The sequence below is a fragment of the Burkholderia pseudomultivorans genome (assembly GCF_902499075.1).
GTDB classification, from domain to species: Bacteria; Pseudomonadota; Gammaproteobacteria; order Burkholderiales; family Burkholderiaceae; genus Burkholderia; species Burkholderia pseudomultivorans.
Genome location: NZ_CABVPP010000057.1, coordinates 1 through 49,318 on the forward strand (window position 1 = coordinate 1; position 49,318 = coordinate 49,318).

Here is a 49,318-nt window from a genome sequence, read left to right on the forward strand (position 1 = left end):
CGAATCCGATCGTCCGACAGAAAATGCACCACAAAGCCCGCTGTGCGTCGCCCATACGGCGGCACCTCGGTGGTCGCAGTAAGCCATTGATCACCGCTGCGGTCTTTGTCGTAGGGTTTCGTGTCCCGCCGCCATTTGATCACGAGCTTCATGCCCGGATGCCAGTGAGCAGGAATGCTGATACAGCACACGAATCCCCCCCCTCCCGAACGCATCTGACCGTCCTTTTTAGGAAAAATATTCGGCCCACCCGCGGGGAACTCATCGCCTTCACTTCCGACGCGGAATTCTGCGATGTAATAGTCGGTATAGTTGTAACCGCTCACATCTGACGGGTTACTCTCGTTTCCGTCCGAGCAACCAGCAATCGTTCCGAGCAGCGAACCGATTAGCAAAACAAAAAACCGCTTCAGAACAGCGATATTCATCTCGAGATATCCTCGTTTGTATAGTCGCGATCAAGATGACGCATGACATCTGCGACAGCGGCTGGACAGTCGTGCCAATGCGCTCTTGCCCATTGCCTTATCAACTTTGCTTTCCACCAATCGCTCGTTGAATGGCTCAGGCCATCGAATGACGCTCATCGCCCTCTCCTAGCTTCTTGTTCAATTCCGGGTCCAGTACGCCCTGTACGATATAGGGATCGTCATCGTCGATTTTCGGAAGAATTCCTCTCTCATCTCTGATCTGGATTCGAATCCGATCGTCCGACAGAAAATGCACCACAAAGCCCGCTGTGCGTCGCCCATACGGCGGCACCTCGGTGGTCGCCGTGTACCATTTACCTGGGGTCTTCCCATCTTGGATTTTGTCAACCTTCCACTTGATCACTACCTTCATGCCTGGGCGCCAATGAGCGGGAATGCTGATACAGCATATGAATTTCCCTCCACCCGAGCGCGCTTGACCGTCCTTTTTAGGAAAAATATTCGGCCCACCCGCGGGGAACTCGTCACCTTCGCTCCCGACGCGGAATCCCGCGATGTAATAGTCGGTATAGTTGTAACCGCTCACATCTGACGGGTTGCTCTGGTTTTTGTCCGAGCACCCAAGAATCGTTGTCAGAAAGAGAACAACGAAAAGACCGGCAAAGCGTTTCAAAAAGAACACGATCATCTGTCAGCCTCCTGTCCATCTGGAGGCTTCGCTCGACTGCCGACATCACGCATCAAATCTCGCCAGATATATGCTGGAACCAGCTCAAACGCTTGCAGCAACGACGCCTCCCCTGCAACAGCCAATCGGATTGCCGATGGAATATCACCCTGGCGGTCGAACGCTTCGCCATACTGATACGAGGCCACGCAGAATGCATGAAGGTCTGCCCGAAGAGTCAGCCCCCATTGAACCGCGCGGTCATATCGGCGAAGAAAATCCCGGTACCTGATGGCATATGGCTGATTCGCATCGATCAAGCCAAGGTCGCTCAACTCGCTCATGAGCGCATGCGGCTCGTCGTGCCTTTCCAACGCATCGAGCTGCCGCTGATCGAGTGACAGCGAAAACTGCCCTACATGGTCGCCGTGCGAATGCTCGTCAATAGCGAGGTACTGCCACTCCGAGTTTGCACCGCGGTACATCCATGTGGTTATCGGGTGCATGAGTTCAATGCTCGCCGCTTTGCCGAAGACATCCACAATCGACGGAAGCGAGCGTGGATCGAACCAGCGAAGCAGAACCTGCATGCCTTCGCCGATGTCCGCAAAAAGAAAGCGTTGAAAATGAATCTTGAGCCCATCGATATCGAGCGCACTGCGCATCACCGTGAAGCATGGCCGATACCGATCCATCAGATCGACATGACGAACCCATTCGCTATGCGCGTCGTCGATCTCGAAAAGAATCGGCGCCGCGTTCCCGGCCTCCTCCTCAGGCAACCCTTCAAATAGCGACCGCACCTCCGGCGAAAACTCGAGCACCCATGCAGCAAGCGCCTCCGGGTACTGCGCCCCATCGGCCAGTCCGTAGAGTTTTCCGTTGTCGTCTGCTGTTTTCATAAGACCGGTCTCAAAGCCGCGGCACTATCGATGCACCGCTCTTCGCAGCTTTCAGCAGACATTCGATGCATACCTTGGGAACGTGAAGCTCAACGGGTACTTCGTCGGGTTTCGGGAAATAGTGGGTCGCTGCATGTGCCACCCAGACACCGCTGGTGCCGCTTTTGATGCTGCCCTGCTCAAGCTCGATATAGCTTCCGCCACCGTTGAGAACCAGTTTCTTCTGGGCCTTGATATGGATCGTGTCGCTGGTGACGTTGATCTCGAGTAGAGCCAGCAGATTGATCGCCTTCTGCAGTGCGTGTATGTCGATATCGCCATCCGCCGCGACGGACTTCATGCCTCCACGCGCTGCAAAATGACGCACCGAGTCCTGAGCGCTGACGAGGACGCTCCCGCTCGCCGATGCCGCAATGTGTGCTCCGCTCGTCAACGCGACGTGCTGACCGCTCGCGATATGCGTTGTCGCGGGGGTGGTGCTCTGGATACCGGCCGCGCCGGCAATGACGACGTGCGGCGCACCCAGTTCGGGAAAAACGTCGTCGGCGCGGCTTTGCGGTCCGCGTATGGCGGCGTTCTGTTTGGCCAGCGCTTCGGCGACTTCTTCCTGATGGGCGTTCGTGTCTTGCGCCGTGGCCTGTTGCGCAAGTTGAGCAATCGTCGACTGCCAACGCGTGGCTTCCTCCAACCGTGCAGTCGTTTCGCTCATGTCGGTCATATGGGCTTGTGCATTCGGACGTGCTTCCGTTGTAAGCAGCATCCCTCGCCCCGCACGAAACACGCCGTGGCCGTCCGTCCGCAACTCCGCCCCCCGGCCCCTTTCCTCCTGCCGCCCCGCATTCCCCGCAATACGCGTGATGTACCCCAGATTCAACTGCGAACACCCTTCATCGCTCGACAAATGCGCCTGAATCTTGCCGTTCGTATCGTCGAAAGCCAGCGTATTCGCCCGCCGGCCGCCGATTTCCTTGCTGCGATAACCGGCAAGCGCCTGGTTCTCCGGCAACGCGAACGGCGGCATATTGAATGCGTTGACCGCGCTCCCCACGACGATCGGCAAGTCCGGATCGCCATTGACGAAGGCAACCTCGACCTCCTGCCCCCGACGCGAAAGAAAGACGCCGCCGAACTGATCGCCATGCCACGCGCCGGCAACCCGTACCCAACAGCTGGAACGCTCGTCGTTCTTGCCGAGCCGGTCCCAGAGAAACTGCAGCTTCACCCGCCCGTAGGCATCGGTCCAGATTTCCTGGTTGTCGGGACAGGTCACGACGGCATACTCGACACCGTTCATCCGCGGCTTGGCAATCGTGCGCAGTAGCCGAAACGGCTCATTGGTCGGTTGCACCGTGAAATCCGCTTCGCACCGATACTGCTGACCGGCCCCGGACGCTTCGCCGATCTCTTCAATCGCCAGCCGGCAAGCAATCACCGCGTACTCGCGATTCGCCGCCTCTTGCGGGTAGTGCGACAGCACGAACGTCTGCCCGGTGACGATGCCGCGCAAATTGCCCTTGCCGTGTGCCCTCAATCCCTGACACCGCCAGGCCTGCATCTGCACCAACGTCAGGTATTCCGCTTCGGTGCGCGGCTCGTTGTGCGCGCCGGAGAGTCCGGCCGCCCCCGCTTGCGGCTGTGCGTAGTCACCCAACGAATAGCGCTCCTGATGGGCGAGGCCCGTATCGCGGGGATCCTCGCGCGTCACGGTCAGATTCGCTCGCGGCAACGTGTAGTCGTAGTCGACAGCCGTCACCGCGCCCGTGGTCAGCGCATGTGACACCGAGAATTCATGGATATGCTCCTCGTCGATGCGCCGACCGGTCGGCGGTTCGTAGCGAAGCTCGGCATAGGCGTTGCCGAGCGGCTTGAGCGCCCCCATCGAATCGCAAAGCACGAGCCGATGCTTGCCTTCGCCATGCTCGAAGAAGTAGCAGATACCCCACTCTTCCCACAAACGCTGCAGGAACGTCCAATCGCTTTCGAAATGCTGGCGCTGAATGTCGCGCTTGGGCCATACCTTGTTCGGCCGAGGCGTCGTCAGTCGTTTATCGACCGGAAACGGATAGGCCGACAGCACGGTATCCGTAATCTCGACAACCGTCATGTCCTGGAAAATGCGGCAGTCGCAATTCCTGGTCGCATGCCAGAGCCACGGCCGCAGCGTCAGCGCATAGACGATCGAACGGCCGTCTTCACGGACGATCGTCGCCTGACTGACAATGCCGGTGATTTCGCGCGTGCCTGCGCCGACATTCGCCATACCGGCACCACCGGCAAGGCCCGGAATGAAATGCCCACGGCCTTCGAGCTGGATCGATACGGTCACCTCCGTGCCGATCAGCGCATCGAGATCGACGTTCGCAGCGATGCTCGGCGAGAACGCGAGCGCGTCTGGCGTCTTCAGCTCCAGGACGTATTCGAACAACTCGCCTATCGTCTCGCCGCCCGCGAGCTTCACCGGCGTCAGCAGCGACTGACCACCGTATATCGGCAACGCCGCGCCGGAAACCGATAGCGTCCGTGATGCATCAAACAAAGCCATTCCGATGCCCCTTGAATCAATCGAGTCACTGACCGTATGCAATACGCTGATCCATAACGCCTACCCGGCCTTACTTCCAACCGTTAACAATGGAATGGGAATTTCCAAAAAATAGAGAAAACAACAAATAAACAATCACGCACATCACAGAGACAAGGCCGGCAAACATTCCCCCTGCAAAACGCTTTTCTCCGCGCATTGCAAAGAATCCGGCAACCACGATCACGGCAATCGGGGGCGCGAGAAAAAAGTATCCGCGCCAAAACAAGTTACGCATCGGATCGATAGATGTAACGGTCCAATACGCCGCGATAAAGAGCAACCAGGCGAGACCGAAACCGCGAAGCACAGGGCTTCCACGAGACGGTCCGGGTGTACGTTCAGTCAGATTTTCCATATCAAATTCGAGTCAAGCGCATGCCGAGATTGAATCAATTCGTTATCCAGTGCGTTCGTAACCATCGCCCTATGTGCGTACCCCCCAAAGCTCAAGCTTCAATGACGGAAACTCCCCCGCCACATGCAACGCGATCCCGCCGTGACGCACCACCTCCTCCCACAGCGCCCCGCCCTGTGTCAGCTCGTAATAGATATATCCCGCGTTGAACGGAATCTGCCGCGGCGGCACCGGCAGCGCCTGCATGCCGATGCCCGGCAAATGACTACGCACCAGGCTCGGCAGCTTTTCCGACGGCCCCGCCTTCGCCTGCGCGAGAAACTGCTGGCGCAGCACGTCGGGCGGCATCGCCGCATGCACGGCGAGCACCAGCGAAGCGAAACCCTGCATATCGGCTGGATCGACCACCGCATTGCGCATGCCGTGCCCCCGATCCTCGAGCGCGATGCTCTGCGCGCTACGCACGAGCACGGCATTGAGCAGCCGGTGCGTGTCGTCCACCAGCGGCTTCAGGCAAAGATGCGGTGTCGTATGCCGATAAGGCGGATGCGTATCGAGCGGACGGCGCGTGTCCGTGCGCAGATGGGTCGACAGCTCGCCCGCCATCGCGATCAGCAGCGTGTAGACCTCCGCCGGCGACGTGGTCGGCACGCGCAGCATGTGCTGCAGCAACGGCTCGTACCGGTTGAGGATCTGCAACAGCAGGTAATCCGTGACCGTCGCCGCACTCGCGGTCGTGTCGTCCGTGCCGGCCAGCCGCTGCGACAGCGCATTCGCGCGCAGATGAGCGAGATCGTGGATCTTCGTGACCCAGCTCGTCAGCAAATCGCTCGCGCCATAGCCCGATACGGGCGGCACGATCGTGTCGTCCAGTTCGATGCAGCCGTCCGCGCGAATGGTCTTTACGCTCGTCAGAGCAAGACCGATCCATGCGTTGCCGAGCTCCTTCTCCGGCACCAGACGCAGCCGCAGGTTCGACAGCTGGACGGACTCGGGCGCCAGCCCGATCGAATTCGAGTCGCGCAGCTCGGCATCGAACACCTGATAGCGCGCCATCGAATCGGGCGTATCCTCGAACGTCGTTTCCTCGCAGTTCGGCAAACGTACCGGCACGGCCAGATAGATCACCTGGTCGAGGTGTTCCGGACGGATCGTCAACGGCGGCGGCAGCGGCGTATTGCCCGGCGCGTCGAACGGCGTGCCGTCGGCGAACACGCCGGCGGCCGATTTGACGATCACTTTCCCGAGCGCGAGCGACTCCAGATCGAGCGCGTAATGCACGAAACCGAAGAAAAACGGCGACAGCGGCGCCGCCCGCATGTGCGCGTACTTCTCGAAGTAGCGCTCCTGTTGCTGGAAAAGCTGCGGTCTGAAAAACAACCCTTCCTGCCAGGCGACCTTGGCGTACCAGCTCATACGTCTCGTCCGTTTCGTTGCACGACGTGTTTCATTTCTTCGTTTCCTCGATCGTGACGGCCTTGGCCGAGAGATCGACAGTCAGCTTCAGCTTCGGTGTAACAAGCCGATACCACGCCTTGTCGGGCGCGGCAGGCATCGTGTAGACCGACCGCCATACCGCATTCGGCAGATCGCGATAGGCCGCGATCACGCCGATGGCAGTCGTTTCCGGATCGGGCCGCCGGACAACTTTCCGATGCTCGCTGGGGCGCAACTGGAACTGGTCGCGCTTGACGACGTCGGTGGCCAGCACCGTCTTCTCCTGTGTTTCCAGCGAGAAGAAATCCGCCGCCTCGAATGCATTGCCGTTCTTCAGCTCGTAGAGACGCACCAGGATCGGCGCCGCGTGTCCGCGATCGTCCGGATTCACGTCGGATGCCGCGTTGATGGCCAGTTCGAGCCGAATCGGCACCTTCGGCCTCGGTTCGCCGCTCGCGCAGGCGGAGAGCAGCACGACCGCGGCGGCCGAAGCGGCAGTCAGAATCGAACGCATACGAAATTCACCTCGATGAACCACGCAATGCGCCGCACGCGGAGAACGCAAATGCGCTGCCGCGCGCGACGCATCGCGCTTACGCTTCCTTGTTGCCCTTGATGTCGAAGCTCGCCGTGACGGCGCCGCCGCTTCCGCCCTGCGCGTTCTGCACGACATACTCCTGCTTGACCTTCGAGAACGACAGCGACACCGTCTCGCGGCTCTTTTCCTCGCCGGCCTTGCTGCCCGACGGCTTCACGCGCGTGACGATCACGTCGCTCATCGTCAGCTTCAGGTATTCGAGCGGGTTGCCGCCGGCCTTGCGCATCACCAGCACGGCCTGGTCGATGTGCTTGCCCGTCAGCGCGTACTTCATCAGGTTCGGGCTCGCGCGGTCGATGTTGTGTTCGAACGTGAGATCCTTGACGGTCGCCTTCCCGGCGCCGCCGCCGCTCCCCGAATGCATCGACGATTCCTGCAGGATTTCCCAGTCCCAGTTCAGGACTTCGATCTCGTCCTTGTGCTTGTCGTCGAGCGATTCGCCGTTGATGCCGTCGATCTTCAGAAAAATGTCCTGTGCCATGCGTAGTACTCCTTTTAGTGAACGTTGGAATCGGGCCGATCGTCGTCTGCCGAAGCGGTTCGACGTGCGGCCTTGCGGGACCTGCCGGATGCTTAAGCGGCTTCCTTGATCGACGGCAGCTTCGTCACGAGCCGCAGCGAAACGGTCAGCCCTTCGAGCTGGAAGTGCGGGCGCAGGAAGAACTTCGCCTGGTAGTAGCCGGGATTGCCTTCGACGTCCTCGACCAGCACCTCGGCCGCCGCGAGCGGCCGGCGCGCCTTCGTGTCCTGCGACGAGTTCGCGGGGTCGGCGTCGACGTAGTTCATGATCCATTCGTTGAGCCAGCGCTGCATGTCCTCGCGCTCCTTGAACGCGCCGATCTTGTCGCGCACAATGCACTTCAGGTAATGCGCGAAGCGCGAACAGGCGAACAGGTACGGCAGGCGCGCCGACAGATTCGCGTTGGCGGTTGCGTCGGGGTCGTGATACTCGGCCGGCTTCTGCAACGACTGGGCGCCGATGAAGGTCGCGTGATCGGTGTTCTTGCGATGCACGAGCGGGATGAAGCCATTCTTCGACAGCTCGGCCTCGCGACGATCCGAGATCGCGATCTCGGTCGGGCACTTCATGTCGATTCCGCCGTCGTCGGTGGGGAACGTATGGCACGGCAGGTTGTCGACCGTGCCGCCGGATTCGACGCCGCGGATCAGCGAGCACCAGCCGTACTGCTTGAACGAGCGGTTGATGTTGACGCCCATTGCATACGCCGCGTTCGCCCAGCCGTAGCGGCTGTGGTCGGAGCCGTTCGTGTCTTCCTCGAAGTCGAACTGGTCGACCGGATTGGTCTTCGCGCCGTACGGCAGCCGCGCCAGGAAGCGCGGCATCGCGAGGCCGACGTAGCGCGCATCCTCGGTATTGCGCAACGAATTCCACGCGGTGTATTCGAGGTTCTGCGTGAAGATCTTGGTCAGGTCGCGCGGGTTCGCCAGTTCCTGCCACGACTCCATCTGCAGCACCGAAGGCGCCGCACCGGTCACGAACGGCGTGTGAGCGGCCGCCGCCACCTTCGCGATCGAACCGAGCAGGTCGACGTCCGGCGGCGTGTGGTCGAAGTAGTAGTCGGCCACGATGCACCCGTACGGCTCGCCACCGAGCTGGCCGTATTCCTGTTCGTAGATCTGCTTGAAAAGCGGGCTCTGGTCCCACGCCAGCCCCTTGTAGCGCCGCATCGTGCGATGCAGTTCGGCCTTCGACACGTCCATCACGCGGATCTTCAGGTGCTCGTCCGTCTCGGTGTTCGACACGAGATGGTTCAGGCCGCGCCACGCGGATTCGAGCGCCTGGTAGTCGTCGTGATGCAGGATCAGGTTGATTTGCTCGGAAAGCTTGCGATCGATCTGCGCGATGATGGCCGCGATGCTCTTGTAGGCGTCGTCGCTGATCGTGATCGACTGCGAGAGCGCCTGCTCCGCGAGCGTCTGCACCGCATGTTCCACCGCCGCGCGGGCCTGGTCCGTCTTCGGCCGGAATTCCCGCTCCAGCAGTTGCGTGAAATCGGACTGGGTAGCGGCCTGCGTCTCGATGGCCTGTACTTGCTGTTTTGCCATGATGGTCATCCTCGATCGGTTTGTCGGTCAGCTCGCGTCGCCGGGATCGGCCGCGTCCGCTTCATGGCGCTCCGGTCGCGGCGCTGCGGCCAGCGACTTCAGCAGCGCCGGGTCCTGCAGCAACTGAGTCACGAGCGCCTCCGCGCCCGACTTGCCGTCCATGTAGGTCTGCAGGTTCGCCAGCTGCGTACGCGCCTGCAGCAAACGGCGCAGCGGCTCGACCTTGTCGGCGATCGCGGCCGGCGAGAAGTCCTCCATGCTTTCGAAGGTCATGTCGACCATCATCTGGCCTTCGCCCGTCAGCGTATTCGGCACGGCGAACGCGACGCGCGGCCGGATCGCCTTCATGCGCTCGTCGAAGTTGTCGATATCGATTTCCAGAAAGCGGCGCTCCGACACCGCCGGCAGCGGCTCGACCGGATGCTTGCCGGAGAGGTCGGCAAGCACGCCCATCACGAACGGAAGCTCGACTTTCTTCTCCGAGCCATACACTTCGACGTCGTACTCGATCTGCACACGCGGCGCACGATTGCGCGCGATGAACTTCTGCGAACTGCTAGCGGACATGAACGGTCTCCTGCCGGTGGTTGACGGATGTCGAGCTCAACGACGTGGCTCGGCGGAATGGGAAGGGGTGGCCTCGAACGTCAGCGCCTGCGCCGGCGACGCGGAGGAATCGGTTACGCCAATCGCGATGCGCGCGAGCGGCATGCGCGATGCGAACGCATCGAGCCAGAGCGCGGAAAGGCGCGGCAGCACATGCTGTTCGATGAAGCCGATCAGCACGCGCGCACCCGTCTCCTGAACGAGGCAACGGCCGACGATGTAGTGCACGACTGCGTCGTCGCAGACGAGCACGATGTCGTGACTGTCCGCCATGCGTTTCGCGACGCGGTCCAGATGCAGGCGGACGATGCTCGCGAGCGCGTCGGCGGCGAGCGGCCGGTACGGCACGACGGTCACACGCCCCATGAACGCCGCCGGGAATACCTTCAGCAGTTCCGGTGCAAGCGCGTCGCGCAGGCCGTCGAGATCCGGCGTCAGCGCCGGGGCCGCACACAGGCTCGCGCTAAGCTCGGCGCCGACGTTGCTCGTCAGCAGGATGGTGGTATGGCGGAAGTCGATATGGCGGCCGTCGCCGTCCTCCATGTAGCCCTTGTCGAACACCTGGAAGAACATTTCGTGCACGTCGCGATGCGCTTTCTCGATCTCATCGAGCAACACGACCGCGTAGGGCCGCCGGCGCACCGCTTCGGTCAGCACACCGCCCTCGCCGTAACCGACATAGCCGGGCGGCGCGCCTTTCAGGCCCGACACCGTGTGCGCTTCCTGATACTCGCTCATGTTGATCGTGATCAGGTTCTGCTCGCCGCCATATAGCGCCTCGGCCAGCGCCAGTGCCGTCTCGGTCTTGCCGACGCCGGACGGGCCGGCAAGCAGGAACACGCCCAGCGGCTTCTTCGGATCGGTCAGCCCCGACCGCGCGGTCTGCACCCGCTCGCCGATCAGGCCCAGCGCATCGCTTTGCCCGATCACGCGTGCCGCGAGCGTTTCCGGAAGGCGGCGCACGGCGGCAATCTCGTCGGTGACCATGCGGCCGACCGGGATGCCGGTCCAGTCCGACACGATCTCGGCGACGATGGCGGCGTCGACCTCGGGAAAGACGAGCGGCGCATCGCCCTGCAGCGCGGCCAGCGTCCGTTCGAGTTCGCGCAAGCTGTCGAGCGATACCGGCGAATCCGCCGCGTCCGTAATCGCGGCTTCGCGCGCGGAAAGCAACGCCTGCGCGGCCTGCGCCTGTGCGCACCAGCGATCCGCGAGCGCCGTTTCTTCCGTCACCAGCGCGTCGATGCGCATGCGCACGCGATGCAATGCCTTGTCCGCATCGAGACCGATACGGGCCTCCTGCACCAGCAGCTTCTCTTCGATACGCGCGGCAGCCAGGCGTTGCCGCACGTCGTCCAGCTCGCGCGGCGTCGCGTGCTGCGACAGCGCCACGCGCGCGCACGCGGTGTCGAGCAGGCTGATCGCCTTGTCGGGCAATTGACGGGACGGAATGTAACGATGCGACAGCGTCACGGCGGCACGGATCGCTTCGTCCCGTACGACGACGCCGTGATGCGAGGAAAACGTCGACGCGAGGCCGCGAACCATGTCGGCCGCCGCCGCTTCGGACGGCTCCGCGACCTGCACCACCTGAAAGCGCCGCGTCAGCGCCGGATCCTTCTCGATATGTCGCTTGTATTCGGTCCAGGTCGTCGCGCCGATGGTGCGAATCGTGCCGCGCGCGAGCGCCGGTTTCAGCAGGTTGGCGGCGTCGCCGGTGCCGGCTTGCCCGCCCGCGCCGATCAGCGTATGGATTTCGTCGACGAACAGGATGATGGGCGCGGCCGAGCGCGCTGCGGCCTCGAGTACGCCCTTCAGGCGAGCCTCGAATTCCCCCTTCATGCTGGCCCCTGCGAGCAGCGCGCCGACATCGAGGCTCAGCAGCCTCACGTCGGCCAGATTCGGCGGCACGTTGCCCGCCGCGATCGCTCGCGCCAATCCTTCCACCACCGCAGTCTTGCCGACGCCGGCCTCGCCGGTGATCAGCGGGTTGTTCTGCCGCCGACGCAGCAGCACGTCGATCATGGTGCGGATTTCGAGTTCGCGGCCGACAACGGGATCGATTTCGCCGGCGCGCGCCCGCGCAGTGAGATCCAGGCAATACCGCTCGAGCGCGTTGCCCTGCGGCGCGCCCGACACGGCACCGGACGCCTCGCCCGGCAGCGCCGGCGCAAGCTCGCTGCGATCGTACGGCTCGTCCGCTGCCTCCGGCGACCCGTCGATCCAGGCGGGAAGCACGTCGCCGAGATTGGCCGCCGGTATCTTGGCGAACTCGGCGGAAATGGCGAGGAGCACGCGCCGCAGTTCGGGTGTCGAGACCAGCGCTGCGACCAGCCATGCGCCGCGCACGCGACGATCGCCATGGCCGAGGGTCGCCAGCACCCAGCCGCGCTCGATGGCCGTTTCGATGTGCCAGGAGAAATCGCTGATCGAGCTCGCGCCGGCCGGCAGCGCAGCCAGCGCCCGCGCAAGGTCGCGCTCGAGCGCATCGCAATCGATATCCGCATGGCGCACGATCCGCTGCAGGTCGCCGTCCGGCTGCTGGAGCAGTTGGTGCAGCCAGTGGACGAGCTCGACGAACGGGTTCCCGCGCAGCTTGCAGAAACGCGTCGCCGATTCGATTCCCCGGTAGAGCTCGACCCCGAGCTTGCCGAACAAGGTCTGGCGTGAAATGTTCATGATGGTCTTGTTTTGTTCGTTAGCGTGTTGCGAACGAATACGCCACGGCAATCAGGACTCCTTTCTGGTCACCATGCCAGGCGTGATCTCGATCATTCGAAACACACCCCTCTCTCAGATTCTAAAAAAACGGCCGACTCGAATCAGGACCGAATTATCAACACGAAACAATAAAAACGTCAACGCATTAATTGCATCTAAAGCTCTTAATAAAATTTCAGACTCGTCCTATATTCAATCGCATCGAACCCGTGCCTAACCCATCTATCGGTCATGTACGATCCACACGCCTTCCCCGGCCCGAATCACCCCCTTCAACTCATTGTTATTTCGAGATAAAAAGCGAAACACCACCATCCTCAACACAAGAAAAAGACATCAGTCTTTTGATTCCAATAAGATTTTTATTTGATCTGTTGCAGTCTTTAACAATCTATTTTCACCCCGCCCTCCACCATTTTCTCGACCAGGCACTTTTTTGAGACGAAAGATTGATCGATACTCTCGTTTTATTTTCAGTTCTTTCGCACACCGGACCCGTCCATGCGCTTCCGTCGCCCATCCTGGCATCGTCAGCCGAACATGCCGCCCGTCGCATCCGCGCCGGACAAAGCACGTCCGCAGCCCGTTACCGACGCGTTGCGGCTCGACGGCGCCTTCGGTTCCGCACACGCCGACGACGACATGCTCGGTCAGCTCGGTATCGGCACGCGGGAAGGCGCGGCCACCCGTCCACGTGACGCGGAGGACACGGCCGGTATCGAGTCCGGTCACACCGATGCGCTGATCGACGCGCTCCATGCACAGTACTGGCGCGCCCTCGCCGACCCCGGCGCGCCGATTGCTTCGACGTGGGCTCCGTCGGTGAACGACACGCTCACGTCCCCGATCGCGCCGGATCACCCGCACGCCCCGCCTCCCTGCGAAAGCCATCGGCATTCGGACTCGATCGAGACATTCCTGTCCGGCAATCGCACGATCGAGGATGCCTTCGGTCGTCTGGACGGACGCGCGGAAACGACGATCGACGGCGAATCCGTTCCGGAGATCCTGCGACTGTTCGCGCCACCCGAGTTCCATGCCGAGTCTGCGGGCAGCGCTCCCGCCCCGCCGCCGCTAACCCGGCGAGAGCACCATGCGCTGTCCGTGGACAGCCCGCTGGCCGCGCCCTTGCGCCAGGACTCGCCATGACCGAACGCAGAAAACGCCAGTCCGGCGCCGATGCACCGACTGTTCGTACGCCGCGGCGAGCCAGCTCGCATCTGATGCCGACGCTGCTAGACCGCCTGCGCGATGACGCACCGCATCGACGGACCGAAGCCCCCGACGAATACACGGTCACGCGCAGGCAGATGCGCGACATCGTGCAGCGCGATCTCGCCTATCTGCTCAACACGACGAGTATCGAAGACCGGATCGATCGTGCGCGCTATCCGCAAGCCGCCGCGTCGACGGTGAATTTCGGCGTACCGCCGCTTGCCGGCACCTTTATCGCATCGCGCCGGTGGAGCGACGTCGAAACCATGATCCGCCGCGCCATCGGCGATTTCGAGCCGCGCCTGATTCCGGATTCGCTGGTGGTATCGCCCCGCACCGATCCCGATGCCGATACCGCGGGCGAACATCACAACGTGCTCGCCTTCGAAGTGCGCGGCCTGATTCACATGGATCCGTATCCGCTCGAATTCATGGTGCAAAGCTCGCTGGACCTCGAAACGAGCGAAATCCGCATCACGGGCATGCGCGCCGGCTGAGCGCGGCACACACCACGATCACAACGAGGCCTCTCCGATGGACCCGCGACTGCTCGACTACTACAACCAGGAACTCATTTACATGCGCGAGCTCGCCGCCGAGTTCGCGCATGCGCATCCGAAGATCGCACGGCGGCTCGGCATGCAGGCCGGCGAAGTGGCGGACCCTTATGTCGAGCGCCTGATCGAATCGTTCAGCTTCATGGCCGCGCGCATGCAGATCAAGCTCGATGCGGAGTTTCCGCGCTTCACGGAAAGGCTGCTCGAGGTCATCTACCCGAACTACGTCGCGCCGACCCCGTCGATCTCGATCGCTCGCCTGTACCCCGGACAGTCCGAAGGCAGCCTCGTCGATGGCTACCGCCTCGCGCGCGGCACCACGTTCACCGCGCAGATTCCCGACGGCGAGCGCACGGCCTGCCGGTTCACGAGCGGACAGGACGTCACGCTGTGGCCGCTCGCGATCACTGACGCCCGGCTGACCGGCATTCCACCGGACATCCCGGCGCTGGAGCGCTATAGCGCGCCCGATACGCCAGTGCGCGGGGCGCTGCGGATCAGGCTCGCGACCACCGGCAACATGCGGATCGCCGACCTGAAAGGACTCGACCGACTTCCGGTCTATCTGGCGGGCGACGAACAGGTCGCGTCGCATCTGTTCGAATTGCTGCATGCAGGCGGCATCGCCTCGGTAATCGGCGCACCCGGCGAATTTGGCAGGCCCGGCCGCGCACCGGCGGCCGTCACCGAGCGCGCGGTCGAACACGAAGGACTGCGCACCGATCAGAGCCTGCTGCCGCTGAACTGGGCCAAGTTTCACGGGCACAATCTGCTGCACGAGTACTTCGCCTGCCCCGCGCGGTTCTGGTTCTTCGCGTTGAACGGCCTTGCCGAAGGGCTCTCGCGCATCGACGGCCGGGAAGTCGAGATCGTCGTGCTGCTCGACCGTGCGCCGGGGCCGCTCGCCAATCTCGTCGATGCGTCGCGCTTCGCGCTCTTCTGCACGCCCGTCGTCAATCTGTTCCGCAAGCACACCGATCGGGTCGAGATCTCGCCGCGCGACACCGAATTCCATCTCGTTCCGGCTCGACTCACGCCGCTCGACTACGAGGTGTTCTCGGTCAGCGCCGTCTACGGGCAGGTCGCCGCCACGTCCTCCGAACTCGAATTCCGGCCGCTCTATCAGACGCTGAACAACGACGAAGGCAATCACGGGCGCTATTTTTCGGTACGGCGCGAGCGGCGCCTGCTGTCCGATTCGGCGCGCCGCTACGGAACGCGCACGCCGTACGTGGGGACGGAGGTGTTTCTCTCGCTGGTCGACCAGGCCGAGGCGCCTTATGGCGAAAACATCCGCTTCCTGTCGGTCGACGCGCTGTTGACGAACCGCGATCTCGCCACGCTCGTGCCGCGCGACGGTGTGCGCGACCTCGAGACCGCACAATCCGCGCCGGTCGACAGCATCGGTCTGATCCGCCCGCCGAGCGCACCGTTACCGCCGTATGCCGAGCGGGAAATGGCATGGCGTCTGATCCGCCAGCTGAACTTCGACCATCTGCCGTTCGAGGCGCTCGATCATCGCGAAGGCGGCCAAGGCCTGCGCGACCTGCTGCGCCTGTATCTCGTGGATGGCGACACCGGGCAGCGCCGGCAGGTCGAAAGCCTCGTCGGCGTGAAAACGCGCCCCGTCACGCGCAAGCTGCCGGGAACCGGCCCGATGACCTTCGGTCGCGGCATCGAATGCGCGCTGACGGTCGACGAGACGGGCTTCTCGGGCGTGAGCCCCTATCTTTTCGGCACGATCCTCGAACACTGGCTCGCGCGGCACGTGTCGATCAACAGCTTCACGCAGACGGAACTGCATTCGATGCAACGCGGCCGGATCGCGCGCTGGCCGGCGCGCACCGGTACGCGCGGAGCCCTGTGATGCAGCGCGCCACGCTCTGCGCACCGCTGCGCGACAACGCGCTGTCGCCCGAGCTGCTCGACGCCCTGCAGGCCGAGCCCTGGCGTTTCGGGTTCCTGTCGTTGCTGCGGCGGATCGGCGCGAACCCCGCGATCGATCCGGTCGGCACCGCGCGCCGGCCGCAGGCCGAACCCTTCCGACTGGGCCAGCAGCCGAGCCTGACCTTCGCTCCGCGGGAAATCGCGAGCGCACACGAAGCAGCCGGGCGACTCAAGGTGCGGCTGTTCGGCCTCGGCATGCTGGGGCCCAACGGCCCGCTCCCCGTCCACGTGACCGAAATCGCGAGGGATCGGGAAAACAGCCGTCGCGACACGACCACGGCGGACTTCTTCGACATCTTCCATCACCGGTTCTTCACGCTGTTCTATCGTGCGTGGGCCTCCGCACAGGCAGCTGCGGGCCTCGACCGGAAGCACGACGAACGGTTCTCGTTCTATATCGCCAGCCTGGTCGGACACGACATCGGCGAGATCGACCGGGGCGCCCTTCCGTCGCATGCGCGCCTGGCCGCCTCGGCCCATCTCGTTCGCGAATCGCGCAATCCGGACGGCCTGCGCGCGACGCTTGAACATTATTTCGGCGTCCCGGTCGCCGTGGACGAAAACGCCTTTCACTGGATCGAAATCGATCCGGCCGACTGCGGGCGCATGGGCTATCCGGGCGCCGCCGCGACGATGGGCCGCGGCGCCGTGCTCGGGCGCGTCGCGCCGGACCGCCAGCACCGGTTCCGCATCGTGATCGGCCCCGTCGATCTCGACGCGTACCTGCGCTTCACACCGCAAGGCGAAGACCTGCCGCGACTCGTCGAGTGGGTTCGGGCCTTCGTCGGCCGCGAGCTCGAATGGGAGCTCGAGCTTCGCATCAAGCCCGAGAGCGCGCCGCCGGCCGTAATGGGCGGCCGGCAGCGGTTGGGCTGGTCCGGTTGGCTGGGCCGGCCTGCACCCGACCGGCCGATCACCGGCATGCGCTTCGAGCCCGAACGCCATGCACGCCATTTCAATCGCCGCGATACGGCCTCCGAACATCGACCATGAGCAGGAAATCGTCCACCACGCAGAACAAGCCCGGCCGGGCGGCCGCCGCCGATACGTCGCAGAAGAACTGGCTCGCGCCGTTGAGCGAGTCGGCGCCGTGCGGCCCGGATCTCGAATACGACCATGATTTCGTGGTGCTGTTTGCCGGCACCGCGCCCAGGCAGGACGTGCAATACGGCGGCTTCGTCGGTTCGCCCGATCCGCTGAACTGGAGCGAGATCGAGCGAGACTGCCGGCGGCTGATGACGCGGACGAAGGACATGCGCGTCGCCGTGCTGCATGCGCGCTGCCGCACGCGCCTGGGCGGCGTGGCAGGTCTTGCGGATGGAACGGGGCTACTGGCGGCCTGGTTGCGGGCGTTTCCGGAACAGGTGCATCCGCAGGCCGAGGTCGACAACGATCGCCATGCCGCGCTGGAGATGCGGATGAATGCGTTGCAGGCGCTGTCGGATCCGGACGGCTTGCTGGCCGACGTGCGGGAAATCGTCCTGACGCGATCGACCGCGACCCGGCTGCAGGTACGCGACGTCGAGCGTGCGTTCGCGCATCCGCGCCCAGCCGATGCGCTCGCACCCGATTCGGTCGCGCTGCAGTTGCAGAACCTGCGCGAACAGCAGCCGTCGACGATGCAGGCCTTCGACGACGCGATCTCGAACCTCTCCGCCATCGATGCGTGGTGCGCGACGCACCTCGAGACGTTCCTGCCGGATTTTTCCCCGTTGATTCGCCTGCTCCGGCTCTTTCAGGCGGGTGAACCACAAGGCGGCACACGATCCGGCACGCTGCCTTCGGCCAAACCCGAGGAATGCGGCACGCCTGCGCTGCCGGCGTTCGCCGAGGCACCGCTTGTGCCGTCCCATGCAAATGACGCGCAAGCGGCCGCCCGAAGTTCGACATCCGTTGTCGCATCCGCCTCCGTTGCGCCGACGAACCGGCAGGCCGCGTTGACGTTGATCTGCGCGGCACGCCACTGGTTCGAGACGCACGAACCGAGCAGCCCCATTCCGGTGCTGCTCAGACGCGCCGAACAATTCGTCGGAAAACGCTATGTCGATGTCGTCAAGGCCATCCCGCCGGAACTGCTCGCGCAATGGGAAGAGGCAGACGAATCATGACGGCATCCCGTCATGCCCCGGCGTAGCGGGATGCCGCGCACACCCGGCGCTCAACTCTCGACATCCTCCAGACTAAACACCTCCGTCTTGTCGTTATACGAAAACACTTCGCCATAACGCCCCCAGTCGATCACGGCATCGAGTGTCTCCTCGGCCGCGTCGTCCGACAGGAAATCCTCCAGCTCCTGCTCGAAGCGCACGCGCGGCGCGCGATGCCCCGGCCGCTCGTTCAGCACCTTCCTGATCCGCGCGGCCAGCGGCACGTGCTTCAGCAGGTGATCGGCGAACATCAGCTTGCGCTCCTGCGTGCCGAACTCCGCGAACACGCGCGCGGGCGGCGTCAGGAATACGTCCCCTTCCCGCACGTCCGCGAAGCCGAGGTACTGCAGCACTTCCGCGATCGGGAACAGGTCGTCGACCTCCAGATGCAGCGACCGCGCGATTTCCGGCATGTCCGCACGGCCGTGGTACGGCGCCATCGCGAGCGTCTCGATCAGGCCGGCCATCAGGTTGGTCGACACGCGCGGCAGCCAGCTGCCGAGTTCGAGTCCTTTCCGGGTCGCTTCGCCGGTCTGGCGGGCCGTCATCTTCGCGTAGATGTCGTCGACCAGCTTGCGGAAGTCGGGGTCCAGCCGGTTGCGCGGATGCTTGAACGGCACCTTGATCTCGGCGATCACCCGGCCCGGGTTCGACGACAGCACCAGGATCCGGTCGCACATGAACACCGCTTCCTCGATGTTGTGCGTGACGATCAGCACCGACTTGATCGGCATGCGGCCCTGCGTCCACAGGTCGAGCAGGTCGGTACGCAGCGTCTCGGCCGTCAGCACGTCGAGCGCGGAGAACGGTTCGTCCATCAGCAGGATCGTCGGATCGACGACCAGCGCGCGCGCAAAGCCCACGCGCTGCCGCATCCCGCCCGACAGCTCGCGCGGATACGCGTTCTCGAAACCGTCGAGACCGATCAGGTCGATCGCGGCCAGCGCGCGCTCGCGCCGCTCGCGTGCATCGACGCCGAGTGCTTCGAGGCCGGCCTCCACGTTCTGCAGCACGGTCAGCCACGGGAACAGCGCGAAGGTCTGGAACACCATCGCGACGCCTTCGGCCGGCCCGCGCAACGGCTTGCCGAGATAGGTCACGTCGCCGTCGGTCGGCTCGATCAGCCCGGCGATGATCCGCAGCAGCGTCGACTTGCCGGAACCGGAACGGCCGAGCAGCCCGACGATCTCGCCTTCGCGCAGCGACAGGTTCGCATCGTCGAGCACCAGCAGTTCGCCCTGGGTCTTGTTGAAACCTCGACAGACGTGCTCGACGCGCAGGATTTCGTCACCCAGGCGCGGCGGCTGGGCGGTCGGCGGCGTCTGGACGGGGGCATTCACAACATTCGGATTTTGCATCGCGCTTACTCTCAGTCGAGACGGAGCCGGGATTCCGCATAGGCATACATCGGGCGCCACAGCAGACGGTTGAACAAGGTAACGAACAGGGACATCACGGCGATGCCCAGGATGATCTTCGGAAAGTCGCCGGCGGCCGTCATCTGCGCGATGTACGCGCCCAGCCCGTGCGCGACGACTTTCGTATCGCCCCACTGCACGAACTCCGACACGATGCTGGCGTTCCATGCGCCGCCCGATGCGGTGATCGCACCCGTCACGTAGTACGGGAAGATGCCCGGCAGGATCGCCTGCCGCCACCACTGCCAGCCGCGAATACGGAAATTCTTCGTGGCTTCCTTGTAATCGTTCGGGTAGGACATCGCACCGGCGATCACGTTGAACAGGATGTACCACTGCGTGCCGAGCACGATCAGCGGCGACAGCCAGATGTCCGCGTTCAGACGAAAGTGGACGATCACGATCACGAACACCGGAAACAGCAGGTTCGCCGGGAATGCGGCGAGAAACTGCGCGAGCGGCTGAATCTTCTCCGCGAGCGCGGGACGCAGCCCGATCAGCACGCCGAGCGGCACCCAGATCACCGATGCGATCGCGATCAGCACGAGCACGCGCAGCAGCGTGATGAGCCCGAGCATCAGCACGTGGCCGACCTCGGCCATCGTCACGCCGGTGCTCACGTACGACACGACGCGCCACACGACGTAGACGGTCAGCACGATCACGAGCGCGCCCCACACGATGTCGCCGACGCGCGAAGAACGACGCGCCGACGCGTCGCGGTCGCGCGCACCGCGCAGCGACGGGACGCGCAGCGGCACGCGCGCCGCCTGCGACAGCAGCCAGCCGGCCGGCACCAGCAACTGGTGAATCAGCCGCGTGCGGCGCAGCATGTCGAGCAGCCACGATTGCGGCGCGTCGCCGGACGCGGTGTTCTCCATCCGGAACTTGTCGGCCCATGCGACGAGCGGGCGAAACAGGAACTGGTCGTACGCGAGAATCACGACCGTCATCGCGACGATTACCCAGCCCACCGCGCCGAGGTTCTTGTCGGCGATCGCCTGCGCAAGATATGCGCCGATCCCCGGCAGCGTGATCGTCTGGTTGCCGACCGTGATCGCCTCCGACGCGACCACGAAGAACCAGCCGCCCGACATCGACATCATCATGTTCCAGATCAGGCCCGGCATCGAGAACGGCACCTCGAGCTTCCAGAAGCGCTGCCACGCCGTCAGGTGAAAACCGCGCGACACTTCGTTCAGGTCGCGCGGCACCGTGCGCAGCGACTGGTAGAAGCTGAACGTCATGTTCCACGCCTGGCTCGTGAAGATCGCGAAGATCGCCGCCAGCTCCGCGCCGAGCACGCGGCCCGGGAACAGCGCAAGGAAGAACGTGACCGTAAACGAGATGTAGCCGAGCACCGGCACCGACTGCAGGATGTCGAGGATCGGGATCAGCACCATCCCCGCGCGGCGGCTCTTCGCGGCAAGCGTGCCGTAGACCAGCGTGAACGCGAGCGACGCGACCATCGCCGCGAGCATTCGCAGCGTCGTGCGCAGCGCGTATTCGGGCAGGTTCGACGGGTCGAGCGAGATCTTCTGCGTCTGCAGCGTGGCGATCGGCGCCATCGTCTCGTGGAAGCCGACGATGGCCATCGCGAGCAGGCAGATGATCAGCGGAAACGCGACGGCATCCCAGCGGTTGGGCAGCACGCGCCACGCCGAAGCGTTCGCGGTGCGGTTCGGATCGAAACTGATATCCATCGGTAGCGTCTTCTGTTGGATTGGAAAGCGATGGAGCCGGCCGGATCATGTCCGGCGGCCGTGGCCGGCAGTCGCGCGGATCAGAAGATCCGGTGCAGCGCCCAGTACAGCACGGCAGACAGCGCGATCGACGCGGGCAGCGTCAGCACCCACGCGAGCACGAGGTTGCGCACCGTGTCCCAGCGCAGGCCCGAGCCGCTCGCCGTCATCGTGCCGGCCACGCCCGACGCGAGCACGTGCGTCGTCGATACCGGCAGTCCGTATGCGTCGGCCATGCCGATCGTCAGCATCGCGACGGCTTCGGCCGATGCGCCCTGCCCGTACGTGAGATGCGACTTGCCGATCTTTTCGCCGACCGTCACGACGATCCGCTTCCAGCCGACCATCGTGCCGAGGCCGAGCGCAATCGCAACCGCGACCTTCACCCAGGTCGGGATGAATTTCGTCGCGTGGTCCATCTGCTTCTTGAACGCTTCGAGCGCGCTCGCGTCCTCGATGGAGAATGCCGGCGCCTTCGCCTTTTCCATCAGGCGAATCGCCTCGGACGCGACGTACATATTGTTGCGCACGTTGTCGACGAGGTTCTGCGGCACCGACGAAATCCCGCCGGCCTGCGCGACCTGGTCGGCGATCGTGTCGGCGAGCTTGCGCAGCGCCGGCACGGTCGCCGGCGTCAGCGTGCGCGTGCGCACGTATGCCTCGACGTCGGCGCGCGCGTCGGCGGACGACGCGGACGCATCGCCGTACTTCGCGAGCGTCGTCGACGCGTGACGCGCGACCGCGACGAACGTGCTGGTCTGATCGGGCGTCACGGCCTTGTTCAGCGCGTATGCGGTCGGCATCACGCCGATCAGGATCAGCATGATCAGGCCCATGCCCTTCTGCCCGTCGTTCGAGCCGTGCGCGAACGACACGCCCGTGCACGTGAGGATCAGCAGCAGGCGAATCCAGAACGGCGGCGGCGTGTTGCGCTTCGGCTCCCGGTACAGCGCGGGCACGCGCACGACCGCCTTCAGCACCAGCAGCACCAGCGCGGACAGCACGAAGCCGATCAGCGGCGAGAACAGCAAGGCCTTGCCGACGCCGAGCGCCTGGTTCCAGTCGACGCCGCTCGTGCCCGACGGGCCGCTGACGATCTGGTTCATCCGGCCGACGCCGATGATCGAGCCGACCAGCGTGTGCGAGCTCGACGACGGCAGTCCGAAATACCAGGTCGCGAGGTTCCACGTGACGGCCGCGATCAGCAGCGCGAACACCATTGCGAAGCCCGCGCCGCTGCCGACCTGCAGGATCAGTTCGACGGGCAGCAACTGCACGATGCCGAACGCGACGGCGCCGCTCGACACGAGCACGCCGAACAGATTCCACAGGCCCGACCAGACCACCGCGAGATGCGGGTCGAGCGAATGCGTATAGATGACGGTGGCGACCGCATTCGCGGTGTCGTGAAAGCCGTTCACGAACTCGAAGCCGAGCGCGATCAGTAGCGCGACGACGAGCAGCAGGAATGGCAGTGCCGAACTTTCCTTGACCGGGCCGAGGTCGGCGCCGAGATGAATCGCGATGTAGACGATGCCGCACGCAATGACCAGAAAAAACAGCGCAAAGCTGATGGTGCGCGTGCGCTGGCCGACCGCGCCGCTTGCTTCCGTCGCCGCGAGGTTCGGCATGAACGGTACTCCGGAGATGTGATTCGGTGTCGCAGGCTATCGGTCGGGCATGACGCAAATGTGACAGATCGATTACAGGACATTAACGCGTCATCGTCGGGCGCTCGTGCGACGCGCCGGACGCCGTAAGCGTCGCCTTCGCGACTCGCGACTCGAACGAATTCGCGGGAATAAATCCGTCGTCGCATCGGTATCGCATGCGAAACACGCCGGCTTATTCCCGGACGATCCGGCCGTCCGGTTCCGTCATACGATTGCGAGGCTCACATGTCTTCATCGAACCCCACCCGCCCGTCGCGCCGCAGGGCCTTGCAGTGCATGGCCTTCGGCGGCCTGGGCACATTGTTCACGCTGTCCGGCGGCGTGCTGACGCCGTTCGACCTCGCGCTCGCGCAGGAAAGCGGCGCGCATCCGGCCGATGCGGGGCGCCCGCTGTTCGTGCAGATCAGCGACACGCACATCGGCTTCAACAAGGAAGCGAATCCCGACGTCGCGGCCACGCTGCAGCAGACCATCGAGCTCGTCAACGGGATGCCGGCCCTCCCCGCGCTGGCCATCCATACGGGCGACATCACGCACCTGTCGAAACCGGAGGAATTCGATCGCGCATCGCAACTGCTGTCCGCGCTGCGCGTGCCGGAACTGCATACGGTGCCGGGCGAACACGACGTCACCGACGGCTCGGGCGCCGAATACTTCAGCCGCTTCGGCAGGGCGTCGGACAACCGCGGCTACTACAGCTTCGATCACGCGGGCGTGCACTTCGTCGGCCTCGTCAACGTGATGCACTTCAAGCCGAACGGACTCGGCAGTTTCGGCGACGATCAGCTCGCGTGGCTGGCGCAGGACCTGAAGGGCCGCACATCGAGCACGCCGATCGTCGTGTTCTCGCACATGCCGATGTGGACCATCTACGAACCGTGGGGATGGGGCACCGGCGACGCGCCGCAGACGATGGCGCTGCTGCGGCGCTTCGGCTCGGTCACCGTGCTGAACGGGCACATCCATCAGATCGTGTCGAAGGTCGAGGGCAACGTGACCTTCCATACCGCGCGCTCGACCGCGTTCCCGCAGCCGACCGCCGGCAACGGTCCGGGCCCGGTGCCGCTGACGGTGCCGCGCGACCGGCTGCCGTCGATGCTCGGCGTGACGACCGTCGAGTTCGCGGGCCATCCGGCGGCATCCGCGCTGCACGACACGACGCTGGCCTGAAGCCGGGGAGATCGACATGACACGCACCCGACTGCTGAAACCGCTCGCCACGCTCGCACTGTGCGCGCTCGCCGCGAGCGCACCGCCTGCCGCGTTCGGGCAGGGCCCGGACGGCCCGCTCGTGACGATCCACAATTTCATGTTTTCGCCGATGTCGACCACGATCAAGGCCGGCACGACGATCACGTGGAAGAACCTCGACGCGGAGCCGCATACCGTCGTCAACGACGCCGGCATCTTCCATTCGAAGGCGCTCGACCAGGACGAGACCTTTGCGTTCCGCTTCGACAAGCCGGGCATCTACAAGGTGTTCTGCGGCATTCATCCGTACATGAAGGAGACGATCACGGTCGAGTGACACGCACGAAGCGGCAGCCGCCGCGCGCCGATCGCCTACACTGGTTCCATCCGGCCGGAACCCGCCGGCCGCCACCGACGACGAGGGACGCGATGACGGCAAACCCCGCAAGACCGACACTGCCGGGACAGGTCGTACTGGTACTCCAGGGCGGCGGCGCACTGGGCGCGTATCAGCTGGGCGTGTACGAGGCGCTGCATGCATCGGGCATCCAGCCCGACTGGGTGATCGGCACGTCCATCGGCGCGATCAATGCGGCGCTGATTGCCGGCAACGCACCCGGGCAGCGCGCCGAGCGCATGGGCGAGTTCTGGCGGCGCGTGACCGAGCGGCCCGGCGTCAACGTGCCGGGCGTCCCGATCAGCTGGGACAAGATCTTTTCGGAACTGGCGATCATCGGCGCCGGGCTGCCCGGCTTCTTCCTGCCGAATCCGGCCGCATGGCTCGGACCGCTCGCGCGCCTCGGCGTCGATCGCGCGTCGTATTACCTGAGCACGCCGCTGCGCGACACGCTCGCGTCGCTGATCGACATCGACCTGCTGAACGCGGGACGCCCGCGCCTGACGGTCGGCGCGGTGAACGCATGCACGGGTGCGATGCGCTACTTCGATTCGCGCGACCGGCCGCTCGGCCTCGAGCACGTGATGAGTTCGGGCGCGCTGCCGCCTGCGTTCCCGGCCGTGCGGATCGACGGCGCGCCCTACTGGGACGGCGGCATCTATTCGAATACGCCGGTCGAGGTCGTGCTCGACGATGCGCCGCGCCGCAGCTCGATCATCTTCTCCGTGCAGATGTGGAATCCGGTCGGGCCGGAACCGCAGAGCATCTGGCAGGTGTCGGAACGGCAGAAGGACATCCAGTACGCGAGCCGTACGGACAGCAATATCGCGCGCCAGCAGCAGATTCACCGGCTGCGCCATGTGATCCAGGAACTGGTGAAGCGGCTGCCGGAAGCCGATCGCACGTCGGACGACGTGCGCTCGCTCGCCGCGTGGGGCTGCCAGACGACGATGCGCGTGATCAAGCTCGCGGCGCCGCGGCTCGACGGCGACGATCAGTGGAAGGATATCGACTTCACGCCGGCCGGCATCGCAGCTCGCCGGCAAGCGGGCTTCGAGGCCGCGATGCAGGCGATCGCCGCGCGGCCGTGGGATATGCCGATGGATCCGGTCGAGGGGTTGACGGTCTATAGTCCGGAGGAGAATGCGATCGGGGAGCGGACTGCGTGAGGGGGGCGGCGCGACGCCCCCCCATCCCTGCGGCACGCCGATAAAACTGCGCATCACGCCGAACGGCATGCGAATGCATGTGACCTCATTGGCTGGATCGCCCGGCGCCTTGGCGTTGCCGGGCACATCGATGATCGCGAAGCAGCATTCGGATCGTCCACGCGATTCAGGACATCGCCGGCCGGCCCCGGCTAATGCAACGGCCGCTCGAGCTTGATGTTGTACCGCTTCACCTTCGCATACAACGCCGGCTTCGATATTTCTAGAACGGCCGCGCAGCGCGTCACATTGAACTGACAGGCCGCCAGCGCCAGGCTGATCGCCTTGCGCTCGACATCCTTGAGCGACTGGACCGCCTGGTCGCGCCGCGCCTCGGCGATGTCCTGCTGTCCGGGCGCCGCTGCCGGATCGCCACCGACGCCGCGCGACGGGCGCAGCAATGCCGACACGTCGTCGATGATGCCTTCGTCGCTCAAATTCACGATTCGCTCGACGAGATTCTCCAGTTCCCGAACGTTGCCGGGCCACGCGTATGCATTCAGCTGGTCGAGCGCCTTGGGGCCGAACCCGAAGATCTTTTTGTCGAGCAGCGTCGCGTACTTGCTCAGGAAATAGTTCGCAGTCGGCGTGATGTCGGACTTGCGCGACCTCAGCGCCGGGATCGGGATCTCGATGACGTTGCAGCGATAGTACAGGTCCTCCCTGAACTCCTTCGCCGCTACCATCGCCTCGAGATCCCGGTTGCTCGCGCAGATGATGCGCACATCGATCGGAATGCCCCGGGTATCGCCGAGCCGCGTCACCTCCCGCTCCTGAAGCACGCGAAGGAGCTTCGCCTGCACATCGATCGGAAGCTCGGAAATTTCGTCCAGAAACACCGTGCCGCCGTCGGCAGATTCGAATTTTCCCGGACGCCCCTCCTTGGTCGCGCCGGTAAAACTGCCCGGTGCATGCCCGAACAGTTCGCTTTCGATCAGGTCATGCGGAAGCGCCGCGCAGTTGATCGCGATGAACGGCTGGGCCTGGCGGGCGCTCGCATTGTGAATCGACTGCGCGAACACCTCCTTGCCGACGCCACTTTCTCCACTGAGCAACAGGTTCGCAGCGCCCTGCGCCGCCTTGCGTGCGGCGCCGATCGCGGCGAGCAGACTGTCGCTCTGTCCGACGATGCTGTCGAACGTATAGCGCGCGTAGTTGCCTGCGTATTTGCCCGCGATGCTGCGCACGCGCTTTATCTCGCGGAACGTATTGACCACGGAGACCACCTGCCCGCAACTGTTCTTGATCGGGACGGCCGTGTCGATCAAATGCAGGTGACGCGCCGGCGAATCGATGATGAGTTCGCGGTCGACGTAGCCCACGCCTGTCGTGAAGATCGGTGCGATGATCGGTTCGAAGTCGATCAGCGCGCCGAGCGGCTTTCCGATGCTGGTCGCCGGATCGATCCCGAGAATGCGGGCGGCGACCGTGCTCGCATGCCGGACGATGCCACCCTGACCGAGCACCATCAGCCCGTCGCCGATGTGGTCGATGATCGCCTTCTGCTCCTCGACCAGCGTCTGGTGGGCGACGAGGTCGAAATAGCTCTTCAATGACACAGCCAGGTTGATACCGAGCAATGCGAGCATGTCGTGCAGAGACGGCGCGTCACGCCCGTATCGCCGCAACGCGACGAGATAGACCTTCGACGCGCCCGCCGATACGCGGGCGACGGCGCAGTGCAGACCGTCCGCGCCGGCAGCATGTGCATCGACCGTCGCGATCTCGTGCTCCCGGAGCGCATCGCGGGCCGCATGCAGCAACCCGTCGGGATCCAGTTCGCCGACATCGATCCCGCACGACGCCTGTAGCGCCCGTGCCTCGTCATCCGCCGGCTCGAGCGGGATCGCCTCGTCGCTCAACGTCAGCACGTACGCGCCGAACCGGTGTGCGGCAACGCGTCTGGCATCGCGCCAGCAAGCCGTGTCGATCGCCGACCGGAAATCGCGCAATCGATCGGCGGCGTGCAGACTTCGCTCGTTCATTATCGTTCTCAGAGCGGTGGCAGAATCGTTCAGCTTACCAGCGGAAAAAACCGTCATCCAGATCTCCGTTGCCTGCCCGCGCATCCGAGTCGAATCGGGTAAGCGGCCGAACCCGCAAAGCGCCCGGCGATTGCAGCGGTCAACGGCGCGCCGCCGCCTTCGTCTCGATTGCCGCGCGACCGACGATTGCGCGCGCATGCGTTCCGCTGCCGACCTCGCCTTTCGTATCGTGCACGACCACGTCGAACACGAACAACTTATCTTCCTGGCCCCGGAAACGAGCCGTGGCGCGCACTTCCGCGTCGATCGGGGTGGGCGCCGAATGCGTCAGCCGGGTCGTGACGCCGACCGACAACTGACCGTCCCCCAGTTCGCCGCGCATGATTTCCGCACATGCCCGCTCCATGAGCGCGAGCATCGCGGGCGTGGACATCACGTCGGGGTATTGTTCATCCGAACCGTTGCCGAAGGCAGATGCCAGGTCTTGTACACCGACCCGCCGCTTCAGCGTCACCGTTGCGCCTGAACTGATCATGAAATCTCCTTTTCGGTTAAGCCGTTCCTGCAATACGCGTACCAGGTCGCTCATACGGCCGCATTTGCCCGGCTGTGGGCCCTTCGATCGGGCAAACCGCCGGCACCGGCAGAAACATTGCCGTTAAATAATTTAACGCTCGCTCTTTTTTCTTACGCTTCCCGCCGCCGATCCTGCCCGATTCGCGGCGCGTCCGTCGCCCTCAGGATCCGTAAAAGGGCCGCCGTGCGACAGCTCGGGCTCGATAGCGGCGCCGACCGGAGAGCGGCTGCGAGACTTCGTTCGCCTACTTCGCGTCGACCGGCGTCAGACTTCCGCCCGAAAGCTTGTAGACCGTCACCGGCGCATCGATCCAGTCGCCCTGGTCGTCGAACTTCACGGGCCCGACCATGCTGGTAAACGCCTGTTCGCGCATTACCTTCGAATACACTTCCGGCGACGTCGAATTGGCCCTCTGCATCGCGTCCGCGACAACCAGCGTGGCCGCATAGAAAGTCGGGGTATAGGTGTCCACGTCGGCAGCGAACGTGCTCTTGAAGCGGGTTCTGAAGCGCTTGCCGTCGGGCAGGCTGTCGAGCGGCGCACCGCCCTGCGCGCAGAACATCCTGTTGTCGACAACGTTGTTCGACAGCTTGCTGAACTCCGGCGAACAAATCCCGTCGCCGCCCACCAGCACCGCGTTGATGCCGAGATCCACCATCTGTCGAGCCAGCAGCGCCGCCTGCGCGTAGTAGCCACCGTAGAACACGACCTGCGGATTGCGCGCCTTGATGTGCGTCAGGATGCCCTTGAAGTCCGTCGTCTTGTCGGTACTGTACTCGCGGGCCACGACCGTCATGCCGTTCTTCTCCGCCGTCTTGACGAACACGTCCGCGACGCCCGTGCCGTAGGCGGTCCGATCGTCGACCACGGCCGCGCGCCTGAGTTTCAGCACATGGGCGGAATAGTCGGCCATGCGCTTGCCCATCACGTTGTCGTTCGTCGCGAGGCGGTACACGTACGGAAATCCCAGCCTCGTCAGTTGCGGGTTGGACGATGCGCCGGTGATCATCACCACATGCGCATCGTTGTAGACTCGCGCGGCCGGAATGCTCACGCCCGAGTTGTAGTGGCCGATGACGGCGGCCACCCCCTCGTCGACCAGCTTCTGCGCGACGTTCACCCCCACCTTCGGATCGCCCTGATCGTCGACCGACACCAGTTGAAACCTGACCGGCTGCCCGCCGATCACCAGCTTGCGGGCATTCAATTCGTTGATCGCCAGTTGCACGCCACGTTCGTCGTCCTTGCCGCTTTGCGCCGAACTTCCCGTCAGCGGGCCGGCCGCGCCGATCTTGACGACGGTATCGGCATTCGCCTGCCACGACCATCCGGCGGCGCCTGCACCGACGACGGCGACTGCAAACATCCAGGTCGCGCGGTTCATTTCAACACCTCCGGAGTATCGGATTGCAGCCGTTCCAGCACGTCGCGAACGGGCGTCAACGTCTTGAACTCGAAATCGGGACGAGGCTGCCACGGGCCGAGCTTGTCCGCGGCGCGGTTGATCCACGCAACTTGCATGCCGAGCGGCTTCGCGCCGTCGACGTCGGCCCAGCTCGCGAGCGAACAGTGCAGAACGTTCTGCGCGTCCAGTCCGAGGCGGTCCAGCGCCAGACTGAAGATCAGATGCGACGGCTTGTAGGCCTTCGCCATTTCGGCCGTGGTGACGTGCTCAAAGTAGCGCGTCAACTGACTGCGGCGCCAGAGGTCGCTGTCCATGTTCGTGATCGGCATCAGCGGATATCGGGATCCGGCCCAGTCGAGAAACGCGAGCGCATCGTCATGCGGCGGCGAAGACTCGACCAGATGCGTGAGCAGCACGTCCGTGAGTGCCGCCACGTCGCGTCCCGCGAGCGCGTTCGGAAACAGCGCACCGATGCAGCTCGTCAATGCGTCCTGTGCGACCGCGCGATAGCTGCGGTACGCACCGCCACGATAGGTCTGCACGTTGCGCATGTCCCAGTCGAGGTACACGTCGAAAACCGGATGCGGCGAATCGACACCGAGGATGCGCAGGACTTCCGCAATTCCGGCCATGCCCCCCTTGTCGACATCCACCAGTGTGCCGAAATAGTCGAACGTCAATGCTTGAATGTTCATCGTCATTTCCTCGTGGCAAAAGCCTGGACACGCCGGGCTGCGTCAGGCGTCGCAAACGCTGCGACGGTAGCGGATTGTTCCAGCTCGAGACTGCGCCCCAGGTCGGTCGACAGTTCCGTCGTCAGAAGCCGTTTCAGCCTCGATACGGAAAAGCTTGACCGCCCGGCAATGCGCGTCGCGAGTTCCAGTGCGGTTTCCCGAACCTTGCCGGGCTCGACGACCCGATTGACGAGGCCCATCGCATGCAACTGCCGGGCCGACTGACGTTCGCCCAGCAGCCAGAGTTCCATCGCGCGCTGATAGCCGATACTCCGGGGCAGCAAATGCGTCACGCCGCCGGTGACGAACTGCCCCCACTCCATTTCCGGAAAGAAGCAGACGAGATCGTCCGACGCCACGACCAGGTCGCAGTTGAGCAGCCATTCGAACCCGCCGCCGACCGCGAATCCGTGCACGGCGCCCACGATCGGCTTGTCATTGAACATCAGATCGCGCGTGATCTGCTGAATGCGCTCGACGTGACTGCGGATACTCGCGTCGCTCTCGGTCTGCCTGCCGAATTCCTTCAGATCGTCGCCGGCGCAAAACGCACGGCCGGCGCCCGTGAAGACGATCGCCCTGCAACCGTCGTCGGCATTGACCTCGACCAGTGCACGATGGAGGTCGTCCAGCAGATCGCCGCTGATCGCGTTCAACCGCTCCGGGCGATCCAGGATTACCGTCGACACAGCCCCCGACTTCTCTACGCTCGCGTAACGCATCACACCTCCTTTTCGACCCAGCGGGTTTTGCCTTCGGTACGCGGGAAATGCTCGAATGGCACCATCGTGACGTCGGCCGTCGCGCCGACATTCGTCCGGATCGCAGCCTCGACCCGCTCCTTCGCCTGAGACCAGCTGGCTGCCGGCAATCCCTGCGCCGCCTCGACCGCCATCGTGATCCGGTCATACGGCCCCTCCCCCTTGAGCCGGATCCTGAAGACCCCCGACGCCCATTGCGGAATCGATTCGACGGCAACGCGAACGGCACTTGGGAACACGTTGATGCCGCGCACGTTGAACATGTCGTCGGTCCGTCCGGTGACGCGGAATCGCCACGCCGTCCGGCCGTCCGGTCCGCGATCGACGCCGGTCACGGTCACGACGTCGCGTGTCCGGTATCGAACGAGCGGCTGACACTCCTTCTGCAGGTGCGTACAGACGAGCTCGCCCATGGTCCCCTCGGCAATCGGCAGCCGTTGCAGCGTCGCGGGATCGACGATTTCCGCAAACACCACGTCGCTCGCGTGATACAGCAGGTCGTGGGTCCAGTCGGTCTGGCCGCCCAGAATGCTCAGCACCTCCGACAGGCCGAAGTTGGCATTGCGAACCTTGAACCCCCACTTCTCCTCCATCGCGTTTCGCAGGTCCGGGTTGTCGAGCCCCGCCTCCCCGCCAAACAGGCCCAGCGTCAGTTTCAGGTCGCGCGGACGAAGCTCGGCCGATTCGCGAAGAACCTGTTCGATGAGCCCCGGATACGACGGCGTGCACGAAATCGCGTTGATGCGGAGATTGATGATGGAATCGATCAACTGGCGCGTATTGCCGACGCCGAAGGGAACGACCGTCGCGCCCGTCGCTTCCAGGACCGTGTGGTCGGTGAAGCCGCCCGTCCACATGCAGTAGTTCAGGCAGTGCACGACCCGGTCCGTCGGTCGCAATCCCGCGGCCCACATCGACCGTGCGCCGACCCGCGCAATCCGGTGTGCGTCGGCGGCACTATTCGCGAGAATCAGCGGGCGACCGGTCGTCCCCGAGGTCCGATGAAGACGGGAAATGCGCGCCTCGCCGCAAGCGACGTAGTCGCCGAACGGCGACAAGGCATCCTGGCTGATCCGAAGCTCGTCCTTCTCGGTGAAAGGCAGATCCTGAAGCGAGTCCAGCGTCATTTCCCGGTCGATCCAGCGCGCCAGCTTCGCGCGATAAAAAACCGACATTGAGCGAATGTAGTCCCACTGGGTCGCCCATAGCGCGTCCTGGTGCCGGCGCACCCGGTCGAGCGGCAGGGTTTCGAATGCCTCGTCGAAAAGCGGGTTTCGGGCTTTACAGGTTGACTCCACGTTCATGCTTTTATTTCCCTTAGTATTTCGAATCGATATGACTGGCTCAGATACGGCGCTTGCCGCACTGAAGCTCGACGACCGCACGCTCGAAGATCGAGCGCGCATGGCTTCCGCTTGCAATCGGACCGGCCGCGTCGACCGCAACGACATCAAACCAGTACCGTTCGCCATCGAACATCCGGAACGTGGCGGTAACGAAAATCTCGGCATCCGATGTCGCCGGAGCCAGATGCGTGAAATGCATGACGTTGCCGATCGAGCACTGGTCGTCCCGGACGGTCTCGCGCATTGCATCGACGCATGCTTGCTCCATCAGGCCGACCAGCGCGGACGTCGACAGCACGTCGGCAAGACCTGACACTGCGTCGCGACGGCAATGCCCGACCGGCGCCTGCATGCCCATGACTTTCGAGACTGTCGTACGTTTCGCCGGCATCGGATCACGCTCCTCCGTGTTCGCTCGCATCCGAATACTGCAAGCTCCATGCCAAGCCGATATCGCCCCACAACCCGTGCCCGACAAGGCTTTGCGGCATCGCCGGGAAACACCGTAGTCAATCTGAACGTCAGAATTTTTGACGACCGTCAGGAAAGGTGACGTGGCGCCATCGCGTCGACTTCCTCCGCACGATCCGTTGTATCGGCCATCATGTTCGCGTCGCCCCTGCCGTGCGACACGCTCCCCACCGACACTATCAACCCCATTGCCATCAGTGCTTTCGCACATATCGAAACATTCCGATATATGATTCGCCCATCGACGATACTCGTTGGCCCGACCGAACCGCCCCGAATCGCCACACCCTTTCCATGCCGACCGAACTCGACATCGACGCGATCCTGAAAGCGCTCTCGAACCCCGTGCGCCGGGAAATCCTCGTCTGGCTGAAAACGCCGGATGCGCATTTCCCGGAACAGACGCTGCCGTTCGCGCACGGCGTCTGTGCGGGCCAGATCGATGCGCGCTGCGGGCTGTCGCAGTCGACCGTCTCCGCGCATCTCGCGACACTGCAGCGCGCGGGGCTCGTGACGTCGACGCGGGTCGGCCAGTGGGCGTTCTTCCGGCGCAACGAGGCCGTCATCGACGCATTTCTCGACGCGCTGCGCCGGGAACTCTGACCACCCGGCCGAACCGGCCATGCGGGCACGCGCCGCGCATCACGCGACGACGGTCCCGCCTTTCGTGAAGAGGTTATCTGCCATGCCCACGCTGTTCGATCCCGTGACCCTCGGCGAACTGACGCTGCCGAACCGTATCGTGATGGCGCCGCTCACCCGCACCCGTGCGGGCGACGCGCGCGTGCCCAACGCCCTGATGGCCCGCTACTACGCCGAACGCGCATCGGCCGGCCTGATCATCACCGAGGCGACCTCGGTCACGCCGCAGGGCGTCGGCTATGCGGGCACGCCCGGCATCTGGTCCGACGAACAGGTCGAGGGCTGGAAGCAGGTGACGCAGGCCGTGCATGCCGCGGGCGGCCGCATCGTGCTGCAGCTCTGGCACGTCGGCCGGATCTCCGATCCGGTGTTCCTGAACGGCGACCTGCCGGTCGCGCCGAGCGCGATCGCCGCGGGCGGCCACGTCAGCCTCGTGCGTCCGCAACGTCCGTACGTGACGCCGCGCGCGCTCGAACTCGACGAGATTCCCGGCATCGTCGCCGCGTATCGCAAGGGTGCCGAGAACGCGAAAGCGGCCGGCTTCGACGGCGTCGAGATCCACGGCGCGAACGGCTACCTGCTCGACCAGTTCCTGCAGGACAGCACGAATCGCCGCACCGACGCCTACGGCGGCCCGATCGAGAACCGCGCGCGCCTGCTGCTCGAAGTGGTCGACGCGGCGATCGACGTGTGGGGCGCCGGACGCGTCGGCGTGCACCTCGCGCCGCGCGGGGACGCGCATACGATGGGCGATTCCGACCCGGCCGCGACGTTCGGCTATGTCGCGCGCGAACTCGGCCGCCGCAAGATCGCGTTCATCTTCACGCGCGAATCGTATACGGGCGACCACTTGAGCCCGCGCCTGAAGGAAGCGTTCGGCGGCCCGCTGATCGCGAACGAGCAATTCACGCTCGACACCGCGCAGGCCGCGCTCGCAAGCGGCGATGCCGATGCGATCGCCTGGGGCAAGCTGTTCATCGCGAACCCGGACCTGCCGCGCCGCCTCGAACTCGGCGCGCCGCTCAACAAGCCGGTGCCGGAAACCTTCTATGCGGAAGGCGAAACGGGCTACACCGACTATCCGGCGCTGAGCGACGCGGCCTGATCGCACTGCCCGACGCGACGAGCCGGCCCCGCCTCAGGCCGGCAATCGCAACCGCATGAACACGCGCCGCGTCTCGTCCAGCCCGCGCGCGACGTGGTGCGCGCGGATATCGCGCAGCGTGTCGTCGAGCATCGTCTCGTCCAGCGCTTCGAAACCGAGCCGCGCGTAGTACGGCGCATTCCAGGGCGCGTCGCGGAACGTCGACAGCACGACCTGCGTCATCCCGTCCGCCGCGGCGCGCGCATTGATCGTGTCGATCAGCCGCGCGCCGATCCGCTGGCCGGCATGCGACGGTGCGACGTCCAGCTCCTCGAGATAGAGCCGCTGCGCATCGAGCAGCCGGTAGAACGCGAAACCCACGCACGCGCCGTGCGCATCGACGGCGACATACGCCCTGCCGCCGTCGATGCGCGCGAGCACGTCGGCGGCGTCGGTCGGCTCGCCGTCGGCGATGTCCGGCATGCCGATCGCACGAAAGCGCTGCGCGGCAGCGACCTCGATGGCGGCCATCGCGGCCGCGTCTTCACGAATGGCGGGACGAATGCGGATCGATACTGTCATGACGACGAGGTAGGCAGGCGGGAACGGCCGTCACTATAATCGAAACTTCATACGGTTCGAACACCCCCTACCGGGGTGCGTCATGTCGCTGTCCGCGCGCACGGCGCGCAGCGCCCGATCGACGCGCCTCCAGCCGAAATCGATCATGGACGCCACCAGCCTTCTCGCATTCGCACTCGCTCTCGTCGTCATGTCCTGCACGCCCGGCCCGAGCGTCGCCGCGCTCATCGCGCGCGTGCTGACGAACGGTTTCCGTGAGACGCTGCCGTTCCTTGCCGCAATGTGGCTTGGCGAAGCGGTCTGGCTGACCTGCGCGATCGCCGGCCTTGCCGTTATCGCCCATACGTTCGCGACCGGCTTCTTCGTGCTGAAGATGGCCGGCGTCGGCTATCTGCTGTTTCTCGCGTGGAAGATGTGGACCGCGCCGGCCGATGCGCCCACCGATGAAATTCCGCGCGGCCGCACCGGCTGGCGCATGTTCCTGGCCGGTTCGCTGGTCACGGCGGGCAACCCGAAGATCGCGCTGTTCTATCTGGCCTTGCTGCCGACCATCATCGATCTCCGGGCCGTCAACACGGTCGGCTGGGCCGAGCTCGTCGCGACGATGCTGGCGGTCCTGATCACCGCAGATTGCACGTGGGCGTTCGTCGCCACGCGCGTACGCAAGCTCATCCTGACCCGTCGCGCGATCAAGATCGCCAACCGCACGAGCGCGGCCGCGATGGCCGGCGCGGCTGTCGCCATCGCCACGCGTTGACGCCGTCGATCGACGAGCAAGGTCTACGGCGAGCCGTCATTCCGGCGACTGCCGCAACGCCTGACAATCGCTTCGCCTGCATGCCAGCGCAGCGCGTTCAGAAATTCACGCGCACGCCCGCCATCACCGCGAGCTGCCGGTTCGAATTGCTGTTCGCGAGCACCGGAATCTGCGCGTAGTTCACCGCGTTGCCGTTCGCGTCGGTGCCGAGCCCGGTTCCGCTCGCGATCTGGCCGATCGCGACCGCATACAGCGCGGTGCGCTTCGACAGGCTGTAGTTCGCGCCGAGGTTCACCTGATGGAAGCGCGTCGTGCCGCGCCCGTCGGTATGCGCGGCGTTGAAGACATACGCGACGCCGCCCTGCAGCGCCGGCGTGAACATATACGTGAGGTTCAGCTCGCCGATGTCGAACGTGAACGCTTGCGGGCGCGGCTGCGCATCCGTCGAGAAATAGCGGCTGTCGTCGAGCCGCGTATGCGTATAGGTCAGCGCGAGCGTCGCCGCGCCGAACGTCAGCGAGCCGCCCGCGCCGAACGCGCGCATCGCGCGCGCCGCCTGCAGCAGACAGTACATCGCGCCCGGATTGCTGCACGCGAAATCGCCGATATAGCCGTTCGCGCCGCCGAGCGCCGCATCGAGCGGCTGCCGCAGGTTCAGGTAGCCGACCGAGAACGCCACCGGTGCGCGGTTGTACGTCGCCGCGAGCGCATAGCCGCGCTTCGCGGAGAAGTCGCCGGCCTGCCCGCCGAAGCTGAACGTGCCGCCGAACGTCAGGCCATGGAAATCGGTACTGGTGAATTTCACCGCGTTGTTGAAGTTGAACGCGGCGTTCAGGTTGTCGACGTCGCCGAGATGCGAGCCGTACGGCGTCGCCCAGTTATTGCTCGACGCATACGCGCCGAGCATGTCGGTGTACGAATCGTATTGCCTGCCGAGGCCGAGCGTGCCGATCCCGTCCTGGCGCAGCCCGACCCACGCCTGCCGGCTGAACGCCGTGCCGCCCTGCAGCGCCTGCCCGTTCGCCGACAGGAACTGCTGCTCGAGCGTGAACACCGCGTCGAGCCCGCCGCCGAGCGGCTCGGCGCCCTGGAAGCCGAAGCGCGACGGCACGAGATTGCCGCCGCCCATCTGCCACGCATGGCCGCCGCCCGTGCTGCCGTCGGCGCGCGTGAACTGCTGGTTCGTCGAATAGATGATGCCGGTGTCCACGGTGCCGTACAGCGTCACGCTGCCCGACGTCTGCGCATGCGCGTGCATGCAGCCCAGCGTCGCCGCCGCGGCCGCCACTCGTCGTCCGATTTTCATGTCCCGTCCTCTGTGGTCATCGATTTGCAGTGCAGATCGATGGTGTTGTCGATGTGGGTGACAGGACTCTATCCAGCGAAAATTCCGGACCTCTATCTCAAATCGGCAAACGGTGCAGCGCGCGGCGCGCGTGCGTCATTCGGGACGCAAGGTCTGCGAAGGCAGCTCGCCGAACAGGTCGCGATACTCGCGCGCGAAATAGCCGAGGTGCGTAAAGCCCCAGCTCGCGGCGGCCTCGCCGACGCCGAGCTGCTGCGCGGACGTCGTGCGCAGCAGGCGCCGCACCGCGTTCAGCCGGATCGTGCGCAGATAGCCGACCGGCGTGACGTCGGCGACGCGCTGGAAGCTCGTCTGCAGCGTGCGGCGGCTGCACCGCAGCGCGCGGCACAGTTCGAGCACGGTGACGGGTTCCTCCGGCCGGTCGCGCAAGTGCTTCTCGCAGCGGCTCACGATGTCGCTGTAGGTCGCATGCGTGATGTCGCGGCGTTCGACGCCGATGCCCTGGTCGAGCGCGTCGAGAAACATGCCGAGCATCGCGTCGCGAAACATCTTGCGCGTGGCCGCGTATTCGAGGCAGCCGGGGTTGCGCTGCGCGTCGTCGATCAGCGACGACAGCCGCGCGCCGAGCGCGACGCCCTGCGGATCGGACAGCCGCGTCACGTGCCGCAGCTTGCGTGCGCCGGCCGCGCCGAATTCGGCCTCGCACAGCTCGTCGACCATGTCCGACGCGGCGCTGATCCCGACCAGCCCCATCCCTTCCGGCGTATGGAACTCGAAATCCTCGCCGGCGCGCAGCGCGAGCAGCGCATAGCCGTCGACCGGCTGGCCCTGGAAGGTGCCCGCCAGCGGCACGGACAGCGGCACCGCGAGCGACGTGCGCCCGCACGGCGCGAGGCCCGTCTGCGCGACGCGCCGGTTGGTCGTCTCGCGGAAGAAGTGGAAATCGTCGTACAGCACCTGCGTGACCGTGCCCTTGAAGCGGCCCGGCGTCATCTGGCGGTAGACCTGATGCCAGCCCGCGATCGCGAGCCCGTGGTCGTGCACGTCTTCGTGTGAGCGTGACTGGAACAACATCGGCGTCTCCGGTAAAACCCTGATCCCGTTCGCGGCCGCCGGGTTCCGCGCGGCACGCAACGCCACAGCTTACCCGCGCAAAATCCGGCGTAGTGCAGTTTCGAACGCGAGACAGGCGGCCGACAGCGCATCGGCCTGTTCGTCGATCAGGCGCACGTAGCGGCGAAACGACGGCATCCGGTTCACGACCTCGCTGCCGCCGAACGGCACGACGACGAGCGTCCAGCGGCCATCGCGCGCGTCGATCGCGCAGTCGGTCAGGTGCAGCGGGCGCAGCGCGCCGGCCAGCGGCGCATCGGTCAGCAGCGCCGCAATCGTCCGCTCGAAGGCAGGGTCGCATCCCGGCGCGGCGATCGCCTGCACGCCCGAGCGCCGCAGCCAGCCGGTCTGCCGCACGCGCGCATGGCCGGATGCGGCCGGACCGCGCGCGGTGGCCGTTACCTTCACGCTGACCGTATGCATCAGGAATTGGCGATCGACCTGCTCCGCGACACCGACGCGCACACCGTTCGGCAGCCGCGCGGTCGCGCCGTCGGCGTCGCGCACGGCGCGCAGGTCGGCGAGCACGCGCGCGGCGATCGCGCCGGGCCGGTAGCCGGCCGGCGGCGGCACGGGCGCCGTGCGCCAGCGGGCAAGCACGGCCTTCATGACGCGACGTGTTCGTTGCGCAGCACTTCCTCGACCGGCACCGGCTTGAACGGATGCCGGCGCTGCACGACGAGCGACCAGAACAGCGCATACAGCGCGGTGAGCCCGAGCATCGCGCCGAACGGCACGTAGATATCGCGCGCGTTCATGCCCGGCGGCGTGATGTACCAGATTGCGAGCACGATGCCGACGCTCGACACGATCTGCGGCAACGGAAACAGCGGCGAACGGTACGGGCGCGGCAGGTCCGGCCGACGGATGCGCAGCATCACGACCGACGCGGTGACGAGCAGGTACGCGGTGCCCCACGCGCAGGTCGCGGCGAGCACGAGATGCAGGATGCTGTCGAGATTGCCGTTGATCAGCCACGCGTGGAAGATCGGCACGATCGCCGCCGCGACGATGCCGACCACCGGCGTCTTGAAGCGCGGGTGCAGGTATGCGAAGCAGCGCGGCAGCGCGCCGTCGATCGCCATCCCGTACAGGATGCGCGGCAGCCCGGCCATCAGCGTGTTGATCGTCGCCGCGCCCGCGCACAGGAACGCGACGCCAAACCAGATGCGGCCGAACGGGCCGAGCACCTGCAGCGCGAATGCGGGAATCGCGCCCGGCGTGTCGAGCAGGTGCGTGAGGCCGTCCGCGCTCACCGGCACGTTCGCGACCTGGCGGCGAATCGCCGCGCCGTACAGGAACATGCAGATCGCGACGCCGACCAGCCCGAGCGCCATCGCGCGCGGAATCGTGCGGCCCGGCGCCTTCATCTCGGGCGCGAGCGGCGTGACGAATTCGCAGCCGACGAACATGAACATCGCCATCCCGACCAGCGACAGCACAGCCGGCACCGACGTGCCGACTTCCGAGCCGCCGAACCAGCCGTCGAGATGCACGGCCGGCGCGGCCGCGAGCCCGAGGATCCCGAAGATCATCAGCGACAGCCACATGCCGGCCGTCAGCACGATCTCAAGCTTGCTGAACACCTTGATGCCGATGATGTTGGTGATCGCGAACGTGATCACGAGGCCGACGCCGACCAGCCACGAGCTGTTGTGCTTCTCGAACGCGGCATTCAACGACTCGAAATTGACGAGCGCCATGATGCCGCTCAGGATCGTCTCCGCAGTGCCGGCGAACACGTGCACGAGGAAATACGCGGAAATCGTGCCGGTGATCGCCCAGAAGCGGCCGAGCCCGCACGACAGGTAATCGTAAACCGAGCCGGCCGTCGGCAGCATCGCGGCGGCTTCGGAGAAGGTGGTCGCCTGCGCCTGCATCATCACGAACGCGATGATCATCGCGACCGCGAACGCCCAGCCGCCCATCCCGAAGCCCGACGTCGCGGTGAGGATCACCGGACTGGCCATGATGAGACCCACCGCACTGGCCAGCGCAGTCGGAAAACCGACCGCGCCCGCCTTCAATACCGCGCCGCCGCCTGCCTCGTCCGGCGCATGGCCGGACGTGCCGCTCGCGGCATTCGTCAATCCTGACGTTCCCGACATGCTTGTCTCCTGTATCGACCCGGATCGGCGCGTCGGCGTCCGCCCGGGTCACTTGCACCGTTATCGACCGGCGTGCGTGCTTCCACGCGCGCGCCGGTTACATGCAAAGCACTCTTGTTCGATGTCGAAAAAATACGCAGGCAAAATAATCCGGTCATAGCGCAAATCGGCAAACCGGCGAGCGGCGGTCGTGCCGGTCGCGCGTCACGCGAACGGCACGGCCTCGAAGCCGGCCGCCAGCGCGTCGACGATCCGGTCGAGCTGCTCGCGCTGGATCACGAGCGGCGGCGACAGGATGATCTTGGTGCCGACCGGGCGCACCAGCACGCCGTGCTCGCGCGCGACTTCCGCGACCGCGTTCGCGTAGCCGGACAGCGGGTCGATCGGCTCGCGCGTCGTCTTGTCCGCGACCAGATCGAGCGCGAGCATCAGCCCCTTGCCGCGCACCTCGCCGACCGCCGCGAAGCGTTCCGCGAACGGCTGCAGCGCTTCGAGCAGATACGCGCCCTGCTTCGCCGCGTTCGCCGGCAGATCCTCCTTCACGACGATGTCGAGGCTCGCGATCGCGGCCGCGCACGCGACCGGGTGGCCCGCGTACGTATAGCCGTGCATGATCGCGCCGCCGAAGTCCGCGTTCTGCGCGAAGGCGTCCTCGATCCGCGCGTTCACGGCCGTCGCGCCGAGCGGCACATAGCCCGACGAGATGCCCTTCGCGAGACACATGATGTCCGGGCGCACGCCCCAGCCGCGGCTGCCGAACAGGCTGCCGCTGCGGCCGAAGCCCGTCACGACCTCGTCGGCGATCAGCAGCACGCCGTAGCGGTCGCACACCTCGCGCACCAGCGGCCAGTAGTTGGCGGGCGGCACGATCACGCCGCCCGCGCCCTGGATCGGCTCGGCGATGAACGCGGCAACCGTGTCTGGGCTCTGGAACTGGATTTCGCGCTCGAGCAGTTCCGCGCAGATCCGGCCCAGTTCCTCCGGATCCTGCGTGAACGGGTTGCGATAGAGCCACGGCGTCTCGACGTGGAAGCAGCCCGGCAGGTTCGGCTCGTAGTTGCGGCGGAACACCGTATTGCCGTTCACCGACGCACCGCCGAAATGCGTGCCGTGATAGCCCTGCTTCAGCGAGATGAACTTGGTGCGGTCGGCCTGGCCGCGCACCTTCCAGTACTGGCGCGCGATCTTCAGCGCGGTCTCGATCGAATCGGAACCGCCCGAGCTGTACAGCACGCGGCGCATCCCTTCCGGCTCGAGCATGTCGATCAGCTGCTTCGACAATTCTTCCGCGCGCGGATGCGAAATGCCGTCGAACAGCTGGAAGTATTCGAGCTCGTCGAGCTGGCGCACGATCGCGTCCTTCACTTCCTTGCGGTTGTGCCCGACGTTCACGTTCCACAGGCCCGCGACGCCGTCGACGAGCTGCTTGCCCTGTTCGTCGAACACGTAGCAGCCGTCGCCGCGCACGATGCGGATCGGCTTGCGGCGTTTCATTTCGTTCGGGTGCAGCATCGGGTGCCAGAATTTCGCTTCGTTGTAGCTCATTGCAGTCTCCACTTTCGGATCGGTCGGATCGGATATCCGGATGTCGGGGTGTGTCGCGCGTCAGTGCGCGATGCACACGGATTTGGTTTCGGTGAAGCCTTCGATCGCATACTGGCCGAACTCGCGGCCGATGCCCGACTGCTTGTAGCCGCCGAACGGCATCGAAGGATCGAGCGGGATATGGCAGTTCACCCAGACGGTGCCGGCCTCGATCTGCGGGACCAGGTTCATCACGCGCTTCAGGTCGTTGCTCCAGATGCTTGCGGCAAGACCGTACGGCGATGCGTTCGCGAGGCGCACCGCATCGGCCGCGTCGTCGAACGGCAGCACGACGATCACCGGGCCGAATACCTCGTCGCGCACGATCGCGCTGTCCGGACGCGGATCGGCGATCACGGCCGGCTTCACGAAGTAGCCGGGCAGATCGTCGGCCGGCGTGCCGCCCGCGAGGAACGTCAGGCCGTCGCGGCGTGCGCCTTCGATGTGCTGGACGACCTTGTCGCGATGGTGCGCGGACACAAGCGGGTTGATCTGCGCGGTCGTGTCGAGCCCCGCGCCGAGCTTCATCGACTGCGCGACGTCCGCGAGACCGTTGGCGAGCTGCGCGAACTTGCTGCGGTGCACGTAGATGCGCGATGCGGCCGCGCACACCTGGCCCTGGTTGAAGAACGCGCCGGCCGCGACACCGTCGAGCGCCTGCGCGACGTCGACGTCGTCGAGCATCACGATCGGGTTCTTGCCGCCGAGCTCGAGCGAAAAGCGCGTCATGTTCTGCACGGCCGCCGTGCCGACCAGCTTGCCGGTCGCGGTCGAGCCGGTAAACGAGATCTTCGAGATCGACGGATGGCTCGCGAGCGCGGCGCCGCACACGCGGCCGCCGGTGACGACGTTGAACACGCCGGGCGGCACGCCCGCATCGCGCGCGAGTTCCGCGAGACGCAGCGCGGTCAGCGGCGTTTCCGGCGACGGCTTCAGCACGATCGTGCAGCCGGCCGCGAGCGCCGGGATCAGCTTCCATACCGCGATCATCAGCGGGAAATTCCACGGCACGATCGCGGCGACCACGCCGACGGGCTCCTTGCGCGTATAGGCCGTATAGCGCGTGCCGGGCGGGAACGGGATCGACACGTCGAGCGTCTGGCCGGTGATCTTGGTCGCCCAGCCGGCCATGTAGCGCGCGTACTCGACGCTCGCGCCGACCTCGATCGCGCGCGACACGTGGATCGACTTGCCCTGGTTCAGCGTTTCGAGCTGCGCGAGCGTTTCGGCGTCGCGCTCGATCAGGTCGGCGAGCTTCAGCAGGATGCGCTCGCGATCGGCCGGCCGCAGGCCGCTCCACACGCGTGCGTCGAACGCGCGCTTCGCGCTGGCGACCGCCTGCTCGACGTCGTGCTCGTCGGCGTCGGCGATGGTCGCGAGCCGCTCGCCCGTCGCGGGGTCACGGACGTCGAGCCGCGCAGCCGCATGCGCGGGCTGCATTTCACCGTCGATGAAGAGGCCGAAGTCGCGCGCGACAAAGGTGCGCACGGTGTCGCTGACGGCGACGAAGTTCGTGGTGCTCATGGGCGTCTCGATGTTTGTCGTGGCTGAACCGCGTGCAGCGGAGCACGCGGGCGTCGCACCACTGTATCGAGCGGGCCGGGCGGCGGTTAGCGCAAATTGGCAGCGCGTGGGACGAGGTGACGAAGGGGGCTTTCGTCGGACGATTCGGCAATTCGGCCGGTTAGTTTCTGAAGCCGTGCGCGAGGCCCGCAAGCAGCACGTAGCCCTGATAGTCGAGCCAGTAAACGCCGATCGCGAGCGGAACGAGGATATAGAGCAGGTCGTAGGTGCCGCTTCTCGCCGTCCTGATGATCTGGATCGGCAATACGATACTCAGCGCCAGCACGACCAGCGCAACGGCAATCATCGCAATATCCATGTTGTTCGGCCCGTCATTGTTCTGGAAACGACCAGCACGCATGGTACTGCACGGCTTCGCCGCGCCGCGCATTCGTCCGACGTAAACGACGACCCGAACCGTGCCCGTCTACAGAAACAGCGCGCCGACCAGTTCGGTGCGATTCGACACGCCGAGCTTGCGATACATGCGCATCAGGTGCGTCTTGATCGTCGGCTGGCCGAGCGCGAGATCGCGTGCGATCTCCTTGTTCGAGCGGCCGTCGCGCACGAGGCGCGCGATCTGCTCCTCGCGATAGGTGAGGCGCGCTTCGCAATCGATCCGGTGAATCCCGCGCCGCGCCCGCAGCAACGGGCTCAGCGCTGCTTCGGCGATCGGCTGCAGACGCGCGAGCGCGTCGATCTCGCCGGGCGCGAACCGCGCGCTCGCGCCGTCGCCGCCTTGCGCCGCAGTGCCCCCTTCGAAACGCAGCAGCGAAAACGCGCCGACCGTTCGCCCGGCGTCGCGCAGCCAGATTTCGACGACATCGGCCACATCGTGTCGCCGCAGGAAGCGGGTCCAGTACGCGGACGCGTCGCGGCGCTCGTCGGGCAGTTCGGACGAAAGCGTGACGACCGCGCGTTCGCCGGCCGCGCAGCGGGACGGATGCAGCGGGTCGAGCATCCGGTAACGCGCGACATAGGTGCGATGCATCGCTTCCGGCATCCCGAACAGCTCGAAATCGGCCGGTTCCCCGCTCGCGTCGAGCCGGTAGAACACGATCGCGGACGGGCTCGCGAACGCGTCGAACGCGTCCACGCACGCGCGCAGCGCGCGCCGCCAGTCGGCGGCCGCCTGCTCGGCGGGTTCGGATGAGGTCGGCATGGTGGGTGGAGTCGGCTGGCGGACGGACGCGTCGAAGGTCGAGCCAGCCTACCGGCGCAGGACTGCGCCGGTGAGCGCAAATCGGCAAATCGTTGCGGCGGGCGATCGCGGTACGCAGCCCGGGCGGACCGGTGCATCGCTGCCCGTCGCCGCCCGTCAGCGCGCGTTCGCGGCGAACGTGTCGCAGGCGCTCAGCTCGCCCGACTCCATCCCGCGCCGCAGCCAGTACACGCGCTGGTCGCTGGTGCCGTGCGTGAAGCTCTCCGGCACGACATAGCCCTGCCCCTGCTGCTGCAGGCGATCGTCGCCGATCGCGGCGGCCGCCTTCAGGCCCTGCTCGAAGTCGCCCGGCTCGATCAGCCGCTGGTTCGCGCGCTGCGCGTTGTTCGCCCACACGCCAGCGAAACAGTCGGCCTGCAGCTCCATCCGCACCGACAACGCGTTCGAGCGCGCTTCGCTCGCGTGCCGGCGCGCCGCGTCGACCTTGTCGGAGATGCCGAGCAGGTTCTGCACGTGATGGCCGACCTCGTGCGCGATCACGTAGGCCTGCGCGAAATCGCCGCCCGCGCCGAAGCGCTTGCGCAGCTCGTCGTAGAAGCCGAGATCGATGTACACCTTGCGGTCGGCCGGACAGTAGAACGGGCCCATCGCGGTCTGCCCCGTGCCGCACGCGGTCGGCGTCGAGTTCGTGAACATCACGAGCTTCGGCGGCGCGTATTGCGCATGCAGCTGGGACGTGAAGATGCTCGTCCAGGTACGCTCGATGTTGCCGAGCACCTTGCGCGTGAAGACCGCGCCGGAATCGGTCGCGGGTTCGCCCTGGCGCTGCGCGGGCGCCGGCTGCGCCTGCTGCTGCCGGCCCTGCAGCGCCGATGCGCCTTCGAGCACCACGCGCGGGTCGATCCCGAAGAAATACGACGCGGCCAGCGCGACCACGATCGTGCCGATGCCGATCGTCGCCCGACCGCCGCCGAAACCGCCGGCGCCGCGGCGATCCTCGACGTTCACGCTTTCTCTTTCGTCGTCCAGCCTCATTGCCGGCCCTCCCTGTTCTTGTCGATGGTCCGACCGCGTGCGCGACCGGGCGATAGACCGTCGTGCCGCCAGGCGTCGGCGGATGCGATGTCTGCGCATCGGGCGCACGCTCGCGCCGCGCTCGCCGGCCCTGCCGCGCCGCTCGCACGACTGCCGCGGCCAGCCGCGGCGCCCGCTCCGAGGCGCGCCCGCCCGCGCTATTTTGCCGGGCTTTCGTGACTTGTCGCAAAAAAAGCGAGCATAGAGCGATTCGGCGTCGAACATCGTCAGCCTTTGCAAAATGCGCGCGGCTCGGCGGGCCTCAAAATCCGCCGGCTCAAGGCTGCCACGAGCGACCGCTATCGCGCTCGACTCCTTGGCTGGTAAGGTCCTTCATGCGATTGCCCTGGGCTCGGCCGCCTTCATCCTTTCGGCTGATACCGACGCCCGGCCGCCGCGCCTAAAGTGACCGGAACCCCCATCTCCGGAGAACACATGACGCAAGCAGCACCCCGTACGATCGCGATCACCGGCGCGGGCACCGGTATCGGCGCCGCGTGCGCGCGCCGTTTCGCGCGCCGCGGCGACCGCGTCGTGCTGATCGGGCGCCGTCGCGCGCCGCTCGATGACCTGGCGGCCGAGACGGGCGGCCTCGCGCTGGCCGGCGACGCCGCCAGCACCGCGGACTGGGCCCGCTTCCTGCCGCTCGTCGCCGAGCGCTTCGGCCGCATCGATGCGCTGATCGCATGCGCGGGCGGCCACGGCCTCGGCCGCGCGGACGAAACCGACGATGCGCGGTGGCGCGACGCGATGCACGCGAACCTCGACACCGCATTCGTCAGCGCGCGCGCCTGCGTACCCGACCTGATCGCGCAGCGCGGCAGCATCGTGCTGGTCGCGTCGATCGCGGCGCTGGCGGCCGGCCCCGGCGTGTGCGGCTATACGGTCGGCAAGCATGCACTGCTCGGGCTCGCACGTTCGCTCGCGCGCGACTACGGGCCGCACGGCGTGCGCGCGAATGCCGTCTGTCCGGGCTGGGTCCGTACGCCGATGGCCGACGCGGAAATGGCGCCGCTGATGGACCATCACGGCGACACGCTCGACGGCGCGTACGCACGCGTGAGCGCCGACGTGCCGCTGCGGCGTGCGGCCGATCCGGACGAAATCGCGGCCGTCTGCGCGTTCCTCGCGTCGCCGGACGCGTCGTTCGTGACGGGTGCAACGCTGGTCGCCGACGGCGGCGCGATGGTCGTCGACGTGCCGACGCTGGCATTCGACCGGCTCTGACACGGCTGGCAAACGCCGCGCGCGATTGGCATGGCGGGCATTCGGACGCCCGTGCAGCGCCGTTGCGCGCGGCCCCGACATGCGCCGCGCGGCACGCGTCGCTTCGCCGCCGCGTGCGCGTGCGCGTCGCCACGCCTCTTGTTCCGCACCGAAAATCCATTAACATCGACCGGATTCCGCCGCCCGCGCGGCACTGCCTCACCGCTCGGAATTCGATGAACATCCGGTTTCTTGAAACCTTCGTCTGGCTCGCAAAGCTGGAAAACTTCCGGCTCACGGCCGAAAAGCTGCATACGACGCAAGCCGCCGTATCGAGCCGCATCGCGTCGCTCGAGGAGGCGTTCGACGTGCGTCTGTTCGACCGCAATACGCGCTCGGCCACGCTCACTCCAGCGGGCCGGCGCATGCTCGCGTATGCGGAACGGATCGTGCGGCTCGACGGCGAGATGCGCCGCGACATCGACGCGGCAAGCGACGCCGGCCTGATCCGGATCGGCGTGATCGAGTCGATCGTGCACAGCTGGTTTCCGGCGCTGATGGCGCAATTGCGCGAGCGTTATCCGCGCCTCGACGTCGAGATCACGAGCGACACGACGCTGAACCTGATCCGCCTGCTCGGCACCGACAGCGTCGACCTGATCCTTCAGACCGACGCCGTGCCGGGCCCCGACGTCACGAACCTGCCGCTGTGCGAATTCCCCGTGCGCTGGGTCGCGAGCCCGCGCCTCGGGCTCGGCGGCGAACGGCTCGACGTCGCGCGCCTTGCGGAATTTCCGATCGTCAGCTTCTCGCGCCATTCGGGACCGCACGCGACGATCGAGCGGTTGTTCGCGGCCGTCGAGCGGCCGGCCAGCATCAACTGCATCACGTCGGTCGCCGCAATGATCCGCCTCGTCGCCGACGGCTTCGGCGTGGCCGCGCTACCGCCCGCGATCATCGGCCGCGAACTGCGGGACGGCGCGCTCGAACTGCTCGACGTCGCACCCGAATTCCCGACGCTGCCGCTCGTCGCGTCGTATCGCACGCAGGGCCAGCCGGTCGCCGCGCGCATCGCGGAACTCGCGAGCGAGATCGCGCGCGCGATGCCGACCACGGCAGACCACGCGACGGCAGCCGCCAGGTCGACCCGCGCCACCGCCGACGCATCGGCCGAACGCGCGCCGAAGGCGAAAGCCGGCGCGAAGGCCAAACGCACCACGCCGCCCGCGGCCCCCGCCGGGCGCCGCACGCGCCGCTCATAAGAAAACCTGTTCACCGCGAATTTGTTTTCTTGTTGGACGTGCACGGCACGTCTTCGGGAAACTGGGGTTCCTGACATCCCGTCACGAGGAACCCCAGCAATGACCCGCCTTTCCCTTCCGCACGGCCAGCTCTGCGTCTGGACGGATATCGACGCCGCGCACGAAGCGGACTTCAACGCGTGGTACGACCGCGAGCACATGCAGGAGCGCGTCGCGATTCCCGGCTTCACGCACGCGCGGCGCTTTCGCGCGACCGACGGCGGCCCGCGCAAGTATCTCGCGCTGTACGTGACCGACGCGCTCGACGTGTTCCGCGGCGACGCGTACCGGCGCGCGTTCACGCAACAGACCGCGTGGTCGCTCGCGAACTTCGAGCGGATGACGGGCACGCAGCGGCGCGTCGGCGAACTGACGATCGAGGCCGGCGACGGCGAAGGCGCGCAGCTCGCGCTGTTCGTGCTGCCGCCCGATCGGATCGACGTGCCGCGCCTGCGCGAGCGCTTCGACGCCGCGCTGCGCGAGCCGGGGATCCACGCCGCGCGGCTGTTCCGCACCGTGCCCGAGCTGTCCGCGCCGATCGGCGCCGATGCGGCCGCGCGCGCCGCCGCCGACGCGCTCGTGCTGATCGAAGGCAGCGACGCCGCCGCCGCGCGCCGGATCGCGGCGACGCTCGCCGGACACGACGACGTGCGCACCTTCGAGCTGCTGTGGCGCGCCGCCGCGCCGCTGCCGG

At 65.6% G+C, this 49,318-nt stretch carries 45 protein-coding genes; 14 read left to right on the forward strand and 31 right to left on the reverse strand.

Features of this window, described 5'->3' with window-relative positions; translation table 11 throughout:
- The 11 genes from BST28156_RS27670 to tssH all read right to left on the reverse strand — a co-directional run.
- A partial coding sequence (locus BST28156_RS27670) for a DUF3304 domain-containing protein (RefSeq protein ID WP_174903888.1) occupies positions 1-428 on the reverse strand: 428 nt, incomplete at its 3' end.
- A 136-nt stretch (positions 429-564) separates the two neighbouring features.
- A complete protein-coding gene (locus tag BST28156_RS27675; RefSeq protein ID WP_174903889.1) occupies positions 565-1,119 on the reverse strand; it encodes a DUF3304 domain-containing protein in 555 nt (184 codons plus the stop codon).
- A complete protein-coding gene (locus BST28156_RS27680; RefSeq protein ID WP_174903890.1) occupies positions 1,116-2,000 on the reverse strand; it encodes a DUF4123 domain-containing protein in 885 nt (294 codons plus the stop codon). Before BST28156_RS27680 ends, BST28156_RS27675 begins: the two co-directional genes overlap by 4 nt.
- A 10-nt stretch (positions 2,001-2,010) precedes the next feature.
- Positions 2,011-4,542 carry a type VI secretion system Vgr family protein gene (locus tag BST28156_RS27685; RefSeq protein WP_174903891.1) on the reverse strand — a complete coding sequence of 844 codons (2,532 nt, stop codon included), beginning with the start codon at positions 4,540-4,542 and terminating at the stop codon, positions 2,011-2,013.
- A 70-nt stretch (positions 4,543-4,612) separates the two neighbouring features.
- Positions 4,613-4,939, reverse strand: coding sequence for a hypothetical protein (locus tag BST28156_RS27690; protein WP_174903892.1), 327 nt, complete (start codon positions 4,937-4,939; stop codon positions 4,613-4,615).
- A gap of 69 nt (positions 4,940-5,008) precedes the next feature.
- Positions 5,009-6,355, reverse strand: coding sequence for a type VI secretion system baseplate subunit TssK (gene tssK / locus BST28156_RS27695; protein ID WP_174903893.1), 1,347 nt, complete (start codon positions 6,353-6,355; stop codon positions 5,009-5,011).
- A gap of 31 nt (positions 6,356-6,386) precedes the next feature.
- A complete protein-coding gene (gene tssJ / locus BST28156_RS27700; protein WP_174903894.1) occupies positions 6,387-6,890 on the reverse strand; it encodes a type VI secretion system lipoprotein TssJ in 504 nt (167 codons plus the stop codon).
- Between the two features lie 79 nt (positions 6,891-6,969).
- On the reverse strand, positions 6,970-7,455 hold the full coding sequence (locus BST28156_RS27705; protein ID WP_009694946.1) for an Hcp family type VI secretion system effector: 486 nt from the start codon (positions 7,453-7,455) through the stop codon (positions 6,970-6,972).
- Between the two features lie 92 nt (positions 7,456-7,547).
- Positions 7,548-9,041, reverse strand: coding sequence for a type VI secretion system contractile sheath large subunit (tssC, locus tag BST28156_RS27710; protein WP_069243796.1), 1,494 nt, complete (start codon positions 9,039-9,041; stop codon positions 7,548-7,550).
- 27 nt (positions 9,042-9,068) lie between these two features.
- Entirely contained in the window at positions 9,069-9,608 is a 540-nt protein-coding gene (tssB, locus tag BST28156_RS27715; protein ID WP_174903895.1) for a type VI secretion system contractile sheath small subunit, read from the reverse strand.
- 36 nt (positions 9,609-9,644) lie between these two features.
- On the reverse strand, positions 9,645-12,326 hold the full coding sequence (tssH, locus tag BST28156_RS27720) for a type VI secretion system ATPase TssH (protein ID WP_174903896.1): 2,682 nt from the start codon (positions 12,324-12,326) through the stop codon (positions 9,645-9,647).
- A 543-nt stretch (positions 12,327-12,869) separates the two neighbouring features.
- Between tssH and BST28156_RS27725 the strand changes: the two genes are divergently transcribed.
- The 5 genes from BST28156_RS27725 to BST28156_RS27745 are packed head-to-tail and all read left to right on the forward strand — an operon-like array spanning position 12,870 to position 18,195.
- Positions 12,870-13,517 (forward strand): TagK domain-containing protein, encoded by a 648-nt coding sequence (locus tag BST28156_RS27725; protein ID WP_174903897.1) that lies wholly within the window; start codon positions 12,870-12,872, stop codon positions 13,515-13,517.
- The gene (gene tssE / locus BST28156_RS27730) at positions 13,514-14,080 is read left to right on the forward strand and encodes a type VI secretion system baseplate subunit TssE (protein ID WP_174903898.1); all 567 of its coding nucleotides are present in this window, start codon (positions 13,514-13,516) and stop codon (positions 14,078-14,080) included. The genes BST28156_RS27725 and tssE overlap by 4 nt, the downstream gene beginning before the upstream one ends.
- 37 nt (positions 14,081-14,117) lie before the next feature.
- Positions 14,118-16,007 carry a type VI secretion system baseplate subunit TssF gene (tssF, locus tag BST28156_RS27735; RefSeq protein WP_174903899.1) on the forward strand — a complete coding sequence of 630 codons (1,890 nt, stop codon included), beginning with the start codon at positions 14,118-14,120 and terminating at the stop codon, positions 16,005-16,007.
- Positions 16,007-17,080: a type VI secretion system baseplate subunit TssG gene (tssG, locus tag BST28156_RS27740; protein ID WP_174903900.1), complete on the forward strand. Its 1,074-nt coding sequence runs from the start codon at positions 16,007-16,009 to the stop codon at positions 17,078-17,080. Before tssF ends, tssG begins: the two co-directional genes overlap by 1 nt.
- Positions 17,077-18,195, forward strand: a complete 1,119-nt coding sequence (locus BST28156_RS27745) for a type VI secretion system protein TssA (protein WP_174903917.1) — start codon at positions 17,077-17,079, stop codon at positions 18,193-18,195. The genes tssG and BST28156_RS27745 overlap by 4 nt, the downstream gene beginning before the upstream one ends.
- A 50-nt stretch (positions 18,196-18,245) precedes the next feature.
- Here the strand turns inward: BST28156_RS27745 and BST28156_RS27750 are convergent, their stop codons facing one another.
- The 3 genes from BST28156_RS27750 to BST28156_RS27760 form a co-directional block, all read right to left on the reverse strand.
- The gene (locus tag BST28156_RS27750; RefSeq protein ID WP_174903901.1) at positions 18,246-19,592 is read right to left on the reverse strand and encodes an ABC transporter ATP-binding protein; all 1,347 of its coding nucleotides are present in this window, start codon (positions 19,590-19,592) and stop codon (positions 18,246-18,248) included.
- Positions 19,593-19,603: 11 nt separating this feature from the next.
- On the reverse strand, positions 19,604-21,355 hold the full coding sequence (locus BST28156_RS27755) for an ABC transporter permease (protein ID WP_174903902.1): 1,752 nt from the start codon (positions 21,353-21,355) through the stop codon (positions 19,604-19,606).
- 80 nt (positions 21,356-21,435) lie between these two features.
- Positions 21,436-23,025 (reverse strand): inorganic phosphate transporter, encoded by a 1,590-nt coding sequence (locus BST28156_RS27760; RefSeq protein ID WP_174903903.1) that lies wholly within the window; start codon positions 23,023-23,025, stop codon positions 21,436-21,438.
- A 267-nt stretch (positions 23,026-23,292) separates the two neighbouring features.
- Between BST28156_RS27760 and BST28156_RS27765 the strand changes: the two genes are divergently transcribed.
- From BST28156_RS27765 to BST28156_RS27775, 3 genes are all read left to right on the forward strand, one after another.
- The gene (locus BST28156_RS27765) at positions 23,293-24,237 is read left to right on the forward strand and encodes a metallophosphoesterase family protein (RefSeq protein ID WP_174903904.1); all 945 of its coding nucleotides are present in this window, start codon (positions 23,293-23,295) and stop codon (positions 24,235-24,237) included.
- Positions 24,238-24,253: 16 nt separating this feature from the next.
- Positions 24,254-24,595, forward strand: coding sequence for a cupredoxin domain-containing protein (locus tag BST28156_RS27770; protein ID WP_174903905.1), 342 nt, complete (start codon positions 24,254-24,256; stop codon positions 24,593-24,595).
- A gap of 92 nt (positions 24,596-24,687) precedes the next feature.
- Positions 24,688-25,824: a patatin-like phospholipase family protein gene (locus BST28156_RS27775; protein ID WP_060241314.1), complete on the forward strand. Its 1,137-nt coding sequence runs from the start codon at positions 24,688-24,690 to the stop codon at positions 25,822-25,824.
- A gap of 191 nt (positions 25,825-26,015) precedes the next feature.
- On the opposite strand, the gene BST28156_RS27780 is transcribed toward BST28156_RS27775, so the two are convergent.
- The 7 genes from BST28156_RS27780 to BST28156_RS27810 form a co-directional block, all read right to left on the reverse strand.
- Positions 26,016-27,905, reverse strand: coding sequence for a sigma-54 interaction domain-containing protein (locus BST28156_RS27780; RefSeq protein ID WP_174903906.1), 1,890 nt, complete (start codon positions 27,903-27,905; stop codon positions 26,016-26,018).
- An 82-nt stretch (positions 27,906-27,987) separates the two neighbouring features.
- Positions 27,988-28,383, reverse strand: coding sequence for a thioesterase family protein (locus BST28156_RS27785; RefSeq protein WP_060241316.1), 396 nt, complete (start codon positions 28,381-28,383; stop codon positions 27,988-27,990).
- A 286-nt stretch (positions 28,384-28,669) separates the two neighbouring features.
- Positions 28,670-29,902, reverse strand: a complete 1,233-nt coding sequence (locus tag BST28156_RS27790) for a branched-chain amino acid ABC transporter substrate-binding protein (RefSeq protein WP_254596433.1) — start codon at positions 29,900-29,902, stop codon at positions 28,670-28,672.
- Complete coding sequence (locus BST28156_RS27795; protein ID WP_060241423.1) at positions 29,806-30,525, reverse strand: HAD family hydrolase; 720 nt, start codon at positions 30,523-30,525, stop codon at positions 29,806-29,808. Before BST28156_RS27795 ends, BST28156_RS27790 begins: the two co-directional genes overlap by 97 nt.
- A gap of 2 nt (positions 30,526-30,527) precedes the next feature.
- Positions 30,528-31,286 carry an enoyl-CoA hydratase/isomerase family protein gene (locus tag BST28156_RS27800; RefSeq protein ID WP_060241317.1) on the reverse strand — a complete coding sequence of 253 codons (759 nt, stop codon included), beginning with the start codon at positions 31,284-31,286 and terminating at the stop codon, positions 30,528-30,530.
- A complete protein-coding gene (locus tag BST28156_RS27805; protein ID WP_060241318.1) occupies positions 31,286-32,629 on the reverse strand; it encodes a phenylacetate--CoA ligase family protein in 1,344 nt (447 codons plus the stop codon). The genes BST28156_RS27800 and BST28156_RS27805 overlap by 1 nt, the downstream gene beginning before the upstream one ends.
- 40 nt (positions 32,630-32,669) lie before the next feature.
- Entirely contained in the window at positions 32,670-33,029 is a 360-nt protein-coding gene (locus tag BST28156_RS27810; RefSeq protein ID WP_244131342.1) for a thioesterase family protein, read from the reverse strand.
- Positions 33,030-33,436: 407 nt separating this feature from the next.
- Between BST28156_RS27810 and BST28156_RS27815 the strand changes: the two genes are divergently transcribed.
- Positions 33,437-33,745: an ArsR/SmtB family transcription factor gene (locus tag BST28156_RS27815; protein WP_060241320.1), complete on the forward strand. Its 309-nt coding sequence runs from the start codon at positions 33,437-33,439 to the stop codon at positions 33,743-33,745.
- A gap of 82 nt (positions 33,746-33,827) precedes the next feature.
- Positions 33,828-34,889: an alkene reductase gene (locus BST28156_RS27820; RefSeq protein WP_174903907.1), complete on the forward strand. Its 1,062-nt coding sequence runs from the start codon at positions 33,828-33,830 to the stop codon at positions 34,887-34,889.
- Positions 34,890-34,922: 33 nt separating this feature from the next.
- Here BST28156_RS27820 and BST28156_RS27825 read toward each other — a convergent pair whose 3' ends face one another.
- Positions 34,923-35,450, reverse strand: coding sequence for a GNAT family N-acetyltransferase (locus BST28156_RS27825; protein WP_174903908.1), 528 nt, complete (start codon positions 35,448-35,450; stop codon positions 34,923-34,925).
- 145 nt (positions 35,451-35,595) lie between these two features.
- Here BST28156_RS27825 and BST28156_RS27830 point away from each other — a divergent pair, with 145 nt between their 5' ends.
- A complete protein-coding gene (locus BST28156_RS27830; protein WP_174903909.1) occupies positions 35,596-36,207 on the forward strand; it encodes a LysE family translocator in 612 nt (203 codons plus the stop codon).
- A 97-nt stretch (positions 36,208-36,304) separates the two neighbouring features.
- Here BST28156_RS27830 and BST28156_RS27835 read toward each other — a convergent pair whose 3' ends face one another.
- From BST28156_RS27835 to ypfJ, 9 genes are all read right to left on the reverse strand, one after another.
- Positions 36,305-37,513 carry a porin gene (locus tag BST28156_RS27835; protein ID WP_174903910.1) on the reverse strand — a complete coding sequence of 403 codons (1,209 nt, stop codon included), beginning with the start codon at positions 37,511-37,513 and terminating at the stop codon, positions 36,305-36,307.
- Between the two features lie 135 nt (positions 37,514-37,648).
- A complete protein-coding gene (locus BST28156_RS27840; protein WP_060241324.1) occupies positions 37,649-38,587 on the reverse strand; it encodes a helix-turn-helix domain-containing protein in 939 nt (312 codons plus the stop codon).
- 69 nt (positions 38,588-38,656) lie between these two features.
- Positions 38,657-39,235: a DUF3156 family protein gene (locus tag BST28156_RS27845; protein WP_174903911.1), complete on the reverse strand. Its 579-nt coding sequence runs from the start codon at positions 39,233-39,235 to the stop codon at positions 38,657-38,659.
- On the reverse strand, positions 39,232-40,734 hold the full coding sequence (locus BST28156_RS27850; RefSeq protein ID WP_060241326.1) for an APC family permease: 1,503 nt from the start codon (positions 40,732-40,734) through the stop codon (positions 39,232-39,234). Before BST28156_RS27850 ends, BST28156_RS27845 begins: the two co-directional genes overlap by 4 nt.
- A gap of 204 nt (positions 40,735-40,938) precedes the next feature.
- The gene (locus BST28156_RS27855) at positions 40,939-42,279 is read right to left on the reverse strand and encodes an aspartate aminotransferase family protein (RefSeq protein ID WP_060241327.1); all 1,341 of its coding nucleotides are present in this window, start codon (positions 42,277-42,279) and stop codon (positions 40,939-40,941) included.
- Positions 42,280-42,339: 60 nt separating this feature from the next.
- Positions 42,340-43,842 carry an aldehyde dehydrogenase family protein gene (locus BST28156_RS27860; protein WP_174903912.1) on the reverse strand — a complete coding sequence of 501 codons (1,503 nt, stop codon included), beginning with the start codon at positions 43,840-43,842 and terminating at the stop codon, positions 42,340-42,342.
- 160 nt (positions 43,843-44,002) lie between these two features.
- On the reverse strand, positions 44,003-44,188 hold the full coding sequence (locus BST28156_RS27865; protein WP_244131343.1) for a hypothetical protein: 186 nt from the start codon (positions 44,186-44,188) through the stop codon (positions 44,003-44,005).
- A 120-nt stretch (positions 44,189-44,308) separates the two neighbouring features.
- Positions 44,309-45,043: a helix-turn-helix transcriptional regulator gene (locus BST28156_RS27870; RefSeq protein WP_174903913.1), complete on the reverse strand. Its 735-nt coding sequence runs from the start codon at positions 45,041-45,043 to the stop codon at positions 44,309-44,311.
- Between the two features lie 156 nt (positions 45,044-45,199).
- Positions 45,200-46,078, reverse strand: a complete 879-nt coding sequence (gene ypfJ / locus BST28156_RS27875; protein ID WP_060241331.1) for a KPN_02809 family neutral zinc metallopeptidase — start codon at positions 46,076-46,078, stop codon at positions 45,200-45,202.
- Between the two features lie 474 nt (positions 46,079-46,552).
- Here ypfJ and BST28156_RS27880 point away from each other — a divergent pair, with 474 nt between their 5' ends.
- From BST28156_RS27880 to BST28156_RS27890, 3 genes are all read left to right on the forward strand, one after another.
- Complete coding sequence (locus BST28156_RS27880) at positions 46,553-47,344, forward strand: SDR family NAD(P)-dependent oxidoreductase (RefSeq protein WP_174903914.1); 792 nt, start codon at positions 46,553-46,555, stop codon at positions 47,342-47,344.
- A 215-nt stretch (positions 47,345-47,559) separates the two neighbouring features.
- Positions 47,560-48,585, forward strand: a complete 1,026-nt coding sequence (locus BST28156_RS27885) for a LysR family transcriptional regulator (protein ID WP_174903915.1) — start codon at positions 47,560-47,562, stop codon at positions 48,583-48,585.
- A 99-nt stretch (positions 48,586-48,684) separates the two neighbouring features.
- On the forward strand, positions 48,685-49,318 hold a 634-nt coding region (locus BST28156_RS27890; RefSeq protein WP_174903916.1), incomplete at its 3' end, for a DUF4286 family protein.

What these genes read in the sequence shown, in the direction of transcription:
- BST28156_RS27675 (WP_174903889.1), bottom strand. Translation starts at nt 1,119, where the DNA reads ATGATCGTGTTCTTTTTGAAACGCTTTGCCGGTCTTTTCGTTGTTCTC.
- BST28156_RS27680 (WP_174903890.1), bottom strand. Translation starts at nt 2,000, where the DNA reads ATGAAAACAGCAGACGACAACGGAAAACTCTACGGACTGGCCGATGGG.
- BST28156_RS27685 (WP_174903891.1), bottom strand. Translation starts at nt 4,542, where the DNA reads ATGGCTTTGTTTGATGCATCACGGACGCTATCGGTTTCCGGCGCGGCG.
- BST28156_RS27690 (WP_174903892.1), bottom strand. Translation starts at nt 4,939, where the DNA reads ATGGAAAATCTGACTGAACGTACACCCGGACCGTCTCGTGGAAGCCCT.
- tssK (WP_174903893.1), bottom strand. Translation starts at nt 6,355, where the DNA reads ATGAGCTGGTACGCCAAGGTCGCCTGGCAGGAAGGGTTGTTTTTCAGA.
- tssJ (WP_174903894.1), bottom strand. Translation starts at nt 6,890, where the DNA reads ATGCGTTCGATTCTGACTGCCGCTTCGGCCGCCGCGGTCGTGCTGCTC.
- BST28156_RS27705 (WP_009694946.1), bottom strand. Translation starts at nt 7,455, where the DNA reads ATGGCACAGGACATTTTTCTGAAGATCGACGGCATCAACGGCGAATCG.
- tssC (WP_069243796.1), bottom strand. Translation starts at nt 9,041, where the DNA reads ATGGCAAAACAGCAAGTACAGGCCATCGAGACGCAGGCCGCTACCCAG.
- tssB (WP_174903895.1), bottom strand. Translation starts at nt 9,608, where the DNA reads ATGTCCGCTAGCAGTTCGCAGAAGTTCATCGCGCGCAATCGTGCGCCG.
- tssH (WP_174903896.1), bottom strand. Translation starts at nt 12,326, where the DNA reads ATGAACATTTCACGCCAGACCTTGTTCGGCAAGCTCGGGGTCGAGCTC.
- BST28156_RS27725 (WP_174903897.1), top strand. Translation starts at nt 12,870, where the DNA reads ATGCGCTTCCGTCGCCCATCCTGGCATCGTCAGCCGAACATGCCGCCC.
- tssE (WP_174903898.1), top strand. Translation starts at nt 13,514, where the DNA reads ATGACCGAACGCAGAAAACGCCAGTCCGGCGCCGATGCACCGACTGTT.
- tssF (WP_174903899.1), top strand. Translation starts at nt 14,118, where the DNA reads ATGGACCCGCGACTGCTCGACTACTACAACCAGGAACTCATTTACATG.
- tssG (WP_174903900.1), top strand. Translation starts at nt 16,007, where the DNA reads ATGCAGCGCGCCACGCTCTGCGCACCGCTGCGCGACAACGCGCTGTCG.
- BST28156_RS27745 (WP_174903917.1), top strand. Translation starts at nt 17,077, where the DNA reads ATGAGCAGGAAATCGTCCACCACGCAGAACAAGCCCGGCCGGGCGGCC.
- BST28156_RS27750 (WP_174903901.1), bottom strand. Translation starts at nt 19,592, where the DNA reads ATGCAAAATCCGAATGTTGTGAATGCCCCCGTCCAGACGCCGCCGACC.
- BST28156_RS27755 (WP_174903902.1), bottom strand. Translation starts at nt 21,355, where the DNA reads ATGGATATCAGTTTCGATCCGAACCGCACCGCGAACGCTTCGGCGTGG.
- BST28156_RS27760 (WP_174903903.1), bottom strand. Translation starts at nt 23,025, where the DNA reads ATGCCGAACCTCGCGGCGACGGAAGCAAGCGGCGCGGTCGGCCAGCGC.
- BST28156_RS27765 (WP_174903904.1), top strand. Translation starts at nt 23,293, where the DNA reads ATGTCTTCATCGAACCCCACCCGCCCGTCGCGCCGCAGGGCCTTGCAG.
- BST28156_RS27770 (WP_174903905.1), top strand. Translation starts at nt 24,254, where the DNA reads ATGACACGCACCCGACTGCTGAAACCGCTCGCCACGCTCGCACTGTGC.
- BST28156_RS27775 (WP_060241314.1), top strand. Translation starts at nt 24,688, where the DNA reads ATGACGGCAAACCCCGCAAGACCGACACTGCCGGGACAGGTCGTACTG.
- BST28156_RS27780 (WP_174903906.1), bottom strand. Translation starts at nt 27,905, where the DNA reads ATGACGGTTTTTTCCGCTGGTAAGCTGAACGATTCTGCCACCGCTCTG.
- BST28156_RS27785 (WP_060241316.1), bottom strand. Translation starts at nt 28,383, where the DNA reads ATGATCAGTTCAGGCGCAACGGTGACGCTGAAGCGGCGGGTCGGTGTA.
- BST28156_RS27795 (WP_060241423.1), bottom strand. Translation starts at nt 30,525, where the DNA reads ATGAACATTCAAGCATTGACGTTCGACTATTTCGGCACACTGGTGGAT.
- BST28156_RS27800 (WP_060241317.1), bottom strand. Translation starts at nt 31,286, where the DNA reads ATGCGTTACGCGAGCGTAGAGAAGTCGGGGGCTGTGTCGACGGTAATC.
- BST28156_RS27805 (WP_060241318.1), bottom strand. Translation starts at nt 32,629, where the DNA reads ATGAACGTGGAGTCAACCTGTAAAGCCCGAAACCCGCTTTTCGACGAG.
- BST28156_RS27810 (WP_244131342.1), bottom strand. Translation starts at nt 33,029, where the DNA reads ATGGGCATGCAGGCGCCGGTCGGGCATTGCCGTCGCGACGCAGTGTCA.
- BST28156_RS27815 (WP_060241320.1), top strand. Translation starts at nt 33,437, where the DNA reads ATGCCGACCGAACTCGACATCGACGCGATCCTGAAAGCGCTCTCGAAC.
- BST28156_RS27820 (WP_174903907.1), top strand. Translation starts at nt 33,828, where the DNA reads ATGCCCACGCTGTTCGATCCCGTGACCCTCGGCGAACTGACGCTGCCG.
- BST28156_RS27825 (WP_174903908.1), bottom strand. Translation starts at nt 35,450, where the DNA reads ATGACAGTATCGATCCGCATTCGTCCCGCCATTCGTGAAGACGCGGCC.
- BST28156_RS27830 (WP_174903909.1), top strand. Translation starts at nt 35,596, where the DNA reads ATGGACGCCACCAGCCTTCTCGCATTCGCACTCGCTCTCGTCGTCATG.
- BST28156_RS27835 (WP_174903910.1), bottom strand. Translation starts at nt 37,513, where the DNA reads ATGAAAATCGGACGACGAGTGGCGGCCGCGGCGGCGACGCTGGGCTGC.
- BST28156_RS27840 (WP_060241324.1), bottom strand. Translation starts at nt 38,587, where the DNA reads ATGTTGTTCCAGTCACGCTCACACGAAGACGTGCACGACCACGGGCTC.
- BST28156_RS27845 (WP_174903911.1), bottom strand. Translation starts at nt 39,235, where the DNA reads ATGAAGGCCGTGCTTGCCCGCTGGCGCACGGCGCCCGTGCCGCCGCCG.
- BST28156_RS27850 (WP_060241326.1), bottom strand. Translation starts at nt 40,734, where the DNA reads ATGTCGGGAACGTCAGGATTGACGAATGCCGCGAGCGGCACGTCCGGC.
- BST28156_RS27855 (WP_060241327.1), bottom strand. Translation starts at nt 42,279, where the DNA reads ATGAGCTACAACGAAGCGAAATTCTGGCACCCGATGCTGCACCCGAAC.
- BST28156_RS27860 (WP_174903912.1), bottom strand. Translation starts at nt 43,842, where the DNA reads ATGAGCACCACGAACTTCGTCGCCGTCAGCGACACCGTGCGCACCTTT.
- BST28156_RS27865 (WP_244131343.1), bottom strand. Translation starts at nt 44,188, where the DNA reads ATGATTGCCGTTGCGCTGGTCGTGCTGGCGCTGAGTATCGTATTGCCG.
- BST28156_RS27870 (WP_174903913.1), bottom strand. Translation starts at nt 45,043, where the DNA reads ATGCCGACCTCATCCGAACCCGCCGAGCAGGCGGCCGCCGACTGGCGG.
- ypfJ (WP_060241331.1), bottom strand. Translation starts at nt 46,078, where the DNA reads ATGAGGCTGGACGACGAAAGAGAAAGCGTGAACGTCGAGGATCGCCGC.
- BST28156_RS27880 (WP_174903914.1), top strand. Translation starts at nt 46,553, where the DNA reads ATGACGCAAGCAGCACCCCGTACGATCGCGATCACCGGCGCGGGCACC.
- BST28156_RS27885 (WP_174903915.1), top strand. Translation starts at nt 47,560, where the DNA reads ATGAACATCCGGTTTCTTGAAACCTTCGTCTGGCTCGCAAAGCTGGAA.